We start from the raw sequence: 57,671 nt of genomic DNA on the forward strand, positions 1-57,671 counted from the left end.
TACAATTTCAAACGATAACGTCTGTTTTAGCCTATTGTTTGAATCCATTAATTTATGGAACAAACATTTGTTTTATTTTATAAGTAAACTTTGAAAAAATAGAGGTAAAAAAATACTTGTTTTCCGTCTGATTAGTAGTGAAACTTATAAGAGCAACAAGACTATAATCATTATCGGCTAACTTTAAAAGCTTGATGATGATTTTTTCTTTATCTAAATATGGTAAAAACTTTATACATTTTAAATTTTCAATTATAATCTGCTTACGAACTTCTTTATCGCTTTTTAAAAGTAAGAAGTTGATATTTTCATCAGACAATAATTTTTCCAACCCTGAATATAACGCATTTTTACTTATTTTATTAATGCCTCTATCATAAATGAATTTACTAATATCCTGAAACTTTTTTAAAAAAATATAAGGTGTAATGGGTTGAGAATAAGAAGAAATTTTTTTCCTATACCTTACGTCATAATTTTTACGAAATTCTTCATTGGATAAAATATGATATGCTTCGTTAATATCTATAAAAAGCTTTTCATTATCTTTATTATTTAAATTCCTGTCCGGATGATATTTAAGAGCTAATCTTCTATAAGATTTTTTAATTTCCTTATGCGATGCAGTCGGATCGACTTCTAATATAGTATAAAAATCTTTCATAATTTTAGGCTACAACCAGTATTAAAAAGAACATTCGGCACAAATATATGCTATTTAAAACACATTTACACCGATTGATAAACATTTAAAAGAAAAAAGACTATTTAAAATAGTCTTTTTATATGATGTAAGAAAATTATAATCACTACGATTCACAGCTGCTGCAATTAACCAAATTAACCACAAGCTCTTTGGCCACACTTTGACTTCTTTGATAATATAAAGTTTTAATACCTAATTTCCAAGCTTCTATTAATAATCGGTTTACCTCTTTTACCGGAAGTTCAGCAGGTATATTTAAATTTAAAGACTGGGATTGGTCCACATATTTTTGTCTTATAGAGGCCTGTTGAACAATTTCCAATTGGCTGATCTCTTTAAAAGTTTTGAAAACTTGTTTTTCTTCATACGATAAATCTTTTAAATGTTGTACACTACCACCATTTAGCATAATACTTCTCCAAGTGTCTTCATTATTAATATTTTTCTCCGTAAGAAGCATATCCAAATACTTATTTTTACGCATGAAATTACCTTTAGAAAGACCCGCTTTGTAGTAATTGGAACTGAACGGCTCTATCCCCGGTGATGTTTGACCTAAAATCGCAGAAGATGAAGTGGTTGGCGCAATAGCCAATAAAGTAGAATTTCTTCTTCCATAACCTTTTAATAATTCTGGTTCTCCGTAAATTCTGGCTAAATCTTCAGTTGCTTTATTCGATTTATCCTGCAAATATTTAAAAATCTCAACGGTCTTTTGTTTAGCAACTATTCCTTCAAAAGGAATCATGTTTTTCTGCAAATAAGAATGCCATCCTAAAACACCCAAGCCTAGTGCTCTGTGCTTTTTAGCAAATTTATTTGCGGGTGACAAGTAATAATTACCTTCTGTTTTTACAATAAATTCCTGTAAAACGGCATCCAAAAAGAATACGGCTAATTTTACTGCTTCCGTGTCTTTCCATTCATCATATAATTCCAAATTCATGGATGAAAGACAACATATAAAAGATTCTTCTTCTGTGGAAGGAAGCATGATTTCAGAACAAAGATTAGAAGCATGAATAACCATTCCTTTATCTTTGTATACCTGTGGTTTATTTTTATTAATATTATCGGTAAAGAATATATAGGGTAAACCTTTTTGTTGACGACTTTCTAAAACTTTAGCCCAAATTTTTCTTTTATCAATATCTCCGTCAATCATTTCCTGCATCCAATAATCAGGAACGCATATACCGAAAAATAAATTTTGAATCGGATTTCCTATATCGCGTATGGATAAAAATTCTTCAATATCGGGATGATCAATATCCAAATAAGCAGCAAAAGCTCCCCTTCTCACTCCCCCTTGAGATATGGTATCCATGGCGGTGTCAAATAATTTCATGAAACTTACCGCTCCACTACTTTTGCCATTATCCGAAACCGCTGATCCTCTTTCTCTTAAAGCTCCAAAATAACCGGAAGTACCTCCGCCAATTTTGGTCTGCATGATTACTTCTCCTAATTTATGAGTTATTCCTTCTATACTGTCAGGAATATGAACGTTGAAACATGATATAGGCAATCCTCTTTCTGTTCCCATATTTGCCCATATGGGTGAGCTTAAACTCATCCAGCCCCTTTCAATCATTTCCTGAAAAGCTTCTTTTAGTTCAGGTTTGTATAATCGTTGAGCGGCAGCGGAAGTAATACGATCAATTGCTCCTTCAACCGTCTCTCCCTTTAGAAGATACCCCCTATTTAATATTTGTTCACTTTCCGAATTTTTCCACCAAAGTTTTTCGCTCATAATATATATTAATCTAATCTTTTAACCATTAATTCTAATTTACCTTTTAATCCGGTTTCATTATTTACTGCCATTCTTCTTAAAAAATACCCGTTATCTTTTCCTTCTTCATCAATAAAAGGCATTTCATATATTTCAGATAAAGAAAATACTCGAAGATATCCTGAAATTATTTCTATTAACTCCTCCCATATCTCTATATGACGGTCTCTGTCCTCTAATTTAGTTGCAATTTCTCTTTCGATAGTTGCATTAAAATCAAGATATATAAAATTGGCTTTAACTAAATAAAAATCTCCCATTTAAAATAAATCGTTTTCAGTTATACTTTTATCATATTTGGTATATTCGGTAGGTCTTTTCGCAAAAAAGTCGTCCAAACTATTGGCAAATACTTCCTCTTCAAACCATGCCATAGGTTTGTATTGCTCAGGTGTAACATTATACAACCGTTCCATTCCTATTTGTTGTAAGCTTTCATCTACCCTGAATTTCATGAAGTTTAGAAGATTTTCTTTTTCTATTGAGTTTACTTCTCCTTTCTCAAATATCCAATCTAATATTTTACCTTCTATGATGATTGAATTCTTAACGGTATCTTGAATGTGCTTAATGGTATCTTCATCAAAAAAGTCGGGATATTCTTCTTTAATTTTATTAACTAAATAGATTCCCGCATTGGCATGAATTTGCTCATCTACCGAAGTCCAACCAATGATATTGCTAACATTTTTCATCAGACCTTTAAATCTTGTAAATGATAAGATTATGGCAAATTGACTGAATAAAGATACATTTTCAATAAGAATAGTAAACAAAATAAGTGATACTACGTATTTTTTTCGGTCATCGGATTTAGCATATTTTAATGCATTATCTAAGTATTCCACTCTTTCCCTGATAACGGGAATTTCCAACAACTTTTCGAATTCATTATTATATCCCAAAACCTCCAACAATCTTGAGTAAGCTTCTGAATGTCTAAATTCACATTCCGCAAATGTACTTCCTAATCCATTGAACTCCGGCTTTGGAAAATGCTGATATATATTTCCCCAAAAACTTTTTACAGCGACCTCAATTTGGGCAATTGCTAATAAACTGTTTTTGATTGAATTTCGCTCTCTGTCTTCTAAATGCGAATGAAAATCCTGTATATCGGCAGTAAAATCTACTTCTGAGTGTACCCAATAGGCATGATTGATTGCCTCTGTAAATTGTAAAATTTCAGGGTATTCAAAAGGCTTGTAATTAATTCTTCTATCAAATATTGACATAATCCTTAATTTATTTTTCTTTTTTTAATAATTTTTACTTTATTTTTAAAAGACAGAAAATTCTTTACAAGAGCCGGTCTCGTGTATAATTTTTAACATATACAAACTCTTATATTCAAATTTTATAATCTTATGATTTTTATAATTAACTTTCTTTCAATTAATTAATTCTTTTGTTTTAGGCTCTTACTATGTATTTAAAATTAAAAATATTTAACATATTTGACCCTAGAGAATTTCAAAAGATATTAAGAAGTTATAAACACACAATTTTATTTTGAATTGAAAAAACAAGTTTTTTAATTCCTCGAATCAGTTCCCCATTTTAATTTTTCCCGAAGATTTTTAAAATAAGAATAATTATTATACTTGACTATTTTTATTTTAAATGGTGCTTTTTTTATGATTATTTCATCGTCTATTCCTACCGTATTATATCGTGAATCCAGACACAAGGAATATTTTTCCGATCTACTATGAACTTTCAACCGTATTTCTACATCATCTTTTAAAATTAATGGTCTTACATTTAAATTGTGCGGACAAATTGGGGTAATAACAACAATATCGGCTTTAGGATAAATGATGGGTCCTCCACAACTTAAAGAATAGCCGGTTGAACCGGTAGGAGTTGATATAATTAAACCATCTGCCCAAAAGGTATTCAGAAATATATTATCTACATAGGCATCTATGGTTATCATTGAGGTTGTATCCTTACGCATTACTGCAGCTTCATTTATGGCATAAGGCAAGAATTTATGAAAATTACTTTTCACTTCTAATACGGAGCGTTCACTTATAGTGCAATTACCATCTAAAATATGGGGCAATTCCTTTAAAAATTCATTTTTCTGAAATGTGGCTAAAAATCCTAATCTTCCTGTATTGATTCCCACAATCGGAATATTAGATCCTTTAATATAAGCAACAGTAGACAAAATAGTTCCATCACCGCCAAAGGTAAATAATAATTTGGTTTCTTTAGGAAGCCCTTTCTTTTTAGTGAAAGGAATAAAACCGGGATTTTTTAATCCTAACATTTCTTCTAATTCCTTCACGTAGGATTCATATACATAAATGGTTATACCTTTTTTTTCTAGTTGTTGAAAAAAAGCCGAATAAAGTTCATAATCTTCTTTGTGAACTACTTTTCCATATACACCTACTATCATTGAATTATAATTAATTTATACTTCCATAAATTTTTGCAATTGATCAAATCTCTCTTTTAAAAGTTCTTGCTTGGAATCTTCAAAGTATTTGTTGGAAATTTGATATCCAAATCTCTCGAAAGTATCTCCAATGGAACTTATATTTTCTGCACTAATCTTAAGTACTATTTGAGTTGAGTCTTCATCGGTATTGACTAATAACATCCCTAATATCCTTCCATTATTGCTTTCTACTATATTTGCTATTTCACTGGTAGAATATTTTTTTATAGGAGTCGTAATGATCATATAAACTCCATATTCGGTAGTAAACTGAAAGGAGGCCAATTCATCAATAACTGTTTCTTCTAATACTACTCCTAAAAATTTTTCTTGGTAAGATAAAATTGGGATTATATTAGTTTCATTTTCGCTAAAAACGCGTAAGGAATCAAAAAGTATAGCACTATCAAGTAGATAGAACTGTTCTAAATCTAAAAGATGATCTTTTAATGATTCTGATTTATCTAAATCTCTAATGATATTTAAACCTATATTTCCTTTTACTCTTCCTTTACATATAACAGGATAATGGCTAACTCCCAGATCAATCATCAATTGCTCTGCTCTTGCAACGCTGTCATTTTCATAGAGAGTTAATACATCATTTGAAATATAATTGCTAATTATCATTATGCTAAGATATAATAAGATTTTTGAGTAACCAAAATTTTAAAATTTTGTTCATCTCTTTTTAGTTATTTTTTTAAGCACCTCTGTATAAGATAGTTTAATAAGATTTTTTATAAAATCATCCGTTAAATTTCCATTCATAAAAACTGTAATCCAATACTTTTTATTCATGTGATATCCGGGTTGTATTTCCGAATAATTTTCTCTTAACTCCAATGAATATTCTGCCTCACATTTTAAAATTATTTTAAAATCCGGATCATATAGATTAGTTAATGCAAACATCTTACCCTTTACTTTGAAAACTAAAGTTTTTTCATCAAAAGGCAAACATTCTTCCACATCTGAAAATTGTAAACAATATTCTCTAAATTCTTCGATATTCATAGATTGATTAGCTTAAATTTTAAAAATTTTAAATTTAAGATAAAAAATTAGATTATAAGATTTCATATTAGTACATTTGAATGAAATGCTATAAATTAGTTATCATATGAAAAAAATATTTTTTATAGTTTATTATATTTTGATAAGTATATCTCTTTATTCACAAAAAACATTTTTAATTAAACATTTTGATTCTGATTTTTATGCAAAACAGTGGGCCGGCTTTTATTTATATGATCCTGTGCAAAAAAAGGAAATTTTTAATTATAATGGTAATAAGTATTTTATTCCGGCATCCAATGTAAAAATTTTTACCTTATATACCGGATTGAAATTAATTTCTGATTCTATACCTTCCCTAAAATATGTTTCCAAAAATGACACGCTTTATATTTGTGGAACAGGAGATCCAACTCTATTGGAACCCTATTTTAAACAAAATAAAGTAATTAAATTTTTAAAAAATCGAAAAGAAACTATAGCTTTATTTACAAAAAATTTTGATGATACTATCTACGGCCCCGGTTGGTCTTGGGAAGATTATAAAGAATATTTTTCACCTGAACGCACTTCTTTTCCTATGTACGGAAATTTAGTAACTATTTCTTCACCAACTCAAGCATATCCCTCTTATTTTATAAATGATATACTATTGGACCATAAAGAAATTGTAAGAGATTTAAGAAAAAATAAGTTTCATTACTCCGATAATAAAAAAATGGAGATACCCTTTATTACTTCCGATTCGTTAACTAAAATACTACTGGAAAGGGAACTAAATAAATCCGTTTATTTAACCGAAAAATTTCCTGTTGAAAAACCTTCCTATTTATATAGCATACCCTGCGACAGTTTATACAGGAGAATGATGGTTGTAAGTGATAACTTTTTAGCAGAACAAATTCTTCTGATGGGAAGTCTTTCCATTTCAGATAAACTTAACAGTTCCTCTGCAATACATCATATGTTGTCTTCTTATTTAAAAGATTTGCCACAAAAACCCAGATGGGTTGATGGATCCGGTCTTTCCAGATATAATAATTTTACTCCTAAAGATATGGTTTATGTTTTAACTAAGCTCTATGAAGAAATCCCGTATAAAAGATTAATTTCTTTATTTCCGGCAGGAGGTGTTAGTGGAACTTTAAAAAATAATTATAAAGGGAATCCGCCGTATATATTTGCAAAAACAGGAGGAATGAAAGGAATATCAAATCTGAGCGGATATTTAGAGACCAAATCGGGAAAAGTATTGATATTTAGCTTTATGAATAACAATTTCCAAGATTCATCCGGAGAAATAAAGAAACAGATGGAAGAAGTATTGGTACATGTGAGAGATTTTTATTAATCAATGTTTTACAGCACATGTGGATATTTGCGTAGGAATATTTCTGCTAAATTCAATTCCAAATCCAAGTTCTCCGTAATCATTCCTCCCCCATCCCCATAAGCTCCCATCTTCTTTGATGCCTATACTATGCTCAAAACCGGCGGAAACTGTTTTCCATTGGGAATGATCCAATAATACGGGGAGATTTTTATTAACTTGGGTTCCGTCTCCTACTTGTCCGCTATTATTCTTTCCCCATCCCCAAAGTGAACCGTCTTCTTGTATGCCTAAGGAATGGTATTCTCCTGCAGCAACCATTTTCCATTTAGAATGACCGATACGAACAGGAAAATCCTTATCCCGATTGGATTTATCTCCTAATTGGCCAAATTCATTGTATCCCCAAGCCCAAAGGCTACCATCTGCTTGAATTCCTAAAGTATAGTCAAATCCGGACGTAATGTATTTCCATTTACTGTAACCAATTCGTACAGGAATTGTAGAATATTTAAATTGGTCAGTCCCTAACTGACCGTCTTCATTATTACCCCATCCCCACAATGTCCCGTCTTCCTGTATTCCCATACTATAATTAAAACCTGCCGTTATAAACTTCCATCTTGCATTTCCTATTTTAATCGGTTTATTTTTATCGTCGGTGGTGCCATCTCCTAACTGACCTTCTTCATTGCTTCCCCATGCCCATAAAGAACCGTTTTCTTTTATAGCTAATGAGTGATATTCTCCGGCGGAAACACTTTTCCAATTGGAATGATCAATTTGAACCGGATAAATTTTAGTAAAATTTGTACCATTACCCAACTGACCGTTTTCATTCAGCCCCCAGCCCCATAAGGAACCATCTGATTTTATACCTAATGAATGATTGTAACCGGAATACACTAATTTCCATTTTTTGGAAGGATCCACTTCGGCAGGAAGGGATTTGTTTTGGTCGGAGCCGTCTCCTAATTGGCGTTTATCATTTTTTCCCCAGCCCCATAAGGTGCCATTATTTTGTATACCTAAACTGTAATAATTTTTTACTGAAATTAATTTCCAGCAAGCATTAATTTGTCCATTTACATCAATAACATTTATACCTGCAAATGCCAAAACTATACAAATAAATTTCATACAACTTTTGCTTCCCTTTTTTTAAGCGTACGTAACGGTAAATATAAATTTCTCAATCAGTAAATGAGATTTACTTATCAAAATAAATTTATATTATAAACAAAAGTTGTATGTTATTTATTGTTATATAAACATTTTTTTTATTTTATATCTTTATTTTTTACTGTAAAGTGAGCTTCTAAATCAATTTCTCCTCCTAATAAAGCTGCAGAAGTGGCTTCAGGGTCTTTTTTTGCCGGTTGATGAAGTAAATAAATATATACTGTTGAAAAAGCTTGATCCTCTATGGTCCAGACCGTATGATGTCCTAACTTTCTGCCTAATGTATCAATATTATCATGATCAGCATAAGTAATGCTTAACCCTTTAGAATCAACCTTCTGATAAAATACAAAATGATCATCGGCATCTTCAATAAAAATTTCATCGGTCACATCGTGTAAATGATTTTCATGTTGTGAATAAAATTTTATTTCAACATTATACGTTCCTGCGGGTAAGCTAATATCCGTAATCGGTATTTCGGTGCTTCCTTCCGGTACTTCGTAAACATATTCTCGAATTAAATTTGGGTCTGAACTATTTCTAAATTGCAATATCACCTTTGACATTTCATCGTGATCGTGTTCCGGTAGGGAATTTAAAATGTCATCTCTGTCATGGGAAGAACAAGAAAAAATAGTAACTAAAAGTAAGGTTAACGGTAACCAATAGATTAAATTTTTTATTTTCATATATGTATTGTATATTTTTAAAAGTTAAATTGTATTTTTAATAAAAAGCTTCTTCCGCTTTCGTCCGTATAATAACGCAACCGATTCATATAATCTCTGTATGCGGTGTCAAAAATATTTCTTACACCTAATGAAATATTCATCGTGTGTATGGTTGTGATATCGAATGAAAAACCGGTAATAAAATCAAATAGCTGATAAGCAGCAGGAGGAGAACTAATATCTAATGTTTCCGAAACCACTGCTCCATTTTTCACTATGTCAATTTCAAAATTATAATTAGGAAAGTGCGTTTGCTTAAACACCGAAGTGGAAGTAAGTTTTGCAAAATAATTTCTCCATTTTTTATTTTTATATTCTATTGAATTGATCCATTGTAAAGGAGGCATGGAAATTAAGGACGTTTTATTTTTTATATCTTTTCCTCTCAAATAAGAAAAATTAGTAGAAAATTTCAATGGTCCCAATATTTGATAATCAGCCATTACATCGATACCGTAAATTTTTGCATTGGTTTGTTTATATTGCCAAACCGGAAATGCTCCTCTAATAGTATATTCTGCACTTACAGGAATAGAGTTTATAAAGTCATTTATATAATTATAATAAGCCGTTAATTCAAAAGTTAGCTTATTATCCAATCCAAACCCTTTATAGGTCGTCATGAACTTATTAGACTTCTCATTTTTTAAGTCTAAGTCTCCCAATTCAATAGCTGCGGCTGAATGATGCAATCCGTCGCTAAATAATTCACTTGGATTAGGTGCTCGACTACTTAATGAATAATTGAATGTAATTTCATCAAACTTTCCCAACTTTAATTTTAAGCCTAAAGTAGATGCAAAACCGTTATAGGTAAGAATCGGATTTACCAAATAATTGAGACCGGTATCTTTAAGTATTTTTTTTGAATATTTTTTATCGTAACCCAAAGATACCCATCGGCTTTTTTTATAAAATTTTAAAGCATCTATTTTTTGATGATCAAATCGTATTCCTCCTTCGATTAGTAATTTTTTACTTATAGTAAAATATTCAATCCAATAGAAGGAATAATTATTTTTTTCATAAAAGGGGATTAATGGACTTACGCCGGTACCAGCATTTGGAAAATTTTCTTGATAAGAATAGCCGCTTCCTAATTTTGTTTTAAGTTTAGTATGGGCAATCGATTCGTAATCTAAATTGAGAGTATGTGTAGTTAAATCCAAATTGAGAGATGCCTTGTCGGCAAGTTCGCTTCTTCTGATATCATATTCTTTCCGATTATTAAATTGATATCCGTACACTAAACTTAATTTACCAAAATTAAAATTATAATGAGTATTGAATTTAAATAAATTATGCTGAATTTTCTGTTTGGGCGCATCTATTTTCATCGTAAAATCATCAATAACTAAGGGTTGTTTATTATTGATGGCATTTAAAAGATTTTCCAGGTTACCTACATGCGCTGCTTTTAAAATACCAGTGTCTGAACCGAAATAACTATAGAATAATTCTATGCCGTAATTTCTTTGATTTTTACCTACTTGAATTGAAAAATCATTTTCTTTAAGCCCCGTATTAGACATAATATAATTAGGCGTTGATAGATCTCCGGATCTTTTATAAGTACCTTGTAAGCGCATAGCCCATCCTTTTTTCCATCCTTTTTCAATTTGAGCTGTAGTATTTGCTCCTTTGCCGTTGGAAACATAGGAAGTTATAAGACTTCCCGTAAGAGTATCTTTTGTATATAATTTTTTGGGTTCAACCAATACGATACCCCCGGTAGCATCGCCCGCATATTGTAATGCTCCCGATCCTTTAATGATTGAAATGGAATTGGCAACATTAAGGTCAATATCCGGAGCATGTTCAACACCCCATTGTTGATCTTCCTGCCTTATGGCATGATTAAATATGGGCACTCGGCTGCTATGCAATCCATGAATAATTGGTTTAGCTATATTATTTCCCGTTTTTAATATACTCACTCCCGCAATCGAAGCTAATGCACTTGCTAAGTTAGTATCCGAAAATTCATTAATTTGATTTTTAGTTAATTTATTTTCTGTTGAAGTTTTAGTTTTTCCTAAAGATTTTCCAACGGTTACTATTTGTTGTAATTCTTTTTCTTTACGTTCTAATGAAATATCTTGATTTAAATTATTCTTTACTGTTATTTCTAACGTTTGAGAACTATAGTTAGGATGTGAAATGATAAGTCGATACATTCCTGGACAAACATTGGAAATTGTATATTCTCCGGATAAATCAGTTATTGTTATGGATTCTTTTCCATTAGTTGCTATGAGTTGTATAGAACAGTTTTTTATTCCACGAGTGGAATGTAAATCGGTAAGTTTACCTTTAATATGCAAGGTACATTGAGCATACGATTTTATATTCAATAAAATAAGAAATGTAAAAAAAACGTATATTGTCTTTTTCATAAAATAAATAATATAAGGTATGACTTAATTGAAAAAAGTTATATCCTTTAAAAAAGATATAAATACGGATCTTTTTTTCTAATTTTTATTAAAAAATCCGCATCATATTATTATTTTTATGAAAATATGGGAGGTGGCCTGTTGAAATAATTAGATTTATTTATATTTTTATAAAATATAAAGGTATAAATATCTTCAGGGTGATTAATTATTTCAGAGTGATGATGAAGTATAAATGTTGGGTCTTCCGCTACATCAAATAATTGATATTTTCCTAAATGAAAAATAGTATGACATTGTTGGCAATGATCATGACTAATTTTGTTTACTTTATGTTGTTCTAAGTGAATATATTCCTGTATAGAAAATATCTTAAATACGAATACTATCGAAAATAAAAGATAGATAATTCGTATTTTATTGGAATGAAGAAATTTCACTTTAGATAGTATAAATTATTTGGAAGCAAATTTAAATAAAAAAAATCTTTCATGAAGTTGAAAGATTTTTTATTTTATTATTTTTTGCTAACTACAGCTAATTTTTCTTTTTCTGCAATTTGTTTTTTTTCAAGTTCTTTGCCCAATTCAATAATGTAGTCATGCAAACTATCTTTTATTTGTGGATGTACCAGACCATATTGAATACTAGTTTTCATAAAACCGAATTTATCTCCTACATCATAACGGGTACCGCAAAAATTACGAGCAAACACTCTTTGAATTTTATTAAGTGTATCAATTGCGTCTGTTAATTGAATTTCACCACCTGCTCCGGGAGCTTGATTTTCCAAAATACTAAATATCTCAGGTGTCAATAAATATCTACCGATAATTGCCAGATCACTGGGCGCATCTTCGGGCTTAGGTTTCTCTACAAAGTTGAGCACATTATACAACCCTTTTTCTATTTCTCTTTCAGGAGCGATAATTCCATATTTTGAAGTTTCTTCATGGGGAACTTTCATTACAGCAATGGTAGAAGCATAGGTTTTTTCAAAATCCATAATTAATTGCTTTGTTAGTGGTATTTTATCTTCCATTATATCATCTCCTAACATTACCACAAAAGGCTCATTACCTACAAATGCTTTTGCTTGTAATACAGCATGTCCTAATCCTCTAGGATGAGACTGTCTAATAAAATGTAAATTTATATCAGTCGTTTCTTCAACGAGTTTTAATAATTCCGTTTTATGCTTTTCTCTAAGATTAGCTTCTAATTCAGGATTGGAATCAAAATGATCTTCTATAGGTCGTTTTCCTTTGCCGGTTACAATTAAGATATCTTCAATACCGGAGTTTATAGCCTCTTCTACTATGAATTGGATAGTAGGTTTATCTACAATAGGAAGCATTTCTTTAGCCAATGCTTTTGTAGCTGGTAAAAACCTGGTACCTAAGCCAGCAGCCGGAATAACGGCCTTTTTTACTTTTTTCATAATTTTATAAATAACGGTTAAAAATAGCTAGTTCAATAAAATATATAAATGATTTATTTATGTTTGTTAATTCATATTTTATTTTATACAAATATAGAAAAAATGAACTTCAATTTCTTTCAATGAACAATATTAAATTAATTATTTAAATAAAAAAACATTTTAAAAATTTAATTTTCTCGACGATAAAAATGATACAGAAAATCCTATAAATAAAACAGTAATCAAGACAATAAGATAGTTAGTAAGATCGAATTTAACCGGAAATGGCATAAAAGGATTTGCCATGACTAATCCGAAATTAGATTGTAACCAGGTCAAAAAGGTTCCTAACACTAAACCTATAACTACTCCAAACATGGTAATGATAATTCCAATGGTAAAAAATAATTTTTTTAATCCTGAAATGCTATATCCCAGGGCAATAAGCGATTTGGATTGATATTTCTTATCCAATATTATAATAATAATAGCCCCCGCTAAATTAAATGAGGCAATTATAATTACTAAAATAAATATTAAATAAATAAACAATTGCTCTACTTTCATCATTTTTAAAAAAGAAGCATCTTGCTCTTGTCTATTTTGAATGATATAGTTCTTTCCCAGTTCGTCTTTTAATTGCTTTTGCAAGGATTTTACATTGTTCTTAACTTTTAATTCAATTGAAAAAGCACTATTAGGTGGTAAATTCAAAAGATTGCGTGATAACTGTATGGGTACAAAAATATAATTTTCATATTGATCATTTAAAGCAAATACCCCCGTCATATGCACCGTTGCTTTTTTAAATGCATCATCCGTATTAGATATCAATTTTTTTCCCGGCTTAGGCATATATAAAGAAGCGTAATATTCTTTATCAATAGGAACACCCAGACGATAGGCTAAAGCATTACCAAAAGCTGCTTCATTATCGGAAGATGTGTTAGGAAATTTACCCGCTTGAAAACAAGTATCGATTTTTACAACTTTCAAAAAATTTTCATCCACCCCTTTAAGATATGCTATTTCATCCTTTTCATAAAACAAAACATATACTTTCTCTTCTATGACTTTCGTAAATGCTTTAACTTCTGAATGAGAAGAAAGAATTTTTTCAACCCTTTCAATATCAGGCAAGGTTTTACCTGTTGCAGGTAAAATTCTTAGATCGGGATTTACATCACTAAAAAGTTTAATATTAAAACTTTCTAATCCACTAAACACCGAAAGGATAACAAACATAGCACAGGTAGCAATCGCTATGGCTGTTAAAGAAGTATACATAATGATACTTACAGCTTGAGTGCTCTTTTTGGATATAAAATACCTAAAGGCTATGTACCAGGATAGATTTTTCACAAATTACAAAATAGGATTTTCATCTTTGCCTTTTAAAGCTTTCTCTATCTTTTCAACTGTATCTAAGGTTACATCAAGATAAAATATCAATTCGGGAACTTGCCTTACCTGTTTAGCAATTCTATTACCTAAAATTTTTCTAATTTTTGGATTAAGAATTTGTATTTCCTTCATTAAGGCCTCTCTGTACTCTTGCGGATAAATACTTAAATAGACTTTAGCCACTCCTAAATCTGATGACACTTTTACTTCAGTAACAGATATTAGTATTTTAGAATTCATCTCCGCTGATTGTTTCCTAAAAATTTCAGCTAACTCTTTTTGTAATAATTGATTTATTTTCTTTTGTCTATTGCTTTCCATAACTATTTTACAAATTTAGATAATTTTAAGTACTGCAAAAATTTTAATTTTATAATCTTATTTCTATTTAATTTTTAAAATTATTTTACTAACACTACGTTATATCTATAATTTATATTAATTTATAATTAATAATTTCCATTTTATACGTATGAATTTTTATAATATACTATATGTATTTTAGTAATTAATTATCAAAATAAATAAAGTCCTATTAAATTAAACGGTAAATTATAATTTATCCGAAAAATTTGAAACATTCAACAAATAAAAATTTCAGACGGATAAACTGTTTTTAACTAATATCTTAACAACTCGAAGATTTAATTATAAAATAGTATTATTTTTGCTTATATATATAATAATGTATAATTAATAGATAATAAATAAATTAAAAATGAATTTGTACCAAGTAAATCACCAATCAATTTCCAATGAAATAATCAATACCACAGCTATTGAAAAATTGCTAAATAAATTACTTGATTTGGTTTATGATCTGGGAATAAAAATTGTTACCTGCTTAGTGGTTTATTACCTGGGAAGGTTTTTAATAAAATGGATTGAAAAATTATTTCATAAATTTTTAGAAAGGAGAAAAATTGATCCTTCTGTCAAGTCATTTCTGGGAAGTTTATGTAATATTACTCTAACCATTTTGTTGGTTTTGTCCATAATTGGAATTTTAGGAATTCAAACCACCTCCTTTGCTGCATTAATTGCTTCTGCCGGTTTGGCTATTGGTATGGCAATGAAAGACAATCTTGGAAATTTTGCCGGAGGAGTCATGATTCTTTTTAACAAACCCATAAAAATTGGAGATCACATCTTAGCTCAAAATCAAGAAGGAGTGGTGCAATCCATTGGTATATTATATACAGTTTTAACCACCGGTGACAATAAAACCATATATATCCCTAACGGACCATTATCCACAGGATCCATACTTAATTTTTCAACGCAACCACAAAGAAGAATAGATATAACCATAGGGGTTGATTATGGAACTTCACTTCAAGATGTCAAAGACATTCTTAATGAAATTATCAGATCTAATACCTCCATACTAAAGTCTCCTGAACCTTTCATTGGATTATTAAAATTAAATGACAGTTCTATTGACTTTGTAATTAGGGTTTGGGTTGAATCATCCAACTATTGGCCTGTTTATTTCTTTCTTAATGAAAACATTTATGAGAAATTTACACATGCCAAAATTAATATACCATTCCCTCAGCTTACCGTGCATATGGCCAATGATAATTAATAGCTAAAACTAGCTTTTTAAAAATCTAGTTTCCTTTTAAACTAACTTAATTATTTTGAAAAATTTTACGAATGTCTTTAAAAATTTAAGTTAAAAATTTATTCATATTGTTAAAATAACTATATATTTGCACCGTCAAATATTTAGGTCAAATACATTTTGGCCCAGTATTTGATATTGTAAAACACGATTAATAAGCACACTTATTATATGGAAACTTATAAATTTAACAAACAATAATTTGCATTTTAGTAAGTATACATATTATATTTGCACTTTCAATTTTTGTTAACGAAAAAATATGCAAACTAATTATAAGGGATTTCTCCTAAATATCACCGATAGCGACAAAACAGGATTTCTGCTTTGGAAAGTAAATAATCTTTGGCAAAGAGAATTTAAAAAAAACTTTGAACACTTAGATTTGACACATAGCCAATTAGTATTGCTTTTATCTATTTTATGGGGAGAAACTAACCAAACTGAAGTAACTCAAAAAAGTCTTTCAGATAAAGCGGGTATTGATCCCATGACTACTTCTACCGTTTTACGAACTTTACAAAAAAAAGGCTTGATCAAAAGAAAATTTAATAAAAAAGATTCGAGAACTAAACTAATTTCATTAACAGAAGATGGAAAAACAATTATTAAAAATGCAACTAAGGTTATAAAAAAATTCAATACATCATTTTTTAGTTCACTAAAAGATCAACAAAACCAATTTCAGCAAAATTTGGTAACTCTTTTAGATGATGACATCTATGCTGATGAAATTAAACAAACCTGTTGTAAAGAATACGTACTTAATAATAACAATAATTTAGAAAAATCATAAATATGAAACTCAGAAAAATACAAATTATAGCTTTGCTATTCACTGCTGCAACATCCACATTGTATGTGTCTTGTGGCGGTGATAAGAAAAATGCAGCAGGTATGGCTGCTATGGGCGGGCAAGCCAATCAAGTGCTACCCTATCCGGTAAAAGTAGTTACTTCACAAACTGCTGTTTTGGAAACAGATTATCCGGCAACCATAAAAGGTGAAGAAGACATTGAAATTCGACCAATGGTTGAAGGATTCATTAAAACAATTAATGTAGACGAAGGTTCTGTAGTTAAAAAAGGACAAGTTTTATTTACATTGGATGCGCCACAATACAAACAAAATGTATTAAATGCAGAAGCTGCCATTAAAACTGCAAAAGCTCAAGTTGACAATGCAGTTATGGATGTAACAAAAATCACCCCTTTGGTTGAAAAAGGAATTGTAAGTAAATATCAATTAGAATCTGCACAATATGCTTTACAGACTAAACGTGCTGCTTTAAATCAAGCACAAACTGCTTTAGCTATTGCGAACACTAATTTATCTTATACCGTTCTTACCAGTCCGGTTAATGGAATTGTTGGTTCCATACCTTATCGTTTAGGTAGTTTAGTTAATAGTACCACTACCTTAACTACTGTGGCGAATACTTCCAATGTATATGTATATTTTTCTTTAAACGAAAAACAATTATTGGATTTCCTTAAAAATACACCGGGTGCTACTCAAGCAGAAAAAATCAAAAAATCCGAACCGGTGACTTTAATTTTAGCTGACGGTACCGAATACAATGAAAAAGGTAAAATTGAAACTATCAACGGTATTGTAAACACTTCTACAGGTTCTGCAAATTTCAGATCTAGTTTTCCTAATCCGCAAGGTATTTTAAGAAGTGGTTCAACCGGATCCATACGAATCAGTACAACTGTTGAAAATGCTTTGGTTATCCCGCAAAAAGCAACCTTTGAAATTCAAGGTCAAACTTTTGTTTTCGTGGTACAAAAAGATAATAAAGTAAAACAAGTAACCATCAAAGTTACTCCAACACCGGATGGACAATCCTTTATCGTAAATTCAGGATTAAACGAAAACGATAAAATAGTTGTTAACGGAATCCAGAATTTAAAAGAGGGAATGGAGATCAAACCTCAACTTTAATTTTCTTAACGTAAAAAGAAGTATTATAACTTTAAATAATAAAAAAGAAATAAAACAATGCTTAAAACATTCATAGAAAGACCCGTTCTTTCCACAGTTATATCCATTATAATTGTGATTCTGGGTATTTTAGGGGTAGTTTCTCTACCGGTTGCCCAATATCCCGAAATTGCTCCGCCGACGGTACAGGTAACTACTAACTATCCGGGAGCAAATGCCGACGTGGTCATGAAAAGTGTTATCATTCCATTGGAAGAACAAATCAATGGAGTTGAAAACATGACTTATATAACATCGAGTGCAACCAATGACGGTAGTGCTACCATTACTGTTTATTTTAAACAAGATGCGAACCCTGATATTGCTGCCGTTAACGTTCAAAACTTGGCAGCTCGTGCCAACAGTTTACTTCCATCGGAAGTAACCAAAAACGGGGTGATTGTACAAAAAACACAAAGTAGTAATATCTTGTTTATCGGTTTAGTTAGTAAAAGTAAAAACTACGATCAAAAATTTTTACAAAACTATGCGAACATCAACATATTACCTCAGATAAAAAGAATCTCCGGAGTGGGTGATGCTCAAGCGAGAGGTGCTAATACTTATTCCATGCGTATATGGTTGAAACCTGACGTAATGGCAACTTACGGTATTACTCCTGCTGACGTAAATGCTTTATTAGCAGAGCAAAATTTAGAAGCAGCTCCCGGTGCATTAGGTGAAAATAGTGCACAAACATTTACCTATACGTTAAAATACACCGGTCGTTTAGTAAGTACTGAACAATTCGGTGATATGGTTTTAAAATCTCTTCCAAATGGAGATGTTTTACGATTAAAAGATATAGCAAGAGTGGAAGTTGGTTCTGAAAACTATCAAATTACTTCTACCATCGACGGAAATCCATCTGTAATTATCAGTATTGCGCAAACTGCAGGTTCTAATGCACAACAAATTATCAACGAAGTTGAAAAAGTTTTAGATAATGCAAAAAGTTCTTATCCTCCGGGAGTAGAAACTGTATATATGATGAATGCGAACGATTTCCTTAATGCTTCCATTGAAAAAGTTATTCATACCTTATTTGAAGCATTCGTATTAGTATTTATCGTTGTTTTGGTATTCTTACAAGATTTACGATCTACTTTGATTCCTGCCATTTCAGTTATCGTGGCTATCGTAGGTACATTCTTCTTCTTGTTAATATTTGGATTTACCATTAATATTTTAACCTTATTCGCATTAATTTTGGCAATTGGTATCGTGGTGGATGACGCGATTGTGGTCGTCGAGGCCGTCCATGCTAAATTGGAAGACGGAATGAAAGATGCCAAAAAAGCTTCTTTACATGCGATGGACGAAATAGCGGGAGCAATTGTAGCTATCACATTGGTAATGTCTGCAGTGTTTATTCCGGTAAGTTTTATTGGTGGAACCTCAGGAGTTTTCTATAAACAATTCGGGTTAACCTTAGCGGTTTCTATTGTACTTTCTGCGATTAATGCGCTTACGTTGAGTCCTGCATTATGTGCATTATTATTAAAACCTCATGATGACAAAAAACAAAATTCTGTTGTTAAAAAATTAAAAGACGGATTCAACGGAGCTTTTGAAAGTTTAACCAACAGATATAAAAAAGTTTTAATTTGGACCTCTAAAGCTAAATGGTCTGCATTTGCAATTATTATTGTTTTCTGCGGAATTTTATATTTTCTTATGAAAACAACTCCTACCGACTTTGTACCTCAAGAAGATAGTGGATTTATCATCGGGGATATAAGTCTTCCTCCGGCTTCAACACTTGAGCAGTCAACAGCTATTGCTAAACAAGTATTTGAAGTTGCGAAAGGAATTGAAGGAGTATCCAATGTTGCTCAAATTAACGGTATGAGCTTTATTAGTGGTGCGGGAGGAAACTACTCCGTAATATTAGTAAAATTAAAACCGTGGAAAGAGCGTCCTAAAATCCAAATAAACGATGTAGTAAAACAACTGTTCATTAGAACAGCAGGTATACAAGGTGGTAAGATTATCTTCTTCGGAACTCCTACCCTTCAAGGTTTCGGTATCAGTAACGGATTTGAATTCCAAATTCAAGATAAAACCGGAGGTGATATCCGTAAATTCTCTGAAATCAGCGGTAAGTTCTTAGGAGCGTTAAATCAACGACCTGAAATCATGTATGCAACTACTTCATTCAACCCGAACTATCCTCAATACCAAATTAATGTAAATGTTGCTAAAGTCAAACAAGCCGGTTTAGCCGTAACAGACATTTTAGGTGCTTTACAAGGATACATTGGTGGTGTATATGCTTCTAATTACAATGAATTCGGTAAACAATATAAGGTTATGATCCAGGCAGATCCTAAATACAGAAAAAATGTAGAAGATCTTAATGGAATGTATGTAAGGACCAATAGTGGAGAAATGGCACCAATTGCCGGATTTATTACCTTGACTAGAGTGTACGGTCCGCAATCTCTACAAAGATTTAACCTTTACCAATCCATACCTGTAAATGGACAACCCAATGCAGGATATAGTGCCGGTGATGCGGTTAGAGCTATTGAAGAAGTTGCTAAACAAACGCTTCCTCAAGGATATTCTTTCGAATATTCAGGAATGACCAGAGAGCAAGTGAACAACAGTGGTTCACAAACTGTTTATATATTCTTATTGTGTTTGATTTTCGTATATTTCTTATTATCAGCTTTATATGAAAGCTACATTTTACCTTTAGCTATTATCATTTCTTTACCTATAGGTTTAGCAGGAGCTTTCTTATTCGCTAAATTATTCGGAATTACAAACAATATTTATTTACAGATCAGTTTAATTATGCTTATCGGTTTATTAGCGAAAAACTCTATTTTGATCGTAGAGTATGCAGTTCAACGTAGAGAGCATGGAATGAGTATCATTGATGCTGCCGTTGAAGGTGCCGTTGCCCGTTTAAGACCTATATTAATGACCTCCTTCGCATTTATTTTCGGATTATTCCCGTTAATGGTAGCAACCGGTGCAGGAGCTGTTGGTAACCGTTCAATCGGTACAGCTGCTATTGGTGGTATGTTAATTGGTACTGTAATTGGATTAGTAGTTACTCCTATGCTGTTTGCTGTATTCCAATCTTTACAGGAAAAGGCAACGCATAAACCTTCCGTGGTTTTAAGAGAACAAAACGATAACGATGATGATGATGATGAATAAGTATAACAAAATAAAAGAATTAAGAATGAAAATTCGACCAATTCAATATACAACCTTATTATTAGTTTCCGTAGTACTTAGTTCATGTATTACCGCTAAATATGAGAAACCTCAGATAACCGATAATCAATTGTACAGGGATATGCCTGTTAAAGATAGTACTACTATTGCAGATATTCCTTGGAGTGATTACTTCAAAGATCCCAATTTGCAAAGCTTGATTAATGAAGGTATTCAAAACAGTTATGATTTAAAAATTGCTGTTACGAGAATAAAACAAACTGAAGCTGCGCTTCGTTCTGCCAAACTAGGTTATTTACCTAGTTTGTCTGCAGACGCTTCTTATTCTAACAGTAAATTAAATACTGTTCAAGGAAACGGAGTTAAAACTCATTCAGAAGTTTTCCAATTGGGAGCATCTGCAAGCTGGGAGCTTGACATTTGGGGAAAAATTTCCAGTGCCAAAAGATCAGCTTTGGCTTCTTATCTTCAAAGTGATGCGTATAGACGTTTAGTTCAAACTTCTTTAGTGGCAAATATTGCAAATAATTATTATTCTCTAATTGCTCAAGATGAACAATTGAAAATAACGCTAAACACCATTAAATTATTAGAAGATAATGTGAAAACTATGGAAGATCTAAAAGAAGCTAACATAGTAACCGGTGCAGCTGTTGAACAAAGCAGAGCTTTATTATACTCTACTCAAGTGAGTGTTCCTGATTTGGAAAATAATATCAAAGCTTTGGAAAACAACATCTGTTATTTATTGGGTAGAACTCCCGGACCTATACAAAGATCTTCAATGGCTCGACAAACAGTTCCTAGTCAATTTGACTATGGAGTGCCTGCTCAACTATTGTCTAAAAGACCTGATGTAATGATGTATGAACTTGCATATCGTGCTGCATTTGAAGATACTAATGTTGCGAAAGCATCTTTATATCCTTCTTTAACAATTACCGGTAATGCAGGGTATTCTACCTTAAAGAATTTAGATAATTTCTTTGATCACTCCAGTCTTTTTGCAAGTGTGGTAGGAGGTTTAACACAACCTATTTTTAATCAAGGAAAATTAAGAAGCCAACTGAGAATAAGACAAGCTCAACAAGAAGAAGCCTTGCTTAACTTCAAAAATTCAGTTTTAAATTCAAGTGTTGAAGTTTCTAATGCTTTATTTGCTTATGAAAAAGCTAAAAGTAAAGACTACGACAGAAGCTTACAGATAAATTCTTTAGTTAAATCTGTTGATTTTACTAAACAATTATTAATATACAGCGATGCTAATTATACAGAAGTTTTAAATGCTGAAAGAGACTTATTAAATGCAAGATTAAGTCAAGTTAATGATAAACTTCAACAATTACAAGCTTCAATTAACCTTTACAAAGCTTTAGGTGGAGGTGTTAACTAAACCAAAGATGTAATGTATTAAAAAAGTCGGATTTTTATAAAATCCGACTTTTTTATTTTATGCTGTAAATTACCGGTATGCTAAAATGTGAACACACGTATTATTTTAACTCTTGCATTAACTTTAAATAATGTGAGTATCTTTTTTCTGATATTCTTCCTTCCTTGACTGCTTCAATAACGGCACATTGCGGTTCATTGATATGTAAGCAATTATTATACTTGCAATAAACCTTTTCGCGTAAAATTTCGGGAAAATAATCTTGTAATTCTTCTTTATGAATGTCTACTAATTCAAATTCTTTAATACCGGGTATATCAATTATTGCGCCTCCAAAATCCCATTCATACATTTGCGCAAATGTGGTGGTATGTTTCCCTTTTTCATTATAATTTGATATAGTCGCTACTTTTAAATTTAAATTTTCTTGTAAAGCATTGATGGTAGAAGATTTTCCACTTCCTGAATGTCCTATAAATACAGAAGTTTTATCTTTTATTTTATTTTTCAACTCTTCTATATGAAGATTGGTCAATGCAGAAATTCGTAAGGTTGAATATCCTATATTTTGATAAATATTTTCAATCTCTTGCAATTCTTCTAACTCCGTTTCGGATAACAAATCGATTTTATTAAACACAATCAAAACAGGAATCTGATAGGCTTCACAAGTAATTAAGCATCGATTTAAAAAACCTAAAGAAGTTTGAGGATGTTTTAGGGTAAAAACTATACAAGCCAAATCTATATTGGATGCTATAATATGTGTTTCTTTAGATAAATTAACCGATTTGCGAATAATATAATTTTTTCGAGGATAAATTTTCGTTATCCAAGCAATATCATGATCTTCTAATTCGTATTGTATGCGATCTCCTACAGCTAACGGATTGGTATTTCTAATTTTATCTTTTTTAAACTTCCCGCGAATTCGAGCATCATAAACTTTTCCCGTTGTTATGTCTTTTACCAAATACCAACTTCCTGTAGATTTTAATACGATTGCTTCATTCATAACTCAAAAATATAAAAAAAATGCATCCTAAATTGATGCATTTTTATTACTATCTAAAACTTATGATTATTCTTCCATAATTTTATTCTGCAATTCAACGGATTCTTTATGAATGGAAACTAAAAGATGTTCTAAAAAATCTTCTGATAATCCCATTCTTTCTCCATTGCGAATGGCTAAGTTTTTTAACACATTCCATCGATCGGGTTGAAATATAGCCACATTATGTTCTTTTTTAAGATTTCCGATCTTTTTTGCAACATCCATTCTGGCAGCTAATAATCCTAACAATTGGTTATCCAACTCATCTATTTCTCCTCTATATCGGCTTAATTTGGCTGAAAAATCATCCGAATTATCATTCTTTTTTCGCAAAGTAATATCTACCAAAATATCCTTTAAGGCTTCAGGCGTAATTTGTTGTTTGGCATCACTCCAAGCTTCATCCGGATTATTATGGACTTCAACCATTAATCCGTTATATTCTAAGTTAAAAGCTTGTTGAGCAACTTCTGCAATTAAATCTCTTCTTCCTGTTATATGTGACGGATCTCCTAAAATAGGAATATTGGGAAATCGGTCTTTAAGTTCTAAGGCTATCTGCCATTGAGGGTTATTTCTATATTTTGATTTATTGTGTGAAGAAAAACCTCTATGAATCACCCCTAAATTTTTAATTCCTTGAGCTGCCAATCTTTCCAATGCCCCGATCCATAAATCTAAATCAGGATTAACAGGATTTTTAACTAAAACAATTTTATCTGTATCTCGTAAAGATTCTGCTATTTCTTGTATGGTAAAAGGGTTTACAGTTGAACGAGCTCCGATCCAAAGGTAATCCACATCAAATTCCAAAGCTAATTTAGCATGAGAAGCATTCGCTACTTCCGTAGCTATAGGCATATTAAATTCATCTTTTACCCTTTTAAGCCAATTAAGACCTATAGCCCCTACCCCTTCAAAGCTTCCGGGTTTAGTACGAGGTTTCCAAATACCGGCACGAAACACCTGCATATAATTCCGATCCATTCGCTCAGCTATTTCCATAACTTGCTTTTCACTTTCTGCACTGCACGGCCCTGCTATTACTAACGGCTTTTCGAATTGTTTAATCCAATTCTGGTCTAAATCTTGTAAACTCATAAATATGTTTTCTAAAAGTATGTAAATCTAAAATTTTTTTATTAAATGTCATAAAGTATTTTGCATTTTAAATGAATTTTTTATGTTTATATGAGAAGTGTTTTAGTAAAAACTGCAAAAGAGAATGAAATAAAATAATTTGCTTCTTCGTTTTTCTACCATACGAAATATAAGTTGTACATAATTCATGTTTGATAAGTTTACATGATTGCTAATAAATTTTATTAATTGTAGTTTGCTTCTCAAAAAAATTAGAATTTGTAATTGTATTTTTGTTAACTATTTAAAAAATTATGAAAGAAATTATAATTAGTATTTTTTTCAATATAGTTGTTTCAATCCTATTAAAACTATATAATAAGAAATCTAAAGGGGTTTCTTTAGTGATTACGTACAATTATTTATTTTCAGCAATTTTTTGCTATATACTTTTCAAACCCGATCTACCTTCTTTAAATTATTCATCGGCTCCGTGGCTCATTTATTTTCTAATGAGTATTTTAATGCCTGTAGTTTTTTTATTGATTGCTGAATCTATTAAATATACGGGAATTGCACGAACGGACATAGCGCAAAGAATGTCTTTACTATTAACAGTGAGTGCTTCTTTTTTATTTTTTAATGAGTCTATCAATTCTCTTAAAACCTTGGGATTATTGATTGGATTTATCTCAATACTCTTTATATTTTACGCTAAAAAAGGAGATCAAACTTTTCCTTATACTAAATTGTATCTCCTTATTCTTATATTTTTCGGATTAGGGATTATTAACATCTTATATAAATTAATAGCGGTAAATCAAAATTTTTCGTTTACAACTTCCACCTTTTTTATTTTCATTGGTTCTTTTATAGTTGGTTGTATTATTACTTTCGCACAAAAAATACGGTTTACTTTTAAAGAAATTTTATGGGGAATTGCTTTAGGTATTTTTAATTTCGGAAATGTATATTTTTATTTAAAAGCGCATCAAACTTTTAAAGATAATCCATCTCTTGTTTTTGCTTCGATGAATTTAGGAGTAATTGTATTGGGCAGCCTAGTTGGAATATTAGTTTTTAAGGAAAAAATGAATAAACTCAATTATTTGGGATTGGTACTTGCGCTAGCAGCCATTACAATAATTTCTTTATCCACTTAACTTGAAAATTTTTCGAAAACTCCCAGTCCGAATAATGCAAAATCATATTTCACGGGATCATCGGCATCCAGCATTTTTAAGTTTTTCATGAGAAGGGAAACCGATTTCCAATCATTTTGAGTTCTGGACAACAAGTTTAAAGATCTTGCCACATTACCGGAATGTACATCCAGTGGACAAACCAATTGGGATGGAGAAATGGAATTCCATAATCCAAAATCAACTTTATTAGGATCGTTTCGTACCATCCATCGAAGAAACATATTAATTCTCTTAGCTGATGAATTTTTGGCCGGACTGCTTATATGTTTTTGGGTTCGCTGTAAATGTTCTATTTCGAAAAATCGTTTTCTAAATCGTTCTATTACTAAGAAAGTGTCTTCTTCTTCTTTTTCTGCAGAAAAAACTTTTTCAAGTCCTCCGTGATTTTTATAAATATTTTGCAGGGATTTGATAAAAAACACTAAATCGTGTGAATTAAAAGTTCTGTGTATACTTCCTTCAATCTTTTTTAAATCTTGTAAAGTATGATTTAAGATAAAATCATGGGGTGCATGGTCTAAAATATGCATTATTTTTTCTGCATTTTTAATTATAGACTTTCTATTTCCCCAGGCTATAATTGCTGTTAGAAAACCTGAAATTTCAATATCTTCTTTTTTACTAAATCGATGAGGAATTTGAATGGGATCTGTTTCAATAAAATTGATTGTATTATATTGTTCTACCTTTTCATCTAAAAAGGGCTTCAATTTCAGAATTTTTTCCACGTTAATTATTTACCCAATAATGTAAATTAGCTAAAAGGAGCGATTTGAATTTCTAACCCATTTAGATCATTGGTAATTGGAATCTGACATCCTAAGCGACTATTTTCTTTAACATGAAATGCTTCTGAGAGCATGGCCTCTTCCTCATCTCCTTTTTCCGGTAAAGGAATATTGTTGCTCAAAATATAGATTTGGCATGATGCACACATCGCCATACCTCCACAAATTCCAATCGTTCCTTCAGGCACTAATTCATAAGCTCGTATTAATTCCATGATATTCATGGACATATCCGTCGGCGCTGAAACCGCATGTTTATTTCCTTCCCTATCGGTGATATTGATGGTTACTTCTGACATATAATTTGTTAAAATTACTGAATTGATTTAACAACCGGTTTTTCTGCTTCTTTTACTGTTCCGTCAAATCCTTGTACACCTCCAACGGTAGTATATTTTAAAACGTATTTTCTGTCGGGATATATTTTACTGTAAATACTTTGACACATCAAGGTGGCCTCATGAAAACCGCAAAGAATTAATTTTAATTTTCCCGGATATATGTTGATATCTCCAATGGCATAAATCCCCTCAATATTGGTTTGGTAATCCAACGCATTATTTACCTTGATAGCATTTTTTTCAATTTCCAATCCCCAATCGGCAATAGGTCCCAATTTAGGAATAAGGCCAAATAAAGGAATAAAATAATCCACTTCTTTATCAAATGTTTGCCCTTCCTTTTCAATTACTAAGGATTCTACCTTACCGTTCCCCTTGATTCCTACAATTTCGGCAGGAGTGATTAAATTTACTTTTCCTTGATTTTTTAATGATTGAACTTTCTCAACGGAATCAAGAGCGCCTCTAAATTCATTTCTACGATGAACCAATGTTACTTCTTTAGCGATATCTGCTAAAACAATGGTCCAATCCAACGCCGAATCTCCTCCTCCTGCAATTACTATTTTTTTATCCTTATATTTTTCGGGATCTTTTACAAAGTATTCAACTCCTTTTTCTTCATAATCGGCAATATTATCTATCAAAGGTTTTCTAGGTTCAAAACTCCCTAATCCGGCTGCAATCGCTACAGCTTTAGCATGATGCCGGGTACCTTTATCTGTAGTAACAATAAAAGTTCCGTCTGCTTGTTTATCAATGGTTTTAGCTGTTTCATTGAGAGTAAATCCGGGTTGAAATTGCTTGATTTGTTCGCGTAAATTTTTAACTAATTCACCTGCCTGAATGGAAGGATATCCCGGAATATCAAAGATCGGTTTTTTAGGATAGAGTTCTGTTAATTGCCCTCCAATGTTTGGAAGCGCATCAATAATATGACATCTTAATTTTAATAATCCCGCTTCAAATACAGCAAAAAGTCCTGTAGGACCTGCTCCTATTATCAAAATATCTGTTTCAATCATAATTTTTTCTAAATATTTTTATATAATAACAATGTATACAAGGTTTATTTAAAATCTATTTCTTCTAAGTAAAATAAGTTCTTATTTTTTATCTTCTTAATGATAAAACATTTTTAAATAATGCTGAAACTTACAGATAACTTATTTCCAAATAAATATTAAATTACTTTTAATTGGGGCTTATGTTCTATTTTATCTTCCAAAAACAATTTCCCTCTTAAAATACTTTTAATTAAATCCACAAATTTCTCTGCAAAAGTCGTTCTAATTTGATTGGTAGAATAAATTAATGATATTTCCCTGGAGGGTGAAGATGAAAAATATCTGATATTTTTCTTTTCTTCTTCCGATAAATTTTCTGATTCTAATAAAGGTAAAATGGTAAATCCGAACCCTTCATTAACTAAGTTAATCAGTGTAGTAAAACTTCCTCCTTCTAATTTTATATTAGAATTAATGGCTTCTCTATGCTTGCAAAGATCCAACACAACATCCCGAAAGCAATGGCCTTCTTCCAACATTAAAAGATAATTAAAGTCTAATTTATCAACATCTAAAACTGTTTCTTTATACATTTTCGCATCTTGCGGAGAAACGTAAGCTACTAATGGCTCTTTGTAAATAGGTTTTTCAATAATTTGATTGTCATGTAAAGGTGTACTTGCAATTCCAAAATCCAAATAGCCTTCTTTGATGCCTTTTAAAATGTCCTCAGTTTTCATTTCTTTAATAACCAAGTCAGATTCCGGATATTTACTCCTAAAAGTTTTATAGAAAAGTGGCACTAAGGTGGGGGTTATTGTAGGTATAATACCAATGACAACCGTTCCGTTCATACTTTTTTTATCTTCTTCTACAATTTGTGATAATTTATTAGCTTCAGATAAAATTATTTTGGCCTGTTCTACAATTTTCTTTCCTATAGGAGTTATTTTTATAGGATTAGTTGTTCTGTCGAAAAGCTCAACTCGTAACGTTTTTTCAAGCTTTTGTATCTGCATACTCAAAGTAGGCTGACTTACGAAAGCTTTTTCTGCTGCTATCGTAAAATTTTTATATTCGGCAACAGTTAATACATATTGTAGTTGAATTAAGGTTATCATTTAAGATAATGTTTAATTATTCTTTGCAATTTAACAAGATTATTCGAAATATTCACAAATTAATGCAGGTATTGTAACCTTTTACAAGTAATTTTCGTATATATAAATAAGTAAGTATAATTTGTAGGTGAGTAAACAGTTCATCTACTTTTGTTTAAGATAAAAAGAGTTACTATTAAATGAGACAATTAAAGATTACTAAGCAGGTAACGAACAGAGAAACAGCCTCTCTTGACAAGTATTTACAAGAAATTGGAAAAGTGGATCTAATTACTGCTGATGAAGAAGTTGATTTGGCACAGCGTATTAAAGCGGGTGACAGGGTGGCTTTGGAAAAATTAACTAAAGCAAACCTGAGGTTTGTTGTTTCTGTGGCTAAACAATACCAAAATCAAGGACTTAGTTTACCTGACTTAATTAATGAAGGAAATTTAGGATTAATTAAAGCGGCTAAACGCTTTGATGAAACCCGAGGTTTCAAATTCATTTCTTATGCTGTTTGGTGGATTCGTCAATCCATACTTCAAGCATTAGCAGAACAATCCAGAATTGTACGTCTGCCCTTAAACAAAATCGGTTCTATTAATAAGATTAATAAAGCATATGCCCATCTTGAACAAGAACATGAAAGGGCACCCTCTGCTGCCGAATTAAGTGAGGTATTGGATATGAGTGAGGACGATATTAAAGAATCCATGAAAAATTCAGGTCGCCACTTATCTATGGATGCTCCTTTAGTGGAAGGGGAAGATTCTAATTTATACGACGTTTTACGTTCGGGTGAATCTCCAAGTCCTGATAAAGAATTGATGTTGGAATCTCTTCAGATTGAAATTGAAAGATCTCTTTCTACCTTAACTCAAAGAGAAGCCGATTTAATCCGTTTATATTTCGGTTTAAGCGGTCAACATCCGATGACCTTAGAAGAAATTGGTGAAACTTTTGACCTTACTCGTGAAAGGGTTAGACAAATAAAAGAAAAAGCTATTCGCCGATTAAAACATACCAGTAGAAGTAAAATTTTAAAATCTTATTTAGGAAAATAATTTTTTATTTACCTGATACTAAAGTACAAAGGCTATTTATTGTATAAATAGCCTTTATTTTTTGTATTTAAAATTTGCAGTAATAAATTAAATAACTATATTTGCAAACGCAAAGCAGCAGCGGTCCCATAGCTCAGTTGGTTAGAGCATCTGACTCATAATCAGAGGGTCCTTGGTTCGAGCCCAAGTGGGACCACATTAAAATTAAAATCCTTACAAAGTTGTAAGGATTTTTTTGTTTTATTATTTATTGATTAGTTTTTTATCTAAGACGTTTCAATTATTCTATTTTTACTTACCTAAAAAAATTTAAATGATTTTAGATGAAATATTATAAAATGTCAAGTAATTCTGAAATTCCTTTTTCGTCTTTTTCTATTTCTTGTTCTAATTTTTCAATATAGTTCCAAATTTCAGTATAACAATTATATATTACATCTATAATTCCATGTATTTTTATAAAGTCAACAACTTGCTGATCCATGTGATTAATATCTTCAAGCTTAACACTAAAAGTATGCTTTTCAAAATATTTAAGTCGTTTCTCATTGTGAGAATATCTTTTTAAAAATGTTATGAAATTTTCTTGTAATATATCGGGGAATTTTAACATTATCTTATCAATTTCAGGTGCGTTGAAAAATAAATCATTATATTTTGTAGATGAAAAATGGATTAATCCAGATTCAATTTTTTCATATTCGTTTCTAATAAATAGAAAATTTAAACAAATCTTATCACAAATTATATTAAATATTTCATTTTTATCATTTTTATTTTCAGGAAAAGCTAATTTTAACTGAGGAATTAAAAAAAATTTCAAAAAATTAACTTTATCTAATTCATAACATAATTTATAAAAGTTTGTATTACCTCCACTACTAAAATCAAAAAATTTTGAGAACCTTTCTGTATATATTTTATTTTTTTGATCATTGTCAAGAGATTTTATTAAAGATGCTGCAAAATATTCTTGCAAAGATTTATGAGGGAAAGTATATTCTATGCCATCTTTTATTATAATTGAAATAGATGTGGTTAGATCGTACAGAACATTATCAAAATCAATATGTATACTCAGTTTAGTACTAATTTTTTTTAATAAATCACTTAAATATTTTTCATCAAAATTATAATTTCCTTCAAGTAAAGAAAAATAAGAAAACCACTTTAATATTGTTTCTAATTCATCATTTTTTAAACCGGACTTTCGTTCATGTTGCCATCCCCCTGCTTTAGTAAAAGAATCATGCTTACTACACAACGTATCAAAAACATTCCAATAAAATTTACTTCTTTGTTTAGGGAGTTCCGGATAATTATTAAATGTGAAAATAAACATTGATAATAACAGTGGACTAGATAAATATTCTCTATACTCATCATTTTCATGTTTATTAATTTCATAAATAATTTTTCTTTCTAACTCATCATTTTCTTGTAAACTTAGTTGCATTTTTATAAATTCATGTATGTCTCCCCCTTTTAAAGATTGTACTTCAAAATTATCAAATCTTGTTAGAGATTCCGCATTGGCCCCCGGTCGTGAGGTTACGATAAATACATTTTTGTTATATCTGTCTACAAAATTTTCAATATCTGTTGTAATCTTGTCTTTATTTTCTGAATAAATTTCATCATAACCATCTAATAAAAAAATGAAATTACCTTCTTTTAAAATTCTTTCTGTAATTTTATGGTTAGGAGATATTTTATTTTGTGATATAATTCTAGTAATATATTCTTCAATTGTTTCTTTACAATTATTTAGATTTCTCAATTCTATAATAATCGGTATATGTTTACAATTTTCTGCTGATAATAGAAAAATATGTCTTGTTAACATACTTTTACCACTTCCGGCATTACCTATTATTGTTAAATATTGATAATTTTCAAATATTTCATCAAAATCATTTATCTCAATCGATTTCTTTTTATTTTGAATTTTTATCGGATAATAAATATCATAAAAATTAACTTTTTCATCTCTATAAATAAATGTTTTAATTGATGAATATTTTTCATAAAAATTATTTATATAATCTATAAGTCCATTTTTATAGATAAAAAGATATTCATCTTTTATATTGTTACCTAAATTTAATAATTGATCTTTAAAAGTCTCAATTAATTTTGCTCCAACAGATAAATCCATAAATAGTTAATTTTAATTAGTTAAAATTTTATTTAGAATAAAATTATAAAAATAATCCAGGATAAAATTATTTTTTTTAATTAAATTTTTAAAAGATTCGAAATTTTTTTTCTTTTAACTAAGTGAAATTTATATTTCATATCCATACATTTGCTTTATATATTTTAGCGCGATTAAATCGAGTTACTCTTCTTCTTATCCAATTAGTTAAATTTTTAATTTATAAGATAACATGGGCGATAAATTATTTTAAATTTTTAATTTTATATATATAATTTTATCCAAACAAGTAGAGATATTATCGTTATACGCAAAAAGTTAACTTCTGAAATGAATAAAACTTAAAAGATAATTTTAAAAATTAAAAAATTAAAATTAAATCACTACGACTCGTAAAAAATAAAAAGAAATGTATAAAATCTATAATACTAAAATACTAAGATGCAAAATCAAAAAATCTTTTAAAATCTAATTCGAGTTTTAAGTCATCTAAAGATGATTATATATTAAATTTTATACTTATAATTCATATTAATTTTTAAATATTAAAAATCCGTATATTGATTAATTGCTTAGAAAAATTTTATTTTTTTTCTCATTCTTATATTCATAAGTAAAATTTTAATACGATAATTTGGGAAAATGAACATAATTTTTCTACCGATTTATTTCATATTATTAATTTATTTTAAAGTTTGATTGAATGAAGAACTCCTTACCGATATACTATTTTTTAAAATCTTAATTTCATCAATTAATTTCTTGTTTTTTCCCTGATAAACTAAAGATGTTTCATGTCTTACATAATTTCCTTTCCTTTGTGCACTTAGCCAATTAAATGATCCTATACATAGCAAATCTTCATCTTTAATAACAATTTTGCTGTGTACCTTAGTTATAAAATAAACATTTATTCCTTTACTTATTAGCTTAAAAAGAAATTGTTTTTTTTCTTCATTATCACCTAATAAATTGAGTTCATCATCAGTATAAATTGATATTTTAATGCCTTTTTGTTGAATCACTGATTCCATAAATGGCAATATATTGCTATTATTTACGGCATTTATTGAAAACCAAGGAGATACTATATAAATTTCTTTGACAGCATTATTTATTACATTTTTAAGAAACGAGTCGTGTTCATTCAAATTTTTAAGAACTTGAAAACCAACATTTCCTGATTCTAATAAATCTTTTCTTTCTATATATTCAAAATATAGACTATTTTTCTCACAAGAAAAAAGATAACGCGCTAAAATTCCTCTTGGCGTTTTTAACTTCGGATCGAATATATCCATATCTCCGAAAACCAAGAAGCTATCTTTTGCTCGAGATACGGCAACATTTAACATACTTGGCGGATTATCTATAAAAGTCCCATCGACATGTTTAGAGTAGACGGCAGAAAAAATTATTAATTTTCTTTCGGCTCCTTGAAAAGAATGAACCGTACCGATTGTTAAAAGATCTTCACCTTTATCTACATTTACATTTGCTTTAGAATTTCGTATAGCCCGTTTTATTTCGTTAACTTGAGCTCCAAATGGTGTGATAATCCCTACAATCTCATTCAAGGGCTGATTATATTTTTGTTCTAACTTTTGTTTATTTTCAATTATCCAATTAGCAATAACTCTTGCTTCTAATAAATTATAACGACTGCCTGATCCCGAATCTTGACATATTCCGTCAATATGTAAATATCCTAAGGCCGGAAAAAGTGAGTCTTTAGGTGAAATTCCTCGTTTTGGCAATAACTTTCCTTTATATATCAATTCATTACAATAACCAATAATTTCATTATAACAACGTCTATGTTCATATAAATACATTCCCGGTTCCAAATCAGGATCATAACGATATCTGGATGCATTTTGTGCAATCTTCATCACACTGCCCGATGAAGCCGTTTTTCCTAAATCAGTTAATTTTTCATATTCGTCTTCCACATTATCACTATTCAGAAGTTTAGCCTCCAAAAAATTTCCCACATCCACTTTTGGAGAAACGGACCAAATTGGTTCAATTTGATGAATATCTCCAATTACCAGAGCTTTTTTACTGAGAGAAAATGAAGCTCCGGCAACTTCCGGTAATACCTGACCTGCTTCATCAACGATTAATAAATCAGCCAAATTATATAAATAATCTTTAACGTAACCTGCTCCCGCATAAATAAAATGAGTAGGAAGCACATAGAAAGTTGAAACTACACAAGGAGTCAATTTCATCCTTAGATTCCATCGTTTAATTATGGCAGATTCTGCGTTTTTTTTATTCCATTTTTCTAAATTGGGAAGTAAATCTTCCATTTCAATTAACCAACGCCCTTCCCAATAATGGGTCGTTAACAAAAAAATATCAAATCGTATTTTAGTGTCCGCCTCAATATCCGCTTGATTAAGTGTTACCTTCTCAGAATTCTTTGTAACATGTAATGGTGCTAAAGCAATAGTCCAATTCGCTAAACAGGTTTCTAAATTTTGTATTAATTTTTTTATAATTTCTAAAATTCTCTCATTTTCGAGTATTGATTCACTTAGTGAAACCTTTTTATTTTCAATATATTCTGAAATTGAAATAAGGGTTTTAAATTGAAATTTTTCTTCTTTATCCCACACATCAGCAAGGTAAATCTTAGCCTTAAGCATACGTTTTTTAGCTACAAAAGGCATCCAAGAAAAAACTTGATACCATATATTTTCCCCAGCTTGAAATTGTTCCCATTTAGATCGAATATTACTCCATAAATTTCTCTTTTCTTTCAAATTTTTTTCTTGACGTTCATAAAGCTCTAATTTTTCATAAGGGTTATTACCCAATTCTTGATGAACCTGCAAACGTATGTTATATAAAGCGTTCCATGATTCTTCCAAACATTTTAATTGTTTTGTTTTCGTAAGAATTTCTTTATGTAATCGTTTGACGACATCTTCTATGGTTATATTTTTACTTTCAAGCTTTGGAAATGCTTTCGCTGCACATTCTTTATAAAAATATTTTGCTTTTTCAAAATATTCCTTGTCCTCCACTTGATTAAAGAATTTTTCAGTTTGAAAATTCTTTTCAGCTTGTTGAGCCTTACTTTTAGCCGGAAAATAAGCACCAAAACTGTCCATATTAGGTAACCATCTGCCTGAAAAAGGACCTTCACCCTTTGAAAAATCTTTTCCAAATGCATCAATTATATTAGTCACTGCTTGATTATTTGTAGAAGCTGCAATAATAATGGGGGGTTCAGACCCTTCCAATGCTCGCATTGCCCACAAAGAGGCAACTACGGAAAGTAACAGGGTCGTTTTACCCGTACCCGGAGGACCATTTACCGCAAGAATTTCTCCGGTTTCAGCATTTAATAAATGATTTAGTGCGTCGCGTTGCGCTTGAGCTAAAGGAAAAGTATTACTTGAATGAGCCAACCGCTTTGAAAAAAAACTATTACTTTCGAGACACGGTTGTTGGGGAGTAGAGGCTACAGAAGCATAACGTTCAAATAGAGGAATACTTTTAGAGCTATTTCGTAATTGTTCATATAAAGGAAATATATGTATTGCCGCATTTTTGACAAGATCTTGTTTTATTATATAACTGTGATCTAATCGTTCATAAGATCTGTTTTCTTTAATCCATTTTTTTGCCACCGTATTTAATAATGAATCGATAGTATTACAATATTTTTTCCAAGCATCAAAATATTTTTCATCACTTAATTTTGAATCTCCATCTTCAAATTCATTATAATTTATACCGGATATAGAATATGTGGATAGATAAACATCTAAATCATACATGGATCCAATTGCATAGGAACCATTAACTAAAGGTTTCAGTATATCTCGAGATATAAATGTACTGTCACTTTTAGGATAACATCTTCCGTCTCTGGCCAAAAAAGCAGCAGTTGATATAGGGACAAGGTATTCCGGAGTTTCATTAAATTTACCAAAACAATGTTCTGTAATATGATGATAAACTATAGGTCTTAAAATAATTTCAATAACTTTACAATCAGATGATTCATTTTTAAACAGTTCTGTAGTTTTTTTCTCATCTAATTTTCCTGACGTTAGAAATTCCTTAGAACAAAATATCATTGATTCGGTATCTTTTTTATTTAATCCTCCCTTTGTAAAAGTGGCATCAGCTAAAGAATTACGCCAATATTTTGCAAAATTTTGTGATTTTGTGTCCATGAATTGTTCCTTTTTGTTTTGCTGTTTTAATTATTTTATGAAGAAGCGTTTACTTAATTGAATGATCCTATTATTTAATTTCATTAGTGGTCATTTATTATTGATAGGTTTTACCAATTTTTTATCTAATGATTAAGTGCATTCGTTAGCTTTAAACATATATTTAATTCTTAAAAATAATAGTATCTATTTTTTGCTCAATACGACTGTTTCTTTCACGCCCCCTACTTATCCATCGGTTAGCCGCTTCTTCTTGTGAAAAAATACATAGGATGTTGTCTTCAATATTATAATCAAAAAGTTAGAATATAGAATTTTGAAAACTTTCGATTATAAAAGATTGATATTCTACTAAATCATTATTAGATAATTTAGGAGTTAGAGCCGGTTGACTTCTATGTAAAATTTTCTTTATTTAAGTTATAGTAAAATTTTTAAAATCTGATTGATCTAATTGTTTAATAGTTTCTATTCGGGTAATAATATCTTCTTTTTCATTTAATATGATGGAAATTTTATCAGAATTTCGATTACTCATTTTTTTATTAATTAGTTAAATTGTGTCTTATAATAACGTTCAAATTAGCTTCATAGTACTATTCAAACAACTAGTTTTTTACCATTTAATCTTGTTAAAAAGCTATAAACACAGCAGGATAAGAAACAATGATTTTAGCTTGAGCGGAATTGCAACTTTATAAGATTCGGGTATTACAAAAAATATTTACCAACGGTAGCGGCTCCAGCGAGGGAATCAATCCTTTTAAAATATTCTCCGGCAAATCTAAAAAGGAAAATACTGCACTAACATCAAAATTTTGATGGATTCTTGTATCAAAATTAATAGTTGTATACGCCTAAGGAAACTTAGAATTTACCGATTGTGAAGATGAATGTTTTTTTATAGTTGCCGTTTTTCCTCTGTTTGAAATTGGATATACCCATCGGCATATCTCGGATTTAAATTAATTCTGTCTAAGGTCCATTCCGGATAATGGCATATGTGCTTTTGATTATGCTCTTCAAACATCGGCCGGGTAATTCGTTTGTTTACATCCCATACTCGCATTCCATTTTTTTCCCATTGAACCAAGTTATACATTTCAGTGTTGTCTGCTTCATTAACAAAAAATTCTGCCGAAAATTCATTATTGGAGTAAATGATTAATTCGTTTACATTATGAAATCTACTGTACTAGTTTTTCATTTAATAATTAGGTATAAATCGGCGTCTAAATAAATCGTCCGGGTGTATAACATTATTAGATTTATAGTAAGGTTAAATTTGAATCTTTCTTTATAAGAAAAAAGTTTCAAACAAATTTGTAGAAATAGTTAGCCAACATGCAACTATAATATTTAAGCCAAATTAAAATTTTTCCCTAATTCACTTCCTTTTTCTTTTCTGTTGTCGTTTAGATCAAATGTTTATTAAAAGTTATTTAAAATTTTCAATCTTACTCTTTATTTCACTTATAAAATCGGTTGCTAAAGTACTATTAAGTACATGTTCTTCAAAAGTCATGGTTAAATTCATAATAACTTTATAAAACTTTTCATTATTTTTTATGATCGGAATATTTTTTAACTTATCTAAACTTATACTCATTGTTGAGTTCAAAAATAGGGCTTCTGTAACTAAATCTTTATCTTTTAGCGAAGTGATCATAAAACTTCCCTGAATCCGGTGTCTTTTAGCTAAATTGTGATATGACAGATAAGAAATTAAACGTCTCAAATATTTAGGTTGATTTTCTATTAATCTGGTTTCTTTAAAAAAGATGGAAGTCTTATAATCAGAAAATTTACATTTATCTATTATTTCTTGAATTTCTTCAAGAGTTTTTTTATCAGAATTTTTAACCACACAAGGCATAACCTTATTTTCTCCATTAATCTTTCTGTCTAACATAAATTTTGCATTTATGGATTCGTATTCTACCACTTTCGGAAAAAATTTGGAGCGTTTGATGGCTATATTTAGTTCCGGAAAACATCTTAATACATCTGATATTATATATATCATATAAGCAGTATAAGAAATTTTTTTTCTTGTATTGTTATTTCTATGCTCAACGAGATTAGTACCATCTACGGGTACTGTGAGATGGATGGCATTTATTTTTTTGGTATATTGTAAAAAACTATATACTCCCTTAATTTGTCGTGAAATAGGCTTTATTGGGTTCATTTTTTTATTATTTAAATGTTAGAATCTTTTAGCGATAAACTCTTTACATTCTTTATTAATAAAAAATATTTATTTGAAAATATCTTTACTCCTTTTTCAACATACGCAACTATCTCTAATGGAAATAAAGAATTCCATTTTTCACCTATTTGTGGTATTGCTCCAAATATGACCACTTTGTATAGCAATCCTTGCAAAAATTCACCTAATTTTTGAGTTTTATTCATAAGTATTATTTTTTAATAGTTTAAATTTAGTTTTATTGAATTTCGAGTGGTTAGCAGATTCTCTTATTTATTATTTATTTTTTTCTCATATCATTGTGTATTTTTTTTATTTTAAGCCATATATGAATTAACTAACGAACCTGTTTTTTGCCATAAAAACACATTCAATCTAATCCTAGTAATAACAGGAAAATTTTTCCGTAATTATTTTTTTAAAATAAATTAGTTTCATTCACTACTGCGTTCCCTATATTTAGGATTATCTATCTTTAAAAGAATAGCACCTATTTAATTTCTATTTTTTTATAATTCTTATTGAAATCACCTATATTCTATCTGATATGAGCAAATCAATACTACATAAATGTCTTACTTAATTTTTACATTTCAAGTCGGATATACTAAATTTATGGCTGATTATATATCCTTTATATTATCATGATATGTGATCTTCTATTTATAAATAATAATTGTTAACGCTTTTAATTAAATTTTTAATTGAATTAATCGAATTAACCTACCCGCTAACATGTCTTTCTTTTAGAATTTAAATACTTACTTTTTGATATTAATTTCATTAAATTATATTTTATGTTAGTATAAATCAAATATATGAAAATAAATATACAATATTTTATTTATTTTTCATTTTTTTAATATATACAAGATATTTATACATTTTAAAATATAAAAATAGTTTTATTTACATATATTTATTTATATATAATAAATAGTATAATTTGATTTTTTATTTAACAAAATTGTTTTTTTATAATTAATTTATAAAAAAACAATTATTATGTATAAAATATAATACTTCTCTATAAAATAAAAAATATATATATCAATAATATATAAATAAATACATTAAATAAAATTATATAAATTTTAACTTGTATATTTTTTATTAATTTTAAAATAAAATTTTAAAATTTATATGTATTATTGCGTAATAAATAGTTTAATTTTAAAATGATTTATATGAATGTTCATAAATTAATCCCTATGGATTAAATGTGTATTTAGTCAGTAAACTTATTTTATCTAACATGATAAAATTGTATTATCTTATTTATAGTTATAGATTTTTTAATAAAACCAATTTCTAAAATTAAGCATACATTATATACTGCCTAGTAAGGAGTAATTATTTATACCAACCGGATACGATTAAAATAATTACGATAAATATTATTGAATAAATATAATTTAATATATAAAAATGAAAATGAAAAATAAAATTATCTTAGCTTTTTTATGTTTATTACTTAATAGTATTAATTTATCTGCCCAATCGTTATCAAATTCTAAAAAAGATATCTACAAAACAGGATTCCGTGAAATAAATATAAATGATTATTTAAGACCGCTTCAAATTGCTTTGATATATCCAACCTCGGCAAAACATCCCATTGCAAGAATTGGAGATAATGAATATATCATCGGTGAAAATGTAATTTATGATGCGAAAATATCCGATAAAAGCTTTCCTTTGGTTATTTTTTCTCATGGACTGAATGGGTCTTGGGATAATCATATTTGGTTAGCTGCAGCTTTAAGTAAAAGGGGATTTATTGTGGCAATGCCTAATCATCCCGGAACTACCTTGCAAGATATGGATCCGCAACTTGCTCGAGATATGTTAGCCCGTCCGGAAGATATTCGTCGTACAATCAGTTATTTATTGGAAACTAAACAATTTTCAGATCATATAGATGCTAATAATATCTCTATTATCGGGCATTCTTATGGAGGATGGACTGCAGTGGAAGCTATTGGCGGTAAATCTTCTGCTAAAGTTTTCAAAAAAGAATGTCGTAAATATCCCATCATGTTAGCTTGTGACATTTTTAATGAGCAAATGAAAGGTTTGGATGAAAGATCAGATTTTCTGAAATTAGATAAAGACATGAAAGATCCCCGTATCAAAAGAGCAGTAATCTTAGATATAGGATTTGGCCGCATGTTTATTCCGTCCAGCTTATCGGAAATAAAAATTCCGGTTTTAGTCTATTCCGCCGGACCATTTGTAGAAAGAATACCGGCAGAATTAGAAACCGGTTATTTAACTAAATATCTACCGGAAAAAACTTCCAAACACATAGTTTTGAATAATGCTACCCATTATAGCTTTATGGCTATCTGCAGAAAAAATGCAATAGAACTATTTAAAAAAGACAGACCGGATCAAGTTCCTACTTGTGAATTTGATACAAATGAGCGTGCAAATATTCATACTCAATTGATTAAGCAAATAAGCAGTTTCTTAGTAAATAACTAGAAGCTTTAAAAAAATTTCATAAATGGCAAGAGTATAAAAAAACTATTTTATAGCCTTGCCATTTTTTATATATACCATCTCAATAAAATTAGTAAAAAATTACCGATAATTATATATAAGTTACTTGATCTTTAAAAACATGACTTAACTTCTATTGCTGTTATGATATCCTCAAAACCCTTTTCCTTATTTCGTTTTTAATCTCTACTAAAAAAGTGTGAAATTTTATCCCTGAATTTTAAAATAATAATCTTATTTTTGCAGGCAATACAAAGACAACAACACAACACTAAAAAGTTTTATTATGTTTGAAAAGATTCTTATTGCAGAGAATTTCTCTAACGATAATTTTGCTGTTAAAAAGATAGTTGAAGAACTAAATATTCCTCATATTGACCAAGCAAATTATTGTGACGATGCCATTTCTAAAATTCGAAAGTCTTTTTCTAATAATTTACCTTATGGACTATTAATTACAGACTTAACATTTGACCCTAATCAAGAACATGCCATTACATCAGGGGAAGAACTTATTAAAGTAGCCAAAGAGGAATTTCCCGATCTTAAAATTATTGTTTTTTCCATTGAAGACAGACAGCCTATTATTAATTCTTTTTTTGAAAAATATAATATAGATGCTTTTATAACGAAAGGCGCAGAAAGTGCAAAAGAATTAAAGAAAGCTATAGAAGATGTATATGAAAATAAAATATACCTGTATTCCAACAAATCTCAAAAAGGCGGATTATTTGAGTTCACAAATAATGACCTGGAATTAGTGCGCCTATTATCGGTTGGTATGAATGTACCTGAAATTTCAGTCAAATTCAAAACAGAAAAGGTATATCCCAACAGTGAAAGTTATTTAAATAAAAGATTGGTATCGATTCGACAACATGCCGGAGCTGCAACTACTTTACATTTACTTACTTTATTTTCAGATTGGAACTTAATATAAATCGTACGGTAAAATTTATTAAAAAATATTTTATAACCTAATTGATTTATTTTCAATTATATATGAAAGTTTAATGCATATATTCATGAAATCCATCAATTAAACAGTAAATATCCGATCCCTATATCCTTTCGGTATATAAATGATTGTTGAAACAGTTAGCACCTCATAAATATGCCTTTATTTTATTAAGGATATATCATTGATATTATCTAAATATCAATCAAATTGCTATTTTATCGCTTCTTTTTCAACATAATTCATAATAAATTTGCATTTATGAAGCGAAAAGATAATTTATCTTTATGGTTTGCAGGAGACATCAAAGCCGGATTTCCTTCGGCAGCAGATGATTTTCATTTGGAACGAATTAATTTGAACGACGAATTAATAAGAGATCCCGAAACCACTTTCTTGGCACGAGTAAATGGGGATTCTATGAAAGATATGAGGATTTATAACGGAGATCTTATTATCGTGGATAAAGCATTGGAACCTAAAAACGGCAATATTGCCGTATGTTATATAGACGGGGAATTTACGTTAAAAAGACTAAAGGTAGTAAAGGAAAAAGGAATAGTAAAAGAAATTATTCTCCTGCCGGAAAACAAGGAATACGAACCGATCCGGGTTACTCCTGATCAAGATTTTATTATTTGGGGAATACTTACCCATACTATTATAAAATTTTCATAGCATGTATGCTTTATTAGATTGTAATAACTTTTATGCTTCTTGCGAAAGAGTGAGTAATCCCTCTTTAACAGGTAAACCTGTTTGTGTGCTTTCAAATAACGACGGCTGCGTAATTGCCCGCTCCAATGAGGCAAAGGCCCTCGGCATCCCTATGGGAGCTCCTGCATTTAAATATGAAAAAGTATTTGAAGAAAATCAAATATTCCTCTATTCCGCCAATTTTCCCCTTTATGGTGATTTAAGTAACCGTGTAATGAATATCATCGGGCGTTATTGCAAAGAAGTTGAAATATATTCTATCGATGAAGCATTTATGAACTTTAACGGCTATATGCAATTGAATTTGCGGGAACATTGTTTAGATTTAAGAAAATATATACTTAAGGGTGTAGGCATTCCTACCAGCATAGGAATTGCTCCTACTAAAACACTTGCCAAAGTAGCTAACAGGATAGCCAAAAAATATCCTGAGCAAACCCATAATGTATATGTTATTGATTCTCCCGAAAAAATTGAAAAAGCACTCAAGTGGTTGCATATTGGAGACATATGGGGAATTGGAAGAAGATTAAACAAACGATTTCAGGCAAAAGGTATTCGTAAAGCTTATGAATTGGTTAATCTTCCGGAAACATTTATACGTCAAGAAATGGGAATAGTAGGAATCCGCATGATTAATGAATTAAAGGGAATTCCTCAGCTTGATATAGATTTGCCGGCTCGTAAAAAGTCCATTGCCACTACCCGCACCTTCGATTACATGACCGACAAACTAGAAGATTTAAAAGAAAGAATAGCTACCTTTGCCGTGAAATGTTCAGAAAAATTACGCGCACAACAAAGTTGTTGTAATTATGTGACTGTATTCCTGCATACAAATTTTTATAGGGGCGATTTAATTCAACATCACCCCGCTGTCACTTTAACGCTGTCTAATCCCCACAATTCAGCTATTGAGTTAAGTAAATGCGCTCAAAAAGCATTGGAAACCATATATAAAAAGGGGTATCAATACAAAAAAGCAGGAGTTATTGTTTCCGGTCTAATCCCTGAATCGGAAAGACAAATTTCTTTGTTTGACGAGGATTATTACCTGAAGCACCAACCTATTATGAAGATTATGGATAAGTTGAACCATAAATACCATGAAGATAAACTGAAATTGGGTTGTCAAGATATTAAAAGGACTTGGAAGATGAAGCAGACCCGACTTTCTAAACGTTTCTCTACCGATATGAGGGAACTTATACAAGTTAAGGTATAAGGAAGATCCGGCTAAATATCATCCGATGATAATTTTATAAAAAACAGAGTGAATATGCGTGAGGATTTAAAAAAGATGGTTTCCGATTTACCCACCGTTCCGGGAGTATATTATATTTATACCCATGAAGAACGATTGATTTATATCGGAAAAAGCAATAATATCAAAAAAAGATTAAGCCAACATTTTACCTGTACCGACCGTAAATCGGTAAAAATACAAAACTTTGCTTCCAAAGTCAGGTATGAACCTACAGGAAGCGAATTAATTGCCCTGCTTATGGAATCTGAGGAAATAAAACACCACAAACCTATTTATAATAGAGCGCAAAGGCACAGCATTTTTTATTATGGCTTATATCCCGAAATAACTCAAGAAGGGTATATATCTTTACAATTGAAAAAGATAGATAACCGATCACAGGAAATTAATTCTTACTTGAGCTTAAAGCAAGGAAAAGAAGATTTATTCCGCATTACGGAAACTTATAAACTTTGCCAAAAAATAAACGGATTGTATAAATCCAAGGCTCAATGTTTCCAATATACGCTACACGAGTGTTTAGGCGCCTGCGTTAATGAAGAACCCGTAGATGATTATAACAAGCGTGTGCATCAATATTTAGAAAAAAATTCTTTTCCACAAGAAACCGTATTATTAAAACTTCCGGGAAGAACAAAGGATGAAAAGGGATTAGTTTTAATTGAAAACGGAATTTATAAAGGATTCGGATTCTGCCCGAAAAGATCTCGAAAAGATCCGTTAACGTTTATTATGCCTAAATCGGATAACAAAGATGCAAGAAGAATTTTAAGAAGCTATTTGAAAAAACAATAAAACAGGTTTACTACAAACCCAATAATTTTGTTTTCAATCAATTATTATTTTCACACCGGTAATGTACTGTATTTTTTACCCCCGTTAAATACAGACAATTGTTTACGTTTAATAGAATGTTTTTTAGCGTTATATTATTTTGCCTAATAATCCTAATAATCATTTATTTTAAAAAAATTTTCAAGATATCTTTTATAAATTTTTACATGAAAAATTAATAATAAAATAAAAATCATACTAGATAAAAAAGTAAACCATAAAGGCGAAAAAACTATCAACCAAGACCACTCTATAATATTTATAACTTTTAAAATAATAAAAGTAATTGTAAAAAATCCCGGCAAAGAAGAAAGAAAAATTAATAGTTTCATTTATCTAGAAGTTAGTTTTAATTTTTCAATTATATTGTGAAAAATTTATTTAGTGCACACAAAGATACAAATTTCTAAAAAAATATACGAATTATAATAAAAATACATTTATTTTATACAAAAAGATAAAATAAAATATAATATAATATTAAGAATTCTTGATAAGTCGAATTTGATCGTATTCCATATATAAAACACACTGAGCCATTTTATTAACTTCGTCTTGATCGTGAGAAACTACTAAGGTAGTAGAATCAAAAACAGCATGTGCCTTTAAAATTTCATTTTGAAGTTTTATCCTCATCGTCGAATCTACAGAAGACAAAGGTTCATCCAGAAGTAATAGATCCGCTTTTTTAGCCAAAGTTCTTGCAAGAGCAGTTCTTTGTTTTTGTCCTCCTGAAAGTTTATCAGGTTTCTGATATCGTAAAGCATCTAATCCATAAGACTTAATTAGAGTATCCACCCATGCTTTATCTTTTACTTTATTTTGTGCAAAAGATATATTTTCTTCCACCGTCATATTAGGAAATAAAGCATAATCTTGAAACATGAAACCTATGTTTCTTTTTTGCGGACTTAAATTTATGTTATTTAAAGAATCGTAGAAAATGCGATCTCCTACTTGAATTATTCCCCTATCGGGTTTTGTTAAACCGGCAATCATTCTAAGAAGTGTAGTTTTTCCTATTCCCGAAGGCCCGGAAATACATATTAATTGATTTACGGGAAGTTCAGTTTGGACAGATAGAATACGACTTCCTTCTGAGGTTAAAATTCTATATTCAATATCAATATATATCATTAAGAAAATTATATAGTTTTAATTTTAAAACCTTTATTAATGCTATAAATGAGAGTAAGCAATATAAATGAAATTAAAAATAAAATAAATGAATATTGATTTGCGGTTTTATAATCTAATGCTTGTACCTGATCGTATATGGCAATAGAAGCTATACGAGTTTCTCCGGGGATATTTCCTCCAACCATTAATACAATTCCAAATTCTCCTATACAATGCGCAAAAGTTAATGCTACACCGGTGATAAGAGAAGGCTTTATATTAGGTAATAAAACTTTGAAAAATGTAGTTGTTTTGGATTTTCCTAAAGTATAGGCAGCTTCTCTGTAACTTACAGGAAGAGACGAAAATCCATTTTGAAGAGATTGTATCATAAAGGGCAAACCTGCTATAATACTTGCTATAATTATGCCTTCAAAAGTAAAAGCTAATCTTGTATTAAAATGTTTCTCTAAAAAAGCGCCCGGCATGTTTTGGGGACTAAAGGCCACCAATAAATAATAACCCAGTACCGTGGGAGGAAGAACTAAAGGCATACAGATCAAAGCTTCTACCAGGGGTTTTATTTTGAAATGCGTATATGCCAACAGGTAGGCAACCGGCAACCCTATAAACAATAAGAAAACGGTTGATAGAGTTGCCAACTTACCTGTAAGCCAAAGAGTGTTTATAAAATCTTCGCTCAATTAATTAATCTTTTTTTGCTAAACCGTATCCGTATTTTTTCCAAATATTGTCACATTTGGAACTGATAATATAATCCAAGAAACGAGAGGCTTCACCGTTCTTTTCCCACCCATTTATAAGTACGGCAGCCTGTGCTATCGGTGGACATATATCTTCCGGTAATACATAATAGTGCCCCTTATTTTTCATTTCAGGTGCTAAGGCCAGCGATAAAGCAATAAACCCTATTTCTGCATTCCCTGAAAATGCATATTGAGCCGTCTGATTAATATTTTCTCCCCATACAATACGTTTACTTATTTTATCGTATAAATCCTCCTTTTTAAGTGCATTAACAGAATTTAAACCATAGGGAGCATTGTCCGGGTTAGCAATGGCTATTTTTTTAACTTCCGGTAATAAAACGGCTGACAATCCTTGCGATAAATTCAATGTAGAACTCCACATGGCTACTCTTCCGTAACAATAGTTAACTGCCGATGCAGAAGTTAACCCTCGATCTTCTAATTTGCCGGGAAATTTAGTATCTGCAGACATAAAAAGATCAAAAGGGGCTCCATTAATAATTTGTTGGGTTAGAGTTCCTGAAGATCCATAAGTAATTTGGAGATCTGCACCCGGGTAATCTTTAAGATATTGTTCTTTAATTTCTTCCAGTACATATCTTAAATTAGCAGCAGCGGCAATAGTAGCTTTACGTTCTTTTGTACAAGATATTAAGCCGAATAAAAATAGTAATATCGGCAAAAAAACTAGCTTACGTTTCATGATTATATAAAATTTTTAGTGTTGTGCTCCTTCAATTATTTTGAAAATATGCAGTATCGAAGGAAAAACTGCATCCATAGATTCTTCTGCTCCTTTGGTAGAACCCGGCATAGTAATAACTAAAGTATTTCCGATTAATCCGGCTATGCTTCTGGATAACATGGCTAAAGGCGTTCTATTTTGCCCATAGCTTCTTATCGCTTCAGCCACTCCCGGAATTTCTCTTTCCAGTAAAGGTTGAACCGCCTCAGGGGTAACATCCCTCTTAGATAATCCGGTACCGCCGGTTACCAAAATTAAATTTACTCCTTTCCGGTGATATTCTTTAATTTTGGTTTGTATATCCTCTTTTTCGTCCGGAATAATTTCATAATCGGAAACATCTACTCCTATGGTTTGAAGTTTTTCCATAATTACTTTACCTGCACGGTCTTTTTTATCACCCTTAGAAATGCTGTCAGAACAAACCAATATGGATGCAGTTAATGGTAAATCAAATGAATTACTTTTATCTGATTTTCCTCCTCTTTTTTCCAGTAATTTAATTTGTTGGATTTCGACATTCTTATCAATGGGTTTAAGCATATCATACATCGTTAGGGCAACTACCGATGCCGCATGCATAGCTTCCACTTCAACTCCTGTCTTATAAATGGTATGTATTTCAGCATAAATATAAATCTCTAACTCTTTCATTTCATAGGTTATGGAAGTATATTCTATGGGCAACGGATGACAATCAGGGATCATGTCACTTGTTTTCTTTGCCGCAAATAAACCGGCAACTTTTGCCATTTCAAAAATATTTCCTTTGGGAACTTTGTTATCCTTAATAGTTTGAATAGTTTGTTGAGATCCCACCTTAACCACCGCTTGAGCTATGGCTTTTCGTAAAGAATTACTTTTATGCGTTATATTTACCACTTTTTTATTTTTTAAAATTATTTTTCTGCTTTGGTTGAAAAGAATACCGGTTTGAAAGTAATCATGATATAAGCCCATTGTGGAAACTTGGTATCAACTCCCAATTGATCTTTTAGTATTCTTGTTCCCTTATTTTTCATATAAGTACTCCAACCTGCTTGTAAAGATAATGTTTGAGAAACTGTATAATCTGCCAATAAATCTATTTCAGATCCTATGCCTTTGTTATTTCGGTTATCCATTTTTTCAGCAGTTGAGAAAGTATGGAATCCTCCGTCAAAACTTAATTTTGAATTTGCTTTTACAGACACTCCACCGTATAAATCAAGTAACCCTTGCTTAGGTAAGGTTGCCCAATACTCCATAGATCCATTAAAAGAATGGTTAGCTCCATAAAGTTTATTAAAGGTGTGATCTTTAGATTTTGATAACATGGATTTGGAACCTGAATAATAATCAACCCCTACGTTAGCTGAAATGAAATCGGAGAATCTGTACTTAGTTTTCAATGCTAATAAAGAAGCATCTAATTTACTGTCAGATCTGTCATATCCAAACTGGTAATATCCGGTTGCATAAAATGAAAAAGGAATGCTGCGATCATCTAATCCAAAGTTAGCTCCTACTGTATTTCTAAAGATAGAAGTTTTTACTTCTTCAGGAACTTCTCCTTTTTGGAAACCTTCATTAACCCATATGGCAGAAGCTGTAAATTTTCCAATTGGTTTATATAACCAAGTATAGAATAATGATTTATAACTTTTGTCATACACAGATTCATAAAGGACATCTGCCGCATTGTTCCAACCTCCTCCGACATGTGCTTTAAATTTAGAAGTTTCGTATTTTAATTTTAAAAGGTCATGTGCATTAGGGGTATTGCTCCAATTACCGGATGAAAAAAGACGCTTGTCGTCATATTCTAATATTTGACGTCCTAAAACTCCTGAAAATTCAGGGGTAAAGAAATATTCTGCCCAAGCTTCGTATACTCCTAAATTATTTCCGGTTTTATTTATTCCATTTGATCCGTACGTTTCCGTATCTTGTAAAGTAATTTTAACTTTATAATCTTTTTCAGAATAAGTAGCACCCAATCGTACCCTTAAGTTATTCACATAAGCAGCATCTAAAGAATCTGCCAAAGGCTTACGAAAACCACTTCTTAATTCTCCTCTGGTTCTCAGTTCTCCGTCAATTTTAATTTTCTGTGCAGTTAAGAGACTTAAACTCCCTAAACTAAAAAACAACAAATACCAAATTTTTTTGTGTTTCATAAATTTAATTTTAGTTAATAATTAATTTTCTCTATTTAAACAATCGTTTATCCCAATTTTCAATGGTTCCATTTTCTAAACGATTGCTAAATATTTTTTTCCAACTTAGTGCTAATGATTTTATCTTTAATAATTTGTTTAAAATTTCCTTATCTAAACAATTTTCTTTTTTATATAAAATAGTTAATAAATAGGTTAAACTATACTCGGGGTATGGCCGATCTATTAGCTCAATAGTATCTCCTTGTTTCAAACTTCCTTCTTCCAATACACGATAATACCATCCTGTTTTTAAACTTTCTTGTACTCTAAGCGACATATCACTGCATTGAAAATGATAATTTAATTTCCAACACGGTTGTCTGGCTTGACTTACTTCTAACACGCAGCTGCCTATTTTATAAATATCTCCGATCATAACCGTTTCTTCCGTCATTCCTAATGAGGAAATATTTTCGCCGAATGCTCCTGATTTCTCTAATAAAGGAAGTTCAGGCAAAGACGTTTTCCAATATTCATAATTTTCAAAGGCATATTGATGTACCGCTTTTTCTTCTCCTCCATGATTGATCTTATCACTCTGTTCATCATTAATTAATCCCAATTTGGATACTTTTTGCGAATCGGTAACTTTTTTTTTGTTAATGGCGCTTTGATATTCTGTGTTAGCCAAGCGTTGTATTTTACCCGCATGTAAAGAGCTAATTAAAGGTTTTTTCATGGTTTTATTGTTTGTTTTCTTTCCATTGGTAGCTGTTATCGCTAAATATTTCTTTACCCCAAATGGGAAGTTCTTTTTTTATTCTCTCAACTAATTCGTCACTAGCCAGCATAGCAGGTTTTCTATGTTTAGATGATGTAAAAACAAAAAGACAAATTCCGCCTTTTTTTACCAAACCGAGGCTATGATATACATGCATGCACAACAAATCGTATTTAGAAAATATTTCTTCCCGTAGTTGTGAAAGTTTTTCAACGGCCATTTCTTGATAGGCGGTAAATTCTATTCCTTCAACTTCCTTTCCTTCAACTATATCTGCTCTAACTTGTCCTAAAAAAATACTATGTCCTCCAATATCTTTTTTATGAGTATGGCTTTGAATACTTTCAGAAATAAATTCAGCGGGTATAGCTCCCTCTAAAAATGGATATATTTTTTTCATATAATTTTCTATTTAAAAAATCGTGTCAATTCCGTTTCGAATATGCCATACAGCTTTATTGGGAAACAATTCTTTGGCTATCTCGACAGCTCGGCTGCTGCGTATTCCCGTTTTACAAACAAATACAATTGTGTCAAATTTTTCAAGAATAGGTATATTTTCTTCAATCACAGACAACGGAATTTGTATATAGTCGAAACCGGAAATTTTGGGTAGTTCATTTTCATTTCTTACATCAACCAGTATCGATTTTTCATTGGAAAGTACTTCTTCCAACCGGGAAAGATTTTCAATTTCATTTTCGGATGAAAAAATTCCACAACTACATTCATAATCGACTGCTTTAAATTCATCTTCATTTTTTGGAGTTGAATTTTTTTCCGACTCGGCAAAATTAATAATTCGAGTACTATAATACAAGATGTTAAATATCATTAATTTATGTACTAAAGGTTCTCCGATACCTGTAATTAATTTTATAACTTCTTGGGCTTGAATAGTGCCAATTATACCCGTCAGAGTGCCCAAAACTCCTGTCTCATTGCAGGTTGGAACTTCTGAAGGTTTGGGTGGATCAGGAAACAAATCTCTGTAATTGGTTTTCATTTTATCTTTTTCCACATTGAATACAGAAACTTGACCTTCATATTGGTAAATGGCTCCATATACTAAGGGAATATTTTTTAAGGTACAAATATCATTAAGAAGGTACCGTACCTGAAAATTATCTGTACAATCTACAACGATTTCATAGAAATTTATAAGTTTATAAACGTTTTTTGAAGTAACCTTTTCCTTGAAAGAGATAATTTTAATAGTTGAGTTCATTTCTTCCAACCTTTCTTTTGCTGCTTCCGATTTAAACTTTCCTATATCGCCTTCTTTGAATAAAATTTGTCTATGTAAATTGGTTAATTCAACAGTATCATAATCAACAATTCCCAATTGTCCAACTCCGGCTGAAGCTAAATATTGAAGCACGGGGCAACCCAATCCTCCTGCTCCCACCACCAATACACGAGACTTACAAAGTTTATTCTGGGCTTCCAGACCAAATCCGGACAAAATTATTTGTCTGTTATATCTTTTAAAATCCATCGATTGATTAAATTAAATTTTTATCCTCCGGAATATGGCGGAAGTAAAGCTATTTCTGCACCTTCCGGTATCGGGTCTGTTTCTTTTGTATTTTGGTTATTAACAATAATCAAATAATTTAAAGATTTTAATTCAGGAAAATAAGTTTCCAATATTTCTTTAAGTTCTGAAACAGTATTAACTTTATCATTTAGTTGATATTTTTCATTCTGAAAAATATCGGTTAATTTCCCGAAAATTTTAATATTCATATTGTTTTAAAATTTTTTTCAATTTTCTTAAATTCTTCTTGGGTATTTATATTTGAAAAGATATCTTTTTCAATTATCTCAGTTAGGTCAATTACTTTAGATTCGGATTCTATAATAAATTCCGTCAATTTTAATTGGTTATCAGTTAGTTTATCTTCAATAAATTGTAGTGCATCATAAGTATAAATTCCAAACAATGGTTGAATTCTTCCGTTATAACTTGCTATGGTGGCTAAATTAGTACTGAGGTTGTTAACTAGATAATTAATTGCTTCGTGGGTAATAAAAGGCATATCACAACTTACAACAAATACATCTTTCTTTGAGTAATCTAATGCTGCATGAATTCCTCCCAATGGTCCTTTATTTTTAATCTTATCTGCAACCAATTCTAAACCGAATTGTTTATATTCTTCTTTATCCGTATTAATTTTAACCGATGGAAAACATTGGGATAAAACTTCAATGCTGTATTGTATTATAGGAATTCCGTTTAGTTTTTTTAAACCTTTATCCTCTCCCATGCGAGTACTTTTTCCTCCTGCAAGGATATAAGCTTCCATTGTTATAAAGTTTTGGTTTTAAACAAATTAAACTGTCCGTTTATTTTTTTATATTCTTCCACAATTTTTTTCCCTTCTTTAGTCAAGAAAGCACCTCCCCCATTTTTACCTCCCAGATTTTTAAAAACCAGCGGTGTATTGGAATATTCGTTCATTTCTCTTACCATTCCCCAAGCTTTTCTATAAGGTATGCCGATTTCTCTGGCCGCTGCGGCTATAGAACCGGTCTCCTCAATACTGTTCAATAGTTCGGCCCGTCCCCTGCCTATTTTTAAGCCGTGGGTAGTTTCTAACCAAATATATCCTTCTATTTTTAAATTCTCCATACTGTAACTTTTTCCCCTTGACGGATCATTCTTTCCTCTCCCGATATTTCTACTATACAATTCGCGCTACTGAATGAGTTCATTTTATAGGATTCTTGAGAGGATGTTATGCTTACCTCTCCATTTTTTAAATGCCCTTTTAAAAAATTAGTGAGTTTATTTTTTTTGTTAAAGTCATTTAGCAACTGGGCATCTTCATAGGAATTAAAAATATGATTTTCCCCTTTCAATCCTTTTAAGAAAGGACGAACATATTGATAAAAACACGTTAAAACGGATGCGGGATTACCGGGTAAGGCAAATACATAATGTTGATCTTTTTTACCAAAATATAGTGGTTTACCCGGTTTTTGCTGAATTTTATAAAAAAGTTGGTGTATCTCTGCTCTTTCTAAGCTTTCTTTTACATAATCATAATCTCCTACAGAAATACCTCCTGTAAGCAATAATACATCAACTTCAGCTATTCTTGTTTGGATTTCACGAAATGTTTTTTCTTTATCATCAGAAACTTTTACTATAAATTCAACTGAAATATCCATTTCTTTTAAAGCAGATTGCAGCGTAATTGAGTTACTCTCATATATTTGTCCTTTTTTTAAAGGTGTTCCTGCCGTAACTAATTCATTCCCTGTAACAATAATACCAATTTTTGGTGAAGAAAAAACGTGTACCTTTTCAATTCCAAAACCTGCTAACATACCTATAACACCCGGTGTAATCAATGTGTTTTCTGCTGCCACTAATTCACCCTTTTTTGTTTGAGAACCTAGGGGGCGTATGTTATCTCCTTTTTGAAATTCTCCTTTTTGAACTATTAATTTATTATTTTCAACGGTTGCTTTTTCTTGCATGACTACTATATCTGCGCCGATCGGAATCATTGCTCCGGTAAATATTCGAGCTGCTTCTCCTCTCTTTAGAGTTGGCAATTCAGTTTGTCCCGCTTGTATGATGTATTTAACCGTTATTTCATTTTTATCCATCCAATCTTGATAACAAAAAGCGTATCCGTCCATCGCTGAATTGGTAAAATTCGGTACGTCTATGGGTGCATATATCGGTTTAGCTATATACGAATGCAAAGAATCGCTCAAATTCTTCTCACGAATGGGACATTTAATACGTATTTCATTGGAAATAAGGGTTCTCGCTTCAGATACTGTTATAAATTCATTCATGTTTCAATAGGTTTTTTTTAGCATATCGAAAAGAAAAGTTAACCGCCAATTTTAATCATACTCCTGTTTTTAAGATATTCGGGATTTAATTTTACAAAATTTTCAAATTGACCTCCCATCTTTTTATGTTTGTTTTTTAGAAAGGATTGTATGATTGGTTCTATGTCTTCACCTTTTCGTAAGGTTCCTAAAATATCAAATTCATCTTTACCAAAGAGACAATTTTTCATCTTTCCGTCAGCGGTAATTCTCATTCTATTACATCCTTGACAAAAAGGTTGACTCATGGTTGTTATAAAGGCAAAAGTTCCTTCATAACCTTTAACTTTGAATTTTTTGGTTGTATCGTGGTTGTGATCCTGAATTTTCTCATAAATAAAATGAGAATCTATTTCATCCAACATTTCGTCCATAGTAATTACCTTATTTTTTTCCCATTGATTTCCATTAAAGGGCATAAATTCTATAAAACGAACTTGTATAGGAAAATTTTTGGTTAATGAGATGAAGTCTTTTATTTCGTCATCATTAACATTTTTCATTAATACTGTGTTGAGCTTAACTTGAAAACCTCGGTTTACGAAAAGTAAAATATTATTCCAAACTTGAGAGAATGCATTACGCTTTGTAAGGAATTTAAATTTTTCTTCTTGTAAACTGTCAATGCTGATATTTACTGTATGCAATCCTATCTCTTTTAATAAATCCGCATACTTATGTAAAAGCACCCCGTTGGTTGTTAAATTCAATTCTACCGGTAAAGTAGACAACCTTTTAACTATTTCTTCAAAATCACGTCTTACCAAAGGTTCTCCTCCGGTAAGACGTATTTTATTTATTTGATATTTAGTAAACGTTTTAGCTATGCTGAAAATTTCATCCGGACTCATTAATTTTCCGTAAGGCAAACACTGCATTTTTTCATTGGGCATGCAATAAATGCAACGAAAATTACAACTGTCTGTAAGAGAAATTCTCAAATAATTATGAATTCGATTATAACTATCAACTAGTTTATTCATATTTATTATTCGGATCTTTTTTTAGATTTTTAGGTGGTTCCGGTAAATATCTTAGTAAAAAGACAGCCGAGAAGAAAAGAAAAACCGAACCTCCAAATGTTGCCCATGCAAACGCCTGGTTGTCATCTAACGCATTGTTCAATGCTCCATACATCATCCATACCTGCAAGGTTAAAATTAATATTAATATAACAATAATTGCAGACATTAATGTATTAATTTTATTAGAATTTGCTGAATTTTGAACTTCTTTGAAATTATTCATATTCTTAGGCTTTATCTTTATCTGTTACGTATACTTTTCCATCTCTTATTACAACAGACAGTTGTGGTAAGGGTCTTGGCGGCGGACCTTGCAGTACTTCTCCTGTTTCAGGATTAAAAAACCCTTTATGACAAGGACAAACGATTTTATTTTGATCGTGATCATATAATACCGCACAAGATAAATGAGTACATTTTTGTTCAAAACATCTCCATTTATCTTCACCTAAATGTATAAGTATATAGGGTACTTTATGGTTTTCATTAATTACAAAGGCTTTCATCTTTCCAATAGGAACTTCTGTTGAATTACAAACAAAATATTCTTCATCCAGCCTTTTTTTAGGAAATAATAAAGATTTAGCAGCTATTGCACCGTTTCCTATAGCTAATCCACCGGATAGTAGGCATAAAAACTTTGCAAATTCTCTTCTTGAAACATGCGTTGCTTCATCCTGCTTTATAGGAAAATCTGTTTTCCAAATGGGTTTCTCTTTATCTTTTTTTGACATTTTCTTCAATATTATTAGTGAACTTTTAACTCGGTACTTCCTTTTGGCATCATAATATTTACTTTGGTAACTACTTCTTGTTTACCAAAAATAAACTTATTCACCGGTGTACTGTTCGGACGTTTTGCTTCTATTTCTTCTAAAGTTCCATAGAATAGTGCTCCACTAGGACAAACCGTTGCGCACATAGGTTTTAGTCCTGCACTGGTACGGTCGTAACACATATTACATTTCATCATTAGTTCTGCTTCTTCCATTTTTTTAGGTACTCCGAATGGACAAGCCATTACGCAGTTAGAACATCCGATACAACGAGAAGTATTTGCTGAATGTACTACACCGAAAGTATCTTTAGTTATGGCATCAGCCGGACAAACATTAGCACAAACGGGGTCATCGCAGTGCATACAAACCTGTACAGTGGTTTGTATGGTATGTTTACGATCAACATAATGGATATTGATCATACTGTCCTGTCCGTTAGTTTCACATTCAGCACACGCCATTTCACATGCATGACATCCAATACACCTTTGCATGTCCACGAAAAAGCCTACATTTTTATTATATTCTGTACTTACCATATTTTCTAATTTATCCAATTGAACTTTGGAATGCTTTGGATTCTTCTTCTTTTGATAATTTTTTACCTGTATTAATTAATTTACATGCACATACTTTAAATTCGGGCATTTTGGAAACAGCATCTAAAGTTGATATTGTTAATTGATTCACCGAATGTTTTCCTCCCCAGTGATACGGTATAAATACGGTATCTTCTCTGATGGTTTCTACTACATTGGCAGGAACTATCATTTCTCCTCTTCGAGTTACTACTCGAATTAAATCACTATCTTGTATACCGTATTTTTGTGCCAGATTAGGATGTATTTCTAATAAAGGTTCAGGATATTGGTCCACCAATTTTCCGATCCTTCTGGTTTGCGTACCGCTTAGATATTGAGAAACAACCCGTCCTGTAGTTAAAATAATCGGATATTCTTCATCGGTCATTTCTGAAGATAAGCGATAAGGGGCCGGATTGAAATGTGCTTTTCCATCAGGTGTTTTAAATTTATAATCTTCCCAAAGCCTAGGAGTACCCGGATGTCCAATTTCGGGACAAGGCCAAAAAACTCCCATTTCTTTTTCAATTCGATCATAAGTTATTCCATAATAATCAGCTCTACTATTTCTGGAAGCTATTCTCAATTCATTGAAAATTTCTTCGCTGTTTTTATACGGAAAATAAGATTCTACACCTAACCTTCTGGCTAATTCCAAAATAATACTGGTATCGGTTCTGGCATCTCCCGGAGGGGTTACACATTGACGCACACGAACTACCCTTCCTTCTGCTGTGGTA

The 57,671-nt window shown here is 30.8% G+C and carries 56 protein-coding genes and 1 tRNA gene (1 of these 57 only partly in view); 14 read left to right on the plus strand and 43 right to left on the minus strand.

Annotated elements, in window-relative coordinates:
- Window positions 1–52: 52 nt before the first annotated feature.
- The 7 genes from G8C41_RS05215 to G8C41_RS05245 form a co-directional block, all read right to left on the minus strand.
- The gene (locus G8C41_RS05215; RefSeq protein ID WP_166006507.1) at window positions 53–664 is read right to left on the minus strand and encodes a J domain-containing protein; all 612 of its coding nucleotides are present in this window, start codon (window positions 662–664) and stop codon (window positions 53–55) included.
- Between the two features lie 145 nt (window positions 665–809).
- The gene (locus G8C41_RS05220; RefSeq protein ID WP_166006509.1) at window positions 810–2,459 is read right to left on the minus strand and encodes a ribonucleoside-diphosphate reductase subunit alpha; all 1,650 of its coding nucleotides are present in this window, start codon (window positions 2,457–2,459) and stop codon (window positions 810–812) included.
- Between the two features lie 8 nt (window positions 2,460–2,467).
- Window positions 2,468–2,761, minus strand: coding sequence for a hypothetical protein (locus tag G8C41_RS05225; RefSeq protein WP_166006511.1), 294 nt, complete (start codon window positions 2,759–2,761; stop codon window positions 2,468–2,470).
- Entirely contained in the window at window positions 2,762–3,736 is a 975-nt protein-coding gene (locus G8C41_RS05230) for a ribonucleotide-diphosphate reductase subunit beta (RefSeq protein ID WP_105297433.1), read from the minus strand. It lies immediately after the preceding gene.
- Window positions 3,737–4,035: 299 nt separating this feature from the next.
- Window positions 4,036–4,911 (minus strand): NAD kinase, encoded by an 876-nt coding sequence (locus tag G8C41_RS05235; protein WP_160556528.1) that lies wholly within the window; start codon window positions 4,909–4,911, stop codon window positions 4,036–4,038.
- Between the two features lie 15 nt (window positions 4,912–4,926).
- Complete coding sequence (locus tag G8C41_RS05240; RefSeq protein ID WP_166006513.1) at window positions 4,927–5,583, minus strand: HPP family protein; 657 nt, start codon at window positions 5,581–5,583, stop codon at window positions 4,927–4,929.
- Window positions 5,584–5,634: 51 nt separating this feature from the next.
- Window positions 5,635–5,970, minus strand: a complete 336-nt coding sequence (locus G8C41_RS05245; RefSeq protein ID WP_166006515.1) for an MmcQ/YjbR family DNA-binding protein — start codon at window positions 5,968–5,970, stop codon at window positions 5,635–5,637.
- Between the two features lie 106 nt (window positions 5,971–6,076).
- Here G8C41_RS05245 and G8C41_RS05250 point away from each other — a divergent pair, with 106 nt between their 5' ends.
- Entirely contained in the window at window positions 6,077–7,321 is a 1,245-nt protein-coding gene (locus G8C41_RS05250; RefSeq protein WP_166006517.1) for a D-alanyl-D-alanine carboxypeptidase, read from the plus strand.
- Here the strand turns inward: G8C41_RS05250 and G8C41_RS05255 are convergent, their stop codons facing one another.
- The 7 genes from G8C41_RS05255 to rbfA all read right to left on the minus strand — a co-directional run bounded on the left by G8C41_RS05255 (window position 7,322) and on the right by rbfA (window position 14,760).
- On the minus strand, window positions 7,322–8,440 hold the full coding sequence (locus G8C41_RS05255) for an RCC1 domain-containing protein (protein WP_166006519.1): 1,119 nt from the start codon (window positions 8,438–8,440) through the stop codon (window positions 7,322–7,324).
- Between the two features lie 140 nt (window positions 8,441–8,580).
- The gene (locus tag G8C41_RS05260) at window positions 8,581–9,174 is read right to left on the minus strand and encodes a hypothetical protein (RefSeq protein ID WP_166006521.1); all 594 of its coding nucleotides are present in this window, start codon (window positions 9,172–9,174) and stop codon (window positions 8,581–8,583) included.
- Window positions 9,175–9,191: 17 nt separating this feature from the next.
- Complete coding sequence (locus G8C41_RS05265; protein ID WP_166006523.1) at window positions 9,192–11,612, minus strand: TonB-dependent receptor; 2,421 nt, start codon at window positions 11,610–11,612, stop codon at window positions 9,192–9,194.
- A gap of 116 nt (window positions 11,613–11,728) precedes the next feature.
- Window positions 11,729–12,052, minus strand: a complete 324-nt coding sequence (locus tag G8C41_RS05270) for a hypothetical protein (RefSeq protein ID WP_166006525.1) — start codon at window positions 12,050–12,052, stop codon at window positions 11,729–11,731.
- 77 nt (window positions 12,053–12,129) lie between these two features.
- A complete protein-coding gene (gene galU, locus G8C41_RS05275) occupies window positions 12,130–13,053 on the minus strand; it encodes a UTP--glucose-1-phosphate uridylyltransferase GalU (RefSeq protein ID WP_160567417.1) in 924 nt (307 codons plus the stop codon).
- A 162-nt stretch (window positions 13,054–13,215) separates the two neighbouring features.
- Complete coding sequence (locus G8C41_RS05280; protein WP_160567419.1) at window positions 13,216–14,397, minus strand: ABC transporter permease; 1,182 nt, start codon at window positions 14,395–14,397, stop codon at window positions 13,216–13,218.
- Window positions 14,398–14,400: 3 nt separating this feature from the next.
- Window positions 14,401–14,760 carry a 30S ribosome-binding factor RbfA gene (rbfA, locus tag G8C41_RS05285; RefSeq protein WP_160542256.1) on the minus strand — a complete coding sequence of 120 codons (360 nt, stop codon included), beginning with the start codon at window positions 14,758–14,760 and terminating at the stop codon, window positions 14,401–14,403.
- Between the two features lie 397 nt (window positions 14,761–15,157).
- On the opposite strand from rbfA, the gene G8C41_RS05290 reads away from it, so the two are divergent.
- From G8C41_RS05290 to G8C41_RS05310, 5 genes are all read left to right on the plus strand, one after another.
- Window positions 15,158–16,027 carry a mechanosensitive ion channel family protein gene (locus tag G8C41_RS05290; protein WP_166006527.1) on the plus strand — a complete coding sequence of 290 codons (870 nt, stop codon included), beginning with the start codon at window positions 15,158–15,160 and terminating at the stop codon, window positions 16,025–16,027.
- A 301-nt stretch (window positions 16,028–16,328) separates the two neighbouring features.
- A complete protein-coding gene (locus G8C41_RS05295; RefSeq protein WP_105297421.1) occupies window positions 16,329–16,862 on the plus strand; it encodes a MarR family winged helix-turn-helix transcriptional regulator in 534 nt (177 codons plus the stop codon).
- Between the two features lie 2 nt (window positions 16,863–16,864).
- Window positions 16,865–18,013 (plus strand): efflux RND transporter periplasmic adaptor subunit, encoded by a 1,149-nt coding sequence (locus G8C41_RS05300; RefSeq protein WP_160542258.1) that lies wholly within the window; start codon window positions 16,865–16,867, stop codon window positions 18,011–18,013.
- 57 nt (window positions 18,014–18,070) lie between these two features.
- Complete coding sequence (locus G8C41_RS05305; RefSeq protein WP_160542259.1) at window positions 18,071–21,226, plus strand: efflux RND transporter permease subunit; 3,156 nt, start codon at window positions 18,071–18,073, stop codon at window positions 21,224–21,226.
- 25 nt (window positions 21,227–21,251) lie between these two features.
- Window positions 21,252–22,640, plus strand: coding sequence for an efflux transporter outer membrane subunit (locus G8C41_RS05310; RefSeq protein WP_166006529.1), 1,389 nt, complete (start codon window positions 21,252–21,254; stop codon window positions 22,638–22,640).
- 100 nt (window positions 22,641–22,740) lie between these two features.
- On the opposite strand, the gene rsgA is transcribed toward G8C41_RS05310, so the two are convergent.
- Both rsgA and G8C41_RS05320 read right to left on the minus strand, forming a co-directional pair.
- A complete protein-coding gene (rsgA, locus tag G8C41_RS05315; RefSeq protein WP_166006531.1) occupies window positions 22,741–23,655 on the minus strand; it encodes a ribosome small subunit-dependent GTPase A in 915 nt (304 codons plus the stop codon).
- Between the two features lie 66 nt (window positions 23,656–23,721).
- Complete coding sequence (locus G8C41_RS05320) at window positions 23,722–24,798, minus strand: bifunctional 3-deoxy-7-phosphoheptulonate synthase/chorismate mutase type II (RefSeq protein WP_166006533.1); 1,077 nt, start codon at window positions 24,796–24,798, stop codon at window positions 23,722–23,724.
- Window positions 24,799–25,091: 293 nt separating this feature from the next.
- Between G8C41_RS05320 and G8C41_RS05325 the strand changes: the two genes are divergently transcribed.
- Window positions 25,092–25,940: a DMT family transporter gene (locus G8C41_RS05325; RefSeq protein ID WP_166006535.1), complete on the plus strand. Its 849-nt coding sequence runs from the start codon at window positions 25,092–25,094 to the stop codon at window positions 25,938–25,940.
- Here G8C41_RS05325 and G8C41_RS05330 read toward each other — a convergent pair.
- From G8C41_RS05330 to G8C41_RS05345, 4 genes are all read right to left on the minus strand, one after another.
- Complete coding sequence (locus G8C41_RS05330; RefSeq protein ID WP_317164263.1) at window positions 25,937–26,719, minus strand: TIGR02757 family protein; 783 nt, start codon at window positions 26,717–26,719, stop codon at window positions 25,937–25,939. The genes G8C41_RS05325 and G8C41_RS05330 overlap by 4 nt on opposite strands.
- A 17-nt stretch (window positions 26,720–26,736) precedes the next feature.
- A complete protein-coding gene (locus G8C41_RS05335; RefSeq protein WP_105297415.1) occupies window positions 26,737–27,069 on the minus strand; it encodes a 2Fe-2S iron-sulfur cluster-binding protein in 333 nt (110 codons plus the stop codon).
- Between the two features lie 14 nt (window positions 27,070–27,083).
- Window positions 27,084–28,136 (minus strand): NAD(P)/FAD-dependent oxidoreductase, encoded by a 1,053-nt coding sequence (locus G8C41_RS05340; protein WP_105297414.1) that lies wholly within the window; start codon window positions 28,134–28,136, stop codon window positions 27,084–27,086.
- A gap of 158 nt (window positions 28,137–28,294) precedes the next feature.
- The gene (locus tag G8C41_RS05345; RefSeq protein WP_185149971.1) at window positions 28,295–29,239 is read right to left on the minus strand and encodes a LysR substrate-binding domain-containing protein; all 945 of its coding nucleotides are present in this window, start codon (window positions 29,237–29,239) and stop codon (window positions 28,295–28,297) included.
- Window positions 29,240–29,418: 179 nt separating this feature from the next.
- Here G8C41_RS05345 and G8C41_RS05350 point away from each other — a divergent pair, with 179 nt between their 5' ends.
- Window positions 29,419–30,285, plus strand: a complete 867-nt coding sequence (locus G8C41_RS05350) for an RNA polymerase sigma factor RpoD/SigA (RefSeq protein ID WP_055425808.1) — start codon at window positions 29,419–29,421, stop codon at window positions 30,283–30,285.
- Between the two features lie 122 nt (window positions 30,286–30,407).
- A tRNA-Ile gene (locus G8C41_RS05355) sits at window positions 30,408–30,481 on the plus strand.
- A 135-nt stretch (window positions 30,482–30,616) separates the two neighbouring features.
- Here G8C41_RS05355 and G8C41_RS05360 read toward each other — a convergent pair.
- The 6 genes from G8C41_RS05360 to G8C41_RS05380 all read right to left on the minus strand — a co-directional run bounded on the left by G8C41_RS05360 (window position 30,617) and on the right by G8C41_RS05380 (window position 39,057).
- Window positions 30,617–32,443: an NACHT domain-containing protein gene (locus G8C41_RS05360; protein ID WP_166006537.1), complete on the minus strand. Its 1,827-nt coding sequence runs from the start codon at window positions 32,441–32,443 to the stop codon at window positions 30,617–30,619.
- Window positions 32,444–33,126: 683 nt separating this feature from the next.
- Window positions 33,127–36,639, minus strand: coding sequence for an AAA domain-containing protein (locus tag G8C41_RS05365; RefSeq protein ID WP_166006539.1), 3,513 nt, complete (start codon window positions 36,637–36,639; stop codon window positions 33,127–33,129).
- Between the two features lie 415 nt (window positions 36,640–37,054).
- Complete coding sequence (locus tag G8C41_RS10155; protein ID WP_255466912.1) at window positions 37,055–37,177, minus strand: hypothetical protein; 123 nt, start codon at window positions 37,175–37,177, stop codon at window positions 37,055–37,057.
- A 363-nt stretch (window positions 37,178–37,540) separates the two neighbouring features.
- Window positions 37,541–37,741 (minus strand): hypothetical protein, encoded by a 201-nt coding sequence (locus G8C41_RS05370; RefSeq protein ID WP_166006541.1) that lies wholly within the window; start codon window positions 37,739–37,741, stop codon window positions 37,541–37,543.
- Between the two features lie 336 nt (window positions 37,742–38,077).
- Entirely contained in the window at window positions 38,078–38,830 is a 753-nt protein-coding gene (locus G8C41_RS05375; RefSeq protein WP_105297412.1) for a 2-oxo acid dehydrogenase subunit E2, read from the minus strand.
- 11 nt (window positions 38,831–38,841) lie between these two features.
- Window positions 38,842–39,057 carry a hypothetical protein gene (locus G8C41_RS05380; RefSeq protein ID WP_105297411.1) on the minus strand — a complete coding sequence of 72 codons (216 nt, stop codon included), beginning with the start codon at window positions 39,055–39,057 and terminating at the stop codon, window positions 38,842–38,844.
- A gap of 1,228 nt (window positions 39,058–40,285) precedes the next feature.
- Between G8C41_RS05380 and G8C41_RS05385 the strand changes: the two genes are divergently transcribed.
- From G8C41_RS05385 to G8C41_RS05405, 5 genes are all read left to right on the plus strand, one after another.
- Complete coding sequence (locus tag G8C41_RS05385; protein ID WP_166006543.1) at window positions 40,286–41,338, plus strand: alpha/beta hydrolase family protein; 1,053 nt, start codon at window positions 40,286–40,288, stop codon at window positions 41,336–41,338.
- A gap of 304 nt (window positions 41,339–41,642) precedes the next feature.
- A complete protein-coding gene (locus tag G8C41_RS05390) occupies window positions 41,643–42,296 on the plus strand; it encodes a response regulator (RefSeq protein WP_166006545.1) in 654 nt (217 codons plus the stop codon).
- Between the two features lie 279 nt (window positions 42,297–42,575).
- Window positions 42,576–42,992: a LexA family protein gene (locus G8C41_RS05395; RefSeq protein ID WP_105297408.1), complete on the plus strand. Its 417-nt coding sequence runs from the start codon at window positions 42,576–42,578 to the stop codon at window positions 42,990–42,992.
- Between the two features lies 1 nt (window position 42,993).
- Entirely contained in the window at window positions 42,994–44,256 is a 1,263-nt protein-coding gene (locus tag G8C41_RS05400; protein WP_166006547.1) for a Y-family DNA polymerase, read from the plus strand.
- A gap of 54 nt (window positions 44,257–44,310) precedes the next feature.
- Window positions 44,311–45,093, plus strand: coding sequence for a GIY-YIG nuclease family protein (locus G8C41_RS05405; RefSeq protein ID WP_160542279.1), 783 nt, complete (start codon window positions 44,311–44,313; stop codon window positions 45,091–45,093).
- A 519-nt stretch (window positions 45,094–45,612) separates the two neighbouring features.
- Here G8C41_RS05405 and G8C41_RS05410 read toward each other — a convergent pair.
- The 17 genes in view from G8C41_RS05410 to G8C41_RS05490 are tightly spaced (at most 38 nt apart) and all read right to left on the minus strand, a layout consistent with a single transcriptional unit that may run on beyond the window.
- Window positions 45,613–46,269, minus strand: a complete 657-nt coding sequence (locus tag G8C41_RS05410) for an ATP-binding cassette domain-containing protein (RefSeq protein WP_166006549.1) — start codon at window positions 46,267–46,269, stop codon at window positions 45,613–45,615.
- Between the two features lie 8 nt (window positions 46,270–46,277).
- The gene (gene modB / locus G8C41_RS05415; RefSeq protein ID WP_166003392.1) at window positions 46,278–46,955 is read right to left on the minus strand and encodes a molybdate ABC transporter permease subunit; all 678 of its coding nucleotides are present in this window, start codon (window positions 46,953–46,955) and stop codon (window positions 46,278–46,280) included.
- 4 nt (window positions 46,956–46,959) lie between these two features.
- Window positions 46,960–47,724, minus strand: coding sequence for a molybdate ABC transporter substrate-binding protein (gene modA, locus G8C41_RS05420; RefSeq protein WP_105297402.1), 765 nt, complete (start codon window positions 47,722–47,724; stop codon window positions 46,960–46,962).
- Between the two features lie 15 nt (window positions 47,725–47,739).
- Window positions 47,740–48,648: a bifunctional molybdenum cofactor biosynthesis protein MoaC/MoaB gene (gene moaCB, locus G8C41_RS05425; RefSeq protein ID WP_105298130.1), complete on the minus strand. Its 909-nt coding sequence runs from the start codon at window positions 48,646–48,648 to the stop codon at window positions 47,740–47,742.
- A 17-nt stretch (window positions 48,649–48,665) separates the two neighbouring features.
- A complete protein-coding gene (locus G8C41_RS05430) occupies window positions 48,666–49,925 on the minus strand; it encodes an alginate export family protein (RefSeq protein WP_166006551.1) in 1,260 nt (419 codons plus the stop codon).
- A gap of 31 nt (window positions 49,926–49,956) precedes the next feature.
- On the minus strand, window positions 49,957–50,646 hold the full coding sequence (locus G8C41_RS05435; RefSeq protein ID WP_166006553.1) for an MOSC domain-containing protein: 690 nt from the start codon (window positions 50,644–50,646) through the stop codon (window positions 49,957–49,959).
- A 4-nt stretch (window positions 50,647–50,650) separates the two neighbouring features.
- Window positions 50,651–51,088, minus strand: a complete 438-nt coding sequence (locus G8C41_RS05440; protein ID WP_166006555.1) for a molybdenum cofactor biosynthesis protein MoaE — start codon at window positions 51,086–51,088, stop codon at window positions 50,651–50,653.
- A 12-nt stretch (window positions 51,089–51,100) separates the two neighbouring features.
- A complete protein-coding gene (moeB, locus tag G8C41_RS05445) occupies window positions 51,101–52,186 on the minus strand; it encodes a HesA/MoeB/ThiF family protein (RefSeq protein WP_166006557.1) in 1,086 nt (361 codons plus the stop codon).
- A 20-nt stretch (window positions 52,187–52,206) separates the two neighbouring features.
- Entirely contained in the window at window positions 52,207–52,437 is a 231-nt protein-coding gene (locus G8C41_RS05450; RefSeq protein ID WP_160542287.1) for a MoaD/ThiS family protein, read from the minus strand.
- Complete coding sequence (locus tag G8C41_RS05455; protein WP_166006559.1) at window positions 52,434–53,000, minus strand: molybdenum cofactor guanylyltransferase; 567 nt, start codon at window positions 52,998–53,000, stop codon at window positions 52,434–52,436. The genes G8C41_RS05450 and G8C41_RS05455 overlap by 4 nt, the downstream gene beginning before the upstream one ends.
- A gap of 2 nt (window positions 53,001–53,002) precedes the next feature.
- On the minus strand, window positions 53,003–53,326 hold the full coding sequence (locus G8C41_RS05460) for a winged helix-turn-helix domain-containing protein (RefSeq protein WP_160567461.1): 324 nt from the start codon (window positions 53,324–53,326) through the stop codon (window positions 53,003–53,005).
- Window positions 53,314–54,507: a molybdopterin molybdotransferase MoeA gene (locus G8C41_RS05465; protein ID WP_166006561.1), complete on the minus strand. Its 1,194-nt coding sequence runs from the start codon at window positions 54,505–54,507 to the stop codon at window positions 53,314–53,316. Before G8C41_RS05465 ends, G8C41_RS05460 begins: the two co-directional genes overlap by 13 nt.
- A gap of 38 nt (window positions 54,508–54,545) precedes the next feature.
- A complete protein-coding gene (moaA, locus tag G8C41_RS05470) occupies window positions 54,546–55,529 on the minus strand; it encodes a GTP 3',8-cyclase MoaA (RefSeq protein ID WP_166006563.1) in 984 nt (327 codons plus the stop codon).
- The gene (locus G8C41_RS05475) at window positions 55,522–55,794 is read right to left on the minus strand and encodes a DUF6755 family protein (RefSeq protein ID WP_105297392.1); all 273 of its coding nucleotides are present in this window, start codon (window positions 55,792–55,794) and stop codon (window positions 55,522–55,524) included. The genes moaA and G8C41_RS05475 overlap by 8 nt, the downstream gene beginning before the upstream one ends.
- 4 nt (window positions 55,795–55,798) lie before the next feature.
- Entirely contained in the window at window positions 55,799–56,305 is a 507-nt protein-coding gene (locus tag G8C41_RS05480; protein ID WP_105297391.1) for a Rieske (2Fe-2S) protein, read from the minus strand.
- Window positions 56,306–56,319: 14 nt separating this feature from the next.
- Window positions 56,320–56,889 (minus strand): 4Fe-4S dicluster domain-containing protein, encoded by a 570-nt coding sequence (locus G8C41_RS05485; RefSeq protein ID WP_105297390.1) that lies wholly within the window; start codon window positions 56,887–56,889, stop codon window positions 56,320–56,322.
- A gap of 10 nt (window positions 56,890–56,899) precedes the next feature.
- A protein-coding gene (locus G8C41_RS05490) for a molybdopterin oxidoreductase family protein (protein WP_160542292.1) crosses the window boundary here: on the minus strand, window positions 56,900–57,671 show its final stretch. It continues 1,451 nt past the right edge of the window; 772 of the gene's 2,223 nt are visible here — the last part of the coding sequence; the start codon falls outside the window, past its right edge; its stop codon occupies window positions 56,900–56,902.

The sequence above is a fragment of the Apibacter sp. B3706 genome (assembly GCF_011082725.1).
GTDB lineage: Bacteria > Bacteroidota > Bacteroidia > Flavobacteriales > Weeksellaceae > Apibacter.

What these genes read in the sequence shown, in the direction of transcription:
- G8C41_RS05215 (WP_166006507.1), bottom strand. Translation starts at nt 664, where the DNA reads ATGAAAGATTTTTATACTATATTAGAAGTCGATCCGACTGCATCGCAT.
- G8C41_RS05220 (WP_166006509.1), bottom strand. Translation starts at nt 2,459, where the DNA reads ATGAGCGAAAAACTTTGGTGGAAAAATTCGGAAAGTGAACAAATATTA.
- G8C41_RS05225 (WP_166006511.1), bottom strand. Translation starts at nt 2,761, where the DNA reads ATGGGAGATTTTTATTTAGTTAAAGCCAATTTTATATATCTTGATTTT.
- G8C41_RS05230 (WP_105297433.1), bottom strand. Translation starts at nt 3,736, where the DNA reads ATGTCAATATTTGATAGAAGAATTAATTACAAGCCTTTTGAATACCCT.
- G8C41_RS05235 (WP_160556528.1), bottom strand. Translation starts at nt 4,911, where the DNA reads ATGATAGTAGGTGTATATGGAAAAGTAGTTCACAAAGAAGATTATGAA.
- G8C41_RS05240 (WP_166006513.1), bottom strand. Translation starts at nt 5,583, where the DNA reads ATGATAATTAGCAATTATATTTCAAATGATGTATTAACTCTCTATGAA.
- G8C41_RS05245 (WP_166006515.1), bottom strand. Translation starts at nt 5,970, where the DNA reads ATGAATATCGAAGAATTTAGAGAATATTGTTTACAATTTTCAGATGTG.
- G8C41_RS05250 (WP_166006517.1), top strand. Translation starts at nt 6,077, where the DNA reads ATGAAAAAAATATTTTTTATAGTTTATTATATTTTGATAAGTATATCT.
- G8C41_RS05255 (WP_166006519.1), bottom strand. Translation starts at nt 8,440, where the DNA reads ATGAAATTTATTTGTATAGTTTTGGCATTTGCAGGTATAAATGTTATT.
- G8C41_RS05260 (WP_166006521.1), bottom strand. Translation starts at nt 9,174, where the DNA reads ATGAAAATAAAAAATTTAATCTATTGGTTACCGTTAACCTTACTTTTA.
- G8C41_RS05265 (WP_166006523.1), bottom strand. Translation starts at nt 11,612, where the DNA reads ATGAAAAAGACAATATACGTTTTTTTTACATTTCTTATTTTATTGAAT.
- galU (WP_160567417.1), bottom strand. Translation starts at nt 13,053, where the DNA reads ATGAAAAAAGTAAAAAAGGCCGTTATTCCGGCTGCTGGCTTAGGTACC.
- rbfA (WP_160542256.1), bottom strand. Translation starts at nt 14,760, where the DNA reads ATGGAAAGCAATAGACAAAAGAAAATAAATCAATTATTACAAAAAGAG.
- G8C41_RS05290 (WP_166006527.1), top strand. Translation starts at nt 15,158, where the DNA reads ATGAATTTGTACCAAGTAAATCACCAATCAATTTCCAATGAAATAATC.
- G8C41_RS05295 (WP_105297421.1), top strand. Translation starts at nt 16,329, where the DNA reads ATGCAAACTAATTATAAGGGATTTCTCCTAAATATCACCGATAGCGAC.
- G8C41_RS05300 (WP_160542258.1), top strand. Translation starts at nt 16,865, where the DNA reads ATGAAACTCAGAAAAATACAAATTATAGCTTTGCTATTCACTGCTGCA.
- G8C41_RS05305 (WP_160542259.1), top strand. Translation starts at nt 18,071, where the DNA reads ATGCTTAAAACATTCATAGAAAGACCCGTTCTTTCCACAGTTATATCC.
- G8C41_RS05310 (WP_166006529.1), top strand. Translation starts at nt 21,252, where the DNA reads ATGAAAATTCGACCAATTCAATATACAACCTTATTATTAGTTTCCGTA.
- rsgA (WP_166006531.1), bottom strand. Translation starts at nt 23,655, where the DNA reads ATGAATGAAGCAATCGTATTAAAATCTACAGGAAGTTGGTATTTGGTA.
- G8C41_RS05320 (WP_166006533.1), bottom strand. Translation starts at nt 24,798, where the DNA reads ATGAGTTTACAAGATTTAGACCAGAATTGGATTAAACAATTCGAAAAG.
- G8C41_RS05325 (WP_166006535.1), top strand. Translation starts at nt 25,092, where the DNA reads ATGAAAGAAATTATAATTAGTATTTTTTTCAATATAGTTGTTTCAATC.
- G8C41_RS05335 (WP_105297415.1), bottom strand. Translation starts at nt 27,069, where the DNA reads ATGTCAGAAGTAACCATCAATATCACCGATAGGGAAGGAAATAAACAT.
- G8C41_RS05340 (WP_105297414.1), bottom strand. Translation starts at nt 28,136, where the DNA reads ATGATTGAAACAGATATTTTGATAATAGGAGCAGGTCCTACAGGACTT.
- G8C41_RS05345 (WP_185149971.1), bottom strand. Translation starts at nt 29,239, where the DNA reads ATGATAACCTTAATTCAACTACAATATGTATTAACTGTTGCCGAATAT.
- G8C41_RS05350 (WP_055425808.1), top strand. Translation starts at nt 29,419, where the DNA reads ATGAGACAATTAAAGATTACTAAGCAGGTAACGAACAGAGAAACAGCC.
- G8C41_RS05360 (WP_166006537.1), bottom strand. Translation starts at nt 32,443, where the DNA reads ATGGATTTATCTGTTGGAGCAAAATTAATTGAGACTTTTAAAGATCAA.
- G8C41_RS05365 (WP_166006539.1), bottom strand. Translation starts at nt 36,639, where the DNA reads ATGGACACAAAATCACAAAATTTTGCAAAATATTGGCGTAATTCTTTA.
- G8C41_RS10155 (WP_255466912.1), bottom strand. Translation starts at nt 37,177, where the DNA reads ATGAGTAATCGAAATTCTGATAAAATTTCCATCATATTAAATGAAAAA.
- G8C41_RS05370 (WP_166006541.1), bottom strand. Translation starts at nt 37,741, where the DNA reads ATGTATAACTTGGTTCAATGGGAAAAAAATGGAATGCGAGTATGGGAT.
- G8C41_RS05375 (WP_105297412.1), bottom strand. Translation starts at nt 38,830, where the DNA reads ATGAACCCAATAAAGCCTATTTCACGACAAATTAAGGGAGTATATAGT.
- G8C41_RS05380 (WP_105297411.1), bottom strand. Translation starts at nt 39,057, where the DNA reads ATGAATAAAACTCAAAAATTAGGTGAATTTTTGCAAGGATTGCTATAC.
- G8C41_RS05385 (WP_166006543.1), top strand. Translation starts at nt 40,286, where the DNA reads ATGAAAAATAAAATTATCTTAGCTTTTTTATGTTTATTACTTAATAGT.
- G8C41_RS05390 (WP_166006545.1), top strand. Translation starts at nt 41,643, where the DNA reads ATGTTTGAAAAGATTCTTATTGCAGAGAATTTCTCTAACGATAATTTT.
- G8C41_RS05395 (WP_105297408.1), top strand. Translation starts at nt 42,576, where the DNA reads ATGAAGCGAAAAGATAATTTATCTTTATGGTTTGCAGGAGACATCAAA.
- G8C41_RS05400 (WP_166006547.1), top strand. Translation starts at nt 42,994, where the DNA reads ATGTATGCTTTATTAGATTGTAATAACTTTTATGCTTCTTGCGAAAGA.
- G8C41_RS05405 (WP_160542279.1), top strand. Translation starts at nt 44,311, where the DNA reads ATGCGTGAGGATTTAAAAAAGATGGTTTCCGATTTACCCACCGTTCCG.
- G8C41_RS05410 (WP_166006549.1), bottom strand. Translation starts at nt 46,269, where the DNA reads ATGATATATATTGATATTGAATATAGAATTTTAACCTCAGAAGGAAGT.
- modA (WP_105297402.1), bottom strand. Translation starts at nt 47,724, where the DNA reads ATGAAACGTAAGCTAGTTTTTTTGCCGATATTACTATTTTTATTCGGC.
- G8C41_RS05430 (WP_166006551.1), bottom strand. Translation starts at nt 49,925, where the DNA reads ATGAAACACAAAAAAATTTGGTATTTGTTGTTTTTTAGTTTAGGGAGT.
- G8C41_RS05435 (WP_166006553.1), bottom strand. Translation starts at nt 50,646, where the DNA reads ATGAAAAAACCTTTAATTAGCTCTTTACATGCGGGTAAAATACAACGC.
- G8C41_RS05440 (WP_166006555.1), bottom strand. Translation starts at nt 51,088, where the DNA reads ATGAAAAAAATATATCCATTTTTAGAGGGAGCTATACCCGCTGAATTT.
- moeB (WP_166006557.1), bottom strand. Translation starts at nt 52,186, where the DNA reads ATGGATTTTAAAAGATATAACAGACAAATAATTTTGTCCGGATTTGGT.
- G8C41_RS05450 (WP_160542287.1), bottom strand. Translation starts at nt 52,437, where the DNA reads ATGAATATTAAAATTTTCGGGAAATTAACCGATATTTTTCAGAATGAA.
- G8C41_RS05455 (WP_166006559.1), bottom strand. Translation starts at nt 53,000, where the DNA reads ATGGAAGCTTATATCCTTGCAGGAGGAAAAAGTACTCGCATGGGAGAG.
- G8C41_RS05460 (WP_160567461.1), bottom strand. Translation starts at nt 53,326, where the DNA reads ATGGAGAATTTAAAAATAGAAGGATATATTTGGTTAGAAACTACCCAC.
- G8C41_RS05465 (WP_166006561.1), bottom strand. Translation starts at nt 54,507, where the DNA reads ATGAATGAATTTATAACAGTATCTGAAGCGAGAACCCTTATTTCCAAT.
- moaA (WP_166006563.1), bottom strand. Translation starts at nt 55,529, where the DNA reads ATGAATAAACTAGTTGATAGTTATAATCGAATTCATAATTATTTGAGA.
- G8C41_RS05475 (WP_105297392.1), bottom strand. Translation starts at nt 55,794, where the DNA reads ATGAATAATTTCAAAGAAGTTCAAAATTCAGCAAATTCTAATAAAATT.
- G8C41_RS05480 (WP_105297391.1), bottom strand. Translation starts at nt 56,305, where the DNA reads ATGTCAAAAAAAGATAAAGAGAAACCCATTTGGAAAACAGATTTTCCT.
- G8C41_RS05485 (WP_105297390.1), bottom strand. Translation starts at nt 56,889, where the DNA reads ATGGTAAGTACAGAATATAATAAAAATGTAGGCTTTTTCGTGGACATG.